The organism is Microbacterium hydrocarbonoxydans, from assembly GCF_900105205.1.
Lineage (GTDB): Bacteria > Actinomycetota > Actinomycetes > Actinomycetales > Microbacteriaceae > Microbacterium > Microbacterium hydrocarbonoxydans.
In genome coordinates, this window is record NZ_FNSQ01000005.1 from 733,399 (window position 1) to 789,880 (window position 56,482).

50 protein-coding genes, 3 pseudogenes and 1 CRISPR repeat array (1 of these 54 cut by a window edge) are annotated in these 56,482 nt (G+C 70.4%); of the genes and pseudogenes, 33 read left to right on the plus strand and 20 right to left on the minus strand.

Annotation, left to right across the window (positions count from 1 at the left end):
* Nucleotides 1-640, plus strand: the 3' portion of a protein-coding gene (locus BLW44_RS03755; protein WP_060928387.1) for an electron transfer flavoprotein subunit alpha/FixB family protein. 332 nt of this gene lie to the left of the window's left edge; 640 of the gene's 972 nt are visible here — the last part of the coding sequence; its start codon lies beyond the left edge, outside the window; its stop codon occupies nt 638-640.
* A gap of 2 nt (nt 641-642) precedes the next feature.
* Nucleotides 643-2,673 carry a cytochrome b/b6 domain-containing protein gene (locus BLW44_RS03760; RefSeq protein WP_254775111.1) on the plus strand — a complete coding sequence of 677 codons (2,031 nt, stop codon included), beginning with the start codon at nt 643-645 and terminating at the stop codon, nt 2,671-2,673.
* A gap of 113 nt (nt 2,674-2,786) precedes the next feature.
* Here the strand turns inward: BLW44_RS03760 and BLW44_RS03765 are convergent, their stop codons facing one another.
* Nucleotides 2,787-3,293: a GNAT family N-acetyltransferase gene (locus tag BLW44_RS03765; RefSeq protein WP_060928760.1), complete on the minus strand. Its 507-nt coding sequence runs from the start codon at nt 3,291-3,293 to the stop codon at nt 2,787-2,789.
* 130 nt (nt 3,294-3,423) lie between these two features.
* Between BLW44_RS03765 and BLW44_RS03770 the strand changes: the two genes are divergently transcribed.
* The 8 genes and pseudogenes from BLW44_RS03770 (at nt 3,424) to rocD (ending at nt 13,446) form a co-directional block, all read left to right on the plus strand.
* Nucleotides 3,424-3,984, plus strand: a complete 561-nt coding sequence (locus BLW44_RS03770; RefSeq protein ID WP_060928762.1) for an acyl-CoA thioesterase — start codon at nt 3,424-3,426, stop codon at nt 3,982-3,984.
* 4 nt (nt 3,985-3,988) lie between these two features.
* The gene (locus BLW44_RS03775) at nt 3,989-4,813 is read left to right on the plus strand and encodes a Rossmann-fold NAD(P)-binding domain-containing protein (RefSeq protein WP_245647496.1); all 825 of its coding nucleotides are present in this window, start codon (nt 3,989-3,991) and stop codon (nt 4,811-4,813) included.
* A gap of 86 nt (nt 4,814-4,899) precedes the next feature.
* A complete protein-coding gene (locus BLW44_RS03780) occupies nt 4,900-8,637 on the plus strand; it encodes a proline dehydrogenase family protein (RefSeq protein ID WP_074731581.1) in 3,738 nt (1,245 codons plus the stop codon).
* A gap of 342 nt (nt 8,638-8,979) precedes the next feature.
* A CRISPR array of direct repeats spans nt 8,980-9,299; the repeat unit is 24 nt; unit sequence CGGATGCGGAAGTGGCCCCGGCTG.
* A 91-nt stretch (nt 9,300-9,390) separates the two neighbouring features.
* The gene (locus BLW44_RS03785) at nt 9,391-9,825 is read left to right on the plus strand and encodes a hypothetical protein (RefSeq protein ID WP_060928684.1); all 435 of its coding nucleotides are present in this window, start codon (nt 9,391-9,393) and stop codon (nt 9,823-9,825) included.
* Nucleotides 9,825-10,055: a helix-turn-helix transcriptional regulator gene (locus tag BLW44_RS03790; protein WP_060928683.1), complete on the plus strand. Its 231-nt coding sequence runs from the start codon at nt 9,825-9,827 to the stop codon at nt 10,053-10,055. Before BLW44_RS03785 ends, BLW44_RS03790 begins: the two co-directional genes overlap by 1 nt.
* Nucleotide 10,056: 1 nt before the next feature.
* Nucleotides 10,057-11,187 carry an NAD(P)-dependent alcohol dehydrogenase gene (locus tag BLW44_RS18065; protein ID WP_060928682.1) on the plus strand — a complete coding sequence of 377 codons (1,131 nt, stop codon included), beginning with the start codon at nt 10,057-10,059 and terminating at the stop codon, nt 11,185-11,187.
* A 164-nt stretch (nt 11,188-11,351) separates the two neighbouring features.
* A pseudogene (gene ddaH, locus BLW44_RS03805) lies at nt 11,352-12,238 on the plus strand (dimethylargininase).
* Nucleotides 12,235-13,446 (plus strand): ornithine--oxo-acid transaminase, encoded by a 1,212-nt coding sequence (gene rocD / locus BLW44_RS03810; RefSeq protein WP_060928680.1) that lies wholly within the window; start codon nt 12,235-12,237, stop codon nt 13,444-13,446. Before ddaH ends, rocD begins: the two are co-directional and overlap by 4 nt.
* A 566-nt stretch (nt 13,447-14,012) precedes the next feature.
* On the opposite strand, the gene BLW44_RS03820 is transcribed toward rocD, so the two are convergent.
* The gene (locus tag BLW44_RS03820; RefSeq protein ID WP_082724659.1) at nt 14,013-15,356 is read right to left on the minus strand and encodes an MFS transporter; all 1,344 of its coding nucleotides are present in this window, start codon (nt 15,354-15,356) and stop codon (nt 14,013-14,015) included.
* A gap of 5 nt (nt 15,357-15,361) precedes the next feature.
* Nucleotides 15,362-15,802 (minus strand): MarR family winged helix-turn-helix transcriptional regulator, encoded by a 441-nt coding sequence (locus tag BLW44_RS03825; RefSeq protein WP_060928678.1) that lies wholly within the window; start codon nt 15,800-15,802, stop codon nt 15,362-15,364.
* A gap of 81 nt (nt 15,803-15,883) precedes the next feature.
* On the opposite strand from BLW44_RS03825, the pseudogene BLW44_RS03830 reads away from it, so the two are divergent.
* The 5 genes and pseudogenes from BLW44_RS03830 to BLW44_RS03850 all read left to right on the plus strand — a co-directional run bounded on the left by BLW44_RS03830 (nt 15,884) and on the right by BLW44_RS03850 (nt 20,440).
* Nucleotides 15,884-16,620: pseudogene (locus tag BLW44_RS03830) on the plus strand (copper homeostasis protein CutC).
* 32 nt (nt 16,621-16,652) lie between these two features.
* Nucleotides 16,653-17,507 carry an alpha/beta fold hydrolase gene (locus BLW44_RS03835; protein ID WP_060928399.1) on the plus strand — a complete coding sequence of 285 codons (855 nt, stop codon included), beginning with the start codon at nt 16,653-16,655 and terminating at the stop codon, nt 17,505-17,507.
* 130 nt (nt 17,508-17,637) lie between these two features.
* The gene (locus BLW44_RS03840; protein ID WP_060928400.1) at nt 17,638-18,375 is read left to right on the plus strand and encodes a DUF1684 domain-containing protein; all 738 of its coding nucleotides are present in this window, start codon (nt 17,638-17,640) and stop codon (nt 18,373-18,375) included.
* Between the two features lie 47 nt (nt 18,376-18,422).
* A complete protein-coding gene (locus tag BLW44_RS03845) occupies nt 18,423-19,472 on the plus strand; it encodes a lipoate-protein ligase LplAB (protein ID WP_060928401.1) in 1,050 nt (349 codons plus the stop codon).
* On the plus strand, nt 19,469-20,440 hold the full coding sequence (locus BLW44_RS03850; protein ID WP_060928415.1) for a DNA-methyltransferase: 972 nt from the start codon (nt 19,469-19,471) through the stop codon (nt 20,438-20,440). Before BLW44_RS03845 ends, BLW44_RS03850 begins: the two co-directional genes overlap by 4 nt.
* A gap of 10 nt (nt 20,441-20,450) precedes the next feature.
* Here BLW44_RS03850 and BLW44_RS03855 read toward each other — a convergent pair whose 3' ends face one another.
* From BLW44_RS03855 to BLW44_RS03870, 4 genes are all read right to left on the minus strand, one after another.
* On the minus strand, nt 20,451-20,924 hold the full coding sequence (locus BLW44_RS03855; protein ID WP_060928402.1) for a DUF3237 domain-containing protein: 474 nt from the start codon (nt 20,922-20,924) through the stop codon (nt 20,451-20,453).
* Nucleotides 20,921-21,421, minus strand: coding sequence for a MarR family winged helix-turn-helix transcriptional regulator (locus BLW44_RS03860; RefSeq protein ID WP_060928403.1), 501 nt, complete (start codon nt 21,419-21,421; stop codon nt 20,921-20,923). Before BLW44_RS03860 ends, BLW44_RS03855 begins: the two co-directional genes overlap by 4 nt.
* Nucleotides 21,418-22,674 (minus strand): flavin-dependent oxidoreductase, encoded by a 1,257-nt coding sequence (locus tag BLW44_RS03865; protein WP_060928404.1) that lies wholly within the window; start codon nt 22,672-22,674, stop codon nt 21,418-21,420. Before BLW44_RS03865 ends, BLW44_RS03860 begins: the two co-directional genes overlap by 4 nt.
* A gap of 107 nt (nt 22,675-22,781) precedes the next feature.
* Complete coding sequence (locus BLW44_RS03870) at nt 22,782-23,438, minus strand: TetR/AcrR family transcriptional regulator (protein ID WP_060928405.1); 657 nt, start codon at nt 23,436-23,438, stop codon at nt 22,782-22,784.
* Between the two features lie 161 nt (nt 23,439-23,599).
* Between BLW44_RS03870 and BLW44_RS03875 the strand changes: the two genes are divergently transcribed.
* Genes BLW44_RS03875 through BLW44_RS03895 form a run of 5 tightly spaced genes read left to right on the plus strand, consistent with a single transcriptional unit; the run spans nt 23,600 to nt 30,372 of the window.
* The gene (locus BLW44_RS03875; protein ID WP_074731583.1) at nt 23,600-25,321 is read left to right on the plus strand and encodes an amidohydrolase; all 1,722 of its coding nucleotides are present in this window, start codon (nt 23,600-23,602) and stop codon (nt 25,319-25,321) included.
* A complete protein-coding gene (locus BLW44_RS03880) occupies nt 25,318-26,976 on the plus strand; it encodes an ABC transporter substrate-binding protein (protein WP_060928406.1) in 1,659 nt (552 codons plus the stop codon). Before BLW44_RS03875 ends, BLW44_RS03880 begins: the two co-directional genes overlap by 4 nt.
* The gene (locus tag BLW44_RS03885; RefSeq protein WP_060928407.1) at nt 26,973-27,929 is read left to right on the plus strand and encodes an ABC transporter permease; all 957 of its coding nucleotides are present in this window, start codon (nt 26,973-26,975) and stop codon (nt 27,927-27,929) included. Before BLW44_RS03880 ends, BLW44_RS03885 begins: the two co-directional genes overlap by 4 nt.
* Nucleotides 27,926-28,792, plus strand: a complete 867-nt coding sequence (locus BLW44_RS03890; protein WP_060928408.1) for an ABC transporter permease — start codon at nt 27,926-27,928, stop codon at nt 28,790-28,792. Before BLW44_RS03885 ends, BLW44_RS03890 begins: the two co-directional genes overlap by 4 nt.
* Nucleotides 28,789-30,372, plus strand: a complete 1,584-nt coding sequence (locus tag BLW44_RS03895) for an ABC transporter ATP-binding protein (RefSeq protein WP_060928409.1) — start codon at nt 28,789-28,791, stop codon at nt 30,370-30,372. The genes BLW44_RS03890 and BLW44_RS03895 overlap by 4 nt, the downstream gene beginning before the upstream one ends.
* A gap of 50 nt (nt 30,373-30,422) precedes the next feature.
* On the opposite strand, the gene BLW44_RS03900 is transcribed toward BLW44_RS03895, so the two are convergent.
* From BLW44_RS03900 to BLW44_RS03915, 4 genes are all read right to left on the minus strand, one after another.
* Complete coding sequence (locus tag BLW44_RS03900) at nt 30,423-30,818, minus strand: NUDIX domain-containing protein (protein ID WP_060928410.1); 396 nt, start codon at nt 30,816-30,818, stop codon at nt 30,423-30,425.
* Nucleotides 30,819-30,898: 80 nt separating this feature from the next.
* On the minus strand, nt 30,899-31,261 hold the full coding sequence (locus tag BLW44_RS03905; protein ID WP_060928411.1) for a cupin domain-containing protein: 363 nt from the start codon (nt 31,259-31,261) through the stop codon (nt 30,899-30,901).
* On the minus strand, nt 31,258-32,664 hold the full coding sequence (locus BLW44_RS03910) for an NAD(P)/FAD-dependent oxidoreductase (protein WP_060928412.1): 1,407 nt from the start codon (nt 32,662-32,664) through the stop codon (nt 31,258-31,260). The genes BLW44_RS03905 and BLW44_RS03910 overlap by 4 nt, the downstream gene beginning before the upstream one ends.
* A 28-nt stretch (nt 32,665-32,692) precedes the next feature.
* Nucleotides 32,693-33,160: an Lrp/AsnC family transcriptional regulator gene (locus tag BLW44_RS03915; RefSeq protein WP_060928413.1), complete on the minus strand. Its 468-nt coding sequence runs from the start codon at nt 33,158-33,160 to the stop codon at nt 32,693-32,695.
* 99 nt (nt 33,161-33,259) lie between these two features.
* Here BLW44_RS03915 and BLW44_RS03920 point away from each other — a divergent pair, with 99 nt between their 5' ends.
* From BLW44_RS03920 to BLW44_RS18180, 5 genes are all read left to right on the plus strand, one after another.
* A complete protein-coding gene (locus BLW44_RS03920) occupies nt 33,260-34,693 on the plus strand; it encodes a gamma-aminobutyraldehyde dehydrogenase (protein WP_060928414.1) in 1,434 nt (477 codons plus the stop codon).
* A 168-nt stretch (nt 34,694-34,861) separates the two neighbouring features.
* Nucleotides 34,862-36,001 (plus strand): ROK family transcriptional regulator, encoded by a 1,140-nt coding sequence (locus BLW44_RS03925; RefSeq protein WP_074731585.1) that lies wholly within the window; start codon nt 34,862-34,864, stop codon nt 35,999-36,001.
* A complete protein-coding gene (locus BLW44_RS03930; RefSeq protein ID WP_060928012.1) occupies nt 35,998-36,906 on the plus strand; it encodes a polysaccharide deacetylase family protein in 909 nt (302 codons plus the stop codon). Before BLW44_RS03925 ends, BLW44_RS03930 begins: the two co-directional genes overlap by 4 nt.
* Nucleotides 36,903-37,745 (plus strand): MFS transporter, encoded by an 843-nt coding sequence (locus BLW44_RS18175; RefSeq protein WP_254775112.1) that lies wholly within the window; start codon nt 36,903-36,905, stop codon nt 37,743-37,745. The genes BLW44_RS03930 and BLW44_RS18175 overlap by 4 nt, the downstream gene beginning before the upstream one ends.
* Entirely contained in the window at nt 37,742-38,224 is a 483-nt protein-coding gene (locus BLW44_RS18180; RefSeq protein WP_254775113.1) for an MFS transporter, read from the plus strand. Before BLW44_RS18175 ends, BLW44_RS18180 begins: the two co-directional genes overlap by 4 nt.
* A 40-nt stretch (nt 38,225-38,264) precedes the next feature.
* Here BLW44_RS18180 and galE read toward each other — a convergent pair whose 3' ends face one another.
* From galE to galT, 3 genes are all read right to left on the minus strand, one after another.
* Nucleotides 38,265-39,239: a UDP-glucose 4-epimerase GalE gene (galE, locus tag BLW44_RS03940; protein ID WP_060928010.1), complete on the minus strand. Its 975-nt coding sequence runs from the start codon at nt 39,237-39,239 to the stop codon at nt 38,265-38,267.
* Nucleotides 39,240-39,589: 350 nt separating this feature from the next.
* Entirely contained in the window at nt 39,590-40,786 is a 1,197-nt protein-coding gene (gene galK / locus BLW44_RS03945; RefSeq protein WP_060928009.1) for a galactokinase, read from the minus strand.
* Nucleotides 40,783-42,078 carry a galactose-1-phosphate uridylyltransferase gene (gene galT, locus BLW44_RS03950; RefSeq protein WP_245647463.1) on the minus strand — a complete coding sequence of 432 codons (1,296 nt, stop codon included), beginning with the start codon at nt 42,076-42,078 and terminating at the stop codon, nt 40,783-40,785. Before galT ends, galK begins: the two co-directional genes overlap by 4 nt.
* A gap of 158 nt (nt 42,079-42,236) precedes the next feature.
* On the opposite strand from galT, the gene BLW44_RS03955 reads away from it, so the two are divergent.
* The 6 genes from BLW44_RS03955 to BLW44_RS03980 all read left to right on the plus strand — a co-directional run bounded on the left by BLW44_RS03955 (nt 42,237) and on the right by BLW44_RS03980 (nt 49,239).
* Nucleotides 42,237-43,190: a LacI family DNA-binding transcriptional regulator gene (locus BLW44_RS03955; protein WP_060928014.1), complete on the plus strand. Its 954-nt coding sequence runs from the start codon at nt 42,237-42,239 to the stop codon at nt 43,188-43,190.
* Between the two features lie 571 nt (nt 43,191-43,761).
* Nucleotides 43,762-44,925 (plus strand): Gfo/Idh/MocA family protein, encoded by a 1,164-nt coding sequence (locus tag BLW44_RS03960; RefSeq protein ID WP_060928008.1) that lies wholly within the window; start codon nt 43,762-43,764, stop codon nt 44,923-44,925.
* Nucleotides 44,926-44,927: 2 nt separating this feature from the next.
* Entirely contained in the window at nt 44,928-46,100 is a 1,173-nt protein-coding gene (locus BLW44_RS03965) for a dihydrodipicolinate synthase family protein (protein ID WP_060928007.1), read from the plus strand.
* A complete protein-coding gene (locus BLW44_RS03970; RefSeq protein WP_060928006.1) occupies nt 46,097-46,960 on the plus strand; it encodes a sugar phosphate isomerase/epimerase family protein in 864 nt (287 codons plus the stop codon). Before BLW44_RS03965 ends, BLW44_RS03970 begins: the two co-directional genes overlap by 4 nt.
* Before the next feature lie 126 nt (nt 46,961-47,086).
* Nucleotides 47,087-48,142 carry a LacI family DNA-binding transcriptional regulator gene (locus BLW44_RS03975; RefSeq protein WP_060928013.1) on the plus strand — a complete coding sequence of 352 codons (1,056 nt, stop codon included), beginning with the start codon at nt 47,087-47,089 and terminating at the stop codon, nt 48,140-48,142.
* Nucleotides 48,139-49,239, plus strand: coding sequence for a glycerate kinase (locus BLW44_RS03980; RefSeq protein WP_060928005.1), 1,101 nt, complete (start codon nt 48,139-48,141; stop codon nt 49,237-49,239). Before BLW44_RS03975 ends, BLW44_RS03980 begins: the two co-directional genes overlap by 4 nt.
* Before the next feature lie 449 nt (nt 49,240-49,688).
* Here BLW44_RS03980 and pgm read toward each other — a convergent pair whose 3' ends face one another.
* Nucleotides 49,689-51,332: a phosphoglucomutase (alpha-D-glucose-1,6-bisphosphate-dependent) gene (pgm, locus tag BLW44_RS03985; protein WP_060928004.1), complete on the minus strand. Its 1,644-nt coding sequence runs from the start codon at nt 51,330-51,332 to the stop codon at nt 49,689-49,691.
* A gap of 62 nt (nt 51,333-51,394) precedes the next feature.
* Between pgm and pheA the strand changes: the two genes are divergently transcribed.
* The gene (pheA, locus tag BLW44_RS03990) at nt 51,395-52,345 is read left to right on the plus strand and encodes a prephenate dehydratase (protein ID WP_060928003.1); all 951 of its coding nucleotides are present in this window, start codon (nt 51,395-51,397) and stop codon (nt 52,343-52,345) included.
* Nucleotides 52,346-52,558: 213 nt separating this feature from the next.
* Here pheA and BLW44_RS03995 read toward each other — a convergent pair whose 3' ends face one another.
* The 5 genes and pseudogenes from BLW44_RS03995 to BLW44_RS04015 form a co-directional block, all read right to left on the minus strand.
* On the minus strand, nt 52,559-52,768 hold the full coding sequence (locus tag BLW44_RS03995) for a hypothetical protein (protein ID WP_053099248.1): 210 nt from the start codon (nt 52,766-52,768) through the stop codon (nt 52,559-52,561).
* A 256-nt stretch (nt 52,769-53,024) separates the two neighbouring features.
* Nucleotides 53,025-53,771 (minus strand): hypothetical protein, encoded by a 747-nt coding sequence (locus tag BLW44_RS04000; RefSeq protein WP_139305235.1) that lies wholly within the window; start codon nt 53,769-53,771, stop codon nt 53,025-53,027.
* A 451-nt stretch (nt 53,772-54,222) separates the two neighbouring features.
* Nucleotides 54,223-55,262, minus strand: a pseudogene (locus BLW44_RS04005) (LLM class flavin-dependent oxidoreductase).
* A gap of 60 nt (nt 55,263-55,322) precedes the next feature.
* Nucleotides 55,323-55,559 (minus strand): DUF2795 domain-containing protein, encoded by a 237-nt coding sequence (locus tag BLW44_RS04010; RefSeq protein WP_060928000.1) that lies wholly within the window; start codon nt 55,557-55,559, stop codon nt 55,323-55,325.
* 64 nt (nt 55,560-55,623) lie between these two features.
* Entirely contained in the window at nt 55,624-56,046 is a 423-nt protein-coding gene (locus tag BLW44_RS04015) for an Hsp20/alpha crystallin family protein (protein WP_060927999.1), read from the minus strand.
* A 123-nt stretch (nt 56,047-56,169) separates the two neighbouring features.
* On the opposite strand from BLW44_RS04015, the gene BLW44_RS04020 reads away from it, so the two are divergent.
* A complete protein-coding gene (locus BLW44_RS04020; protein WP_060927998.1) occupies nt 56,170-56,454 on the plus strand; it encodes a MerR family transcriptional regulator in 285 nt (94 codons plus the stop codon).
* Nucleotides 56,455-56,482: the final 28 nt, after the last annotated feature.

Genomic DNA, 56,482 nt, shown 5'->3' on the forward strand with positions numbered 1-56,482 from the left:
CGCACTGGCTGTCGACGCGGTCGGCGTCTCGCGCGACGACGAGGGGATCATCGCCCACCACTCCGTCTACGGCGGGGCCTACCTCGTCGACGCGGCGCCCACCTACGGCGCCCTGGTCGTCACGGTGCGCCAGGGCGCGGTCGACGCGCGCGCCGAAGCGGTCGCGTCGCCCACCGTCGAGGCGCTGGACGTCTCGGCATCCGGTCAGCCGGCGGCCACGGTCGGCCCCGTCGAGGCCGTCGAGGTCGCGTCGTCCCGGCCGGAGCTGCGCGGTGCGACCCGGGTCGTCTCTGGCGGCCGAGGACTCGCCTCGAAGGAGAAGTTCGTGCTCGTCGAGGAGCTCGCCGACGCCCTGGGCGCGGCGGTCGGCGCCTCCCGCGCGGCGGTCGACGCCGGATACATCCCCCAGTCGCACCAGGTCGGCCAGACCGGAGTGTCGGTGTCGCCGCAGCTGTATGTCGCCCTCGGCATCTCGGGTGCGATCCAGCACCGCGCCGGCATGCAGACCGCGAAGAACATCGTCGCGATCAACAAGGATGCCGAAGCCCCGATCTTCGACGTCGCGGACTTCGGCATCGTCGGCGACCTGTTCACGATCGTCCCGCAGGTGATCGCGGGCCTCGAGGCGCGGAAGAAGTAGTCGTGGCGACACGGATGCTCAGGCGCGGGCTGCCGCGCGTGCCCGGCGGTGAGCCGTGGCCTCCCGGAGATGTGACCGTCGAGGTCGACGAATCGGATGCCGGTTCGATTGCTGCGGCTGCGGCTGCGGCTGCGGCTGAGGCTGGTGCTCAGACTGGAGTCGCTGCTGGTGCTCGGGCTGAGGTCGTGCCTGTCGGGGGCGATGCGGCTGCTGCCGGTCTCGACTCGACGCCCGCCAAGGGAGAGTCGGTCGAACACGGCAGCGCCGATTCTGCGCCCGGTGATCCTTCCTCCGGTGCGTCGGCGCCGCAGGAGACGCCGTCTGCACCGATCGCTGCCGCCGGCTCCGCTCCCGCTGCCGCCGCCCCCGCCCCCGCGGCGCTGCGCCGTGGTCTCCCTCGCACTCCCGGAGGGGACCCCTGGCCGCCGGCCGACGCGCGCCCCACCGGAACGACCGCGACCGCTAGTGACTCTCAGGCGGTCGCGACGGGTCTCGGCGCGGCCGCGTCTGCGGCGGGATCCGCCAGCCCCTCGAGCGCCGCTGTTCCTGCGAGCGCCGCTGTTCCTGCGACCGCCGCTGTTCCGGCGGGATCCACCGTCCCCTCGAGCGCCGGTGTCCTCTCGGACTCCGCCGCCCCGGCGAGCACTGGTGCTCCCGCGAACAGCGCCGCATCGCGGGCCGCAGCAGAGGCTCCGTCCTCCGGTCCCGCCGCCGCTGCCGCGGCCGGAGGATCGGGCGGCACCGCGAACGCCGTCCGCCGAGGACTCCCGCGCGTCGTCGGAGGAGAGCCGTGGCCCCCGGCCGACACCGTCCCCGCGACGGCAGCCTCAGGCGCAGCCGAATCGGCGGCCACACCCGCAGGCGTGGGCGCGAACGAGGCCGCTGGCACCACCGTGCCCGCGGCGTCCGTCGCGCCAGTCACTGCTGCGCCCGCCGCCGCGGCGTCTGAAGACATGGAGTCCGTCGTCGCGACATCCCTGCCATCCGACCCCACCGCCGAGTCCACCGCACTCGTCCCCACTCCCGCGCACACGGCAACCGCCCTCGGCGACCCGTCCGTCCCGCTTCCGACACCGCGCACGGTCTGGAACGGCAGCGCGCCCCGGCACATCACGGCCTCCGCTCCGGCATCCGGCCGCCCTCGTCCGCCGTGGACGCAGGCGATCGCCGGTCTGCTCGGGGCCGCTGCGCTGGGTATCCTGGCCGGCGCCGCCGTGGCGTTCGTGCGTGCGCTGCTCAGCTTCCCGTTCATGCAGGACTTCCTCGCCGCCTTCCCCGGCGAGTACGACCCGGCCGTCGCGGTCGAGCCGGGGTTCGCGCCCTGGGTCAACTGGGCGCACTTCTTCAACGTGTTCCTGATGGTGCTGATCATCCGCTCGGGTCTGCGCATCCGCACCGAGAAGCGGCCGACAGCATTCTGGACTCCGCGCGGCGACCCCAAGGGCAAGGTCAGTCTGACGATCTGGTTCCATCAGGCGCTCGACATCCTGTGGCTCGTGAACGGCGTGATCTTCGTCGTGCTGCTGTTCGTCACCGGACACTGGGCGCGCATCGTGCCGACCAGCTGGGAGGTCTTCCCCAACGCGCTGTCGGCCGCGCTGCAGTACGTCTCGTTCGACTGGCCGACCGAGCATGGCTGGGTCAACTACAACAGCCTGCAGCAGCTCGCGTACTTCGTGACCGTGTTCATCGCGGCTCCCTTGGCCGCGGCGACGGGGTTTCGCATGTCGGGCATGTGGCCGAAGCGGGCGGAACGTCTGTCGAAGGCCTATCCGATCGAGTGGGCTCGCGCGTTGCACTTCCCGATCATGCTGTACTTCGTCGCGTTCATCATCGCGCACGTCGCGCTGGTGTTCCTCACCGGGTTCCTGCGCAACCTCAACCACATGTACGCGTCGTCCGACGCCGTCAGCTGGACCGGGTTCTGGGTCTTCGTGGCGTCGATGGTGGTCATCGCCGTCGGGTGGGTCGCCGCCCGCCCGCTGGTCATCGCGCCGATCGCCAAGCTGTTCGGCAGCGTCTCCGGGCGCTGACCCGTTCACGACTCAGCACCGACCGCACTCTGACGTACAGAAACGGCCCCCTGCCTCAGGCAGGGGGCCGTTCATGCTGAATCGTGAACGCGAGGTCCACGAAAGCGCCGGACTCAGCGCACGAAGCGGACCTCGGTCAACGTCTCACCGAGGAACGGCTCGGTGTGGCTGGCGCCGTCGAGCGTGAAGCCGTTGCGCGTGTAGAAGCGGTGGGCGCGGGGGTTGTCCTCCGCCACCCAGAGGTAGAGGGGCTCGTCCTTCTCGACCGCGGCGTCGAACAGCTTCTGGCCGATGCCCGTGGAGTGGTACGCGTCGAGCAGGTAGATGAAGTACAGCTCGCGGAATGCCGGGGCGTCCTTATCGCGGGCGGGGCCGGAACCGACGAATCCGACGATCTCCCCGTCGACGAGTGCCGCACGCATCGTGAACTCGGGGCCCTGAGCGGCCCAGTGCGTCCACAGCTCGGCCATGCGGCGCGGCGACACCTTCTCGAGGGCGGCCTTGCTGATCAGGTGGTCGTAGGTCTCGTGCCAGCACTGCGCATGCACGCGACCCAGAGCTTCCGCATCCACATCACGGACCGGACGGACGATGACTTCAGGCTGGGCTTCGGCGCTCATAGCGTGACTCTACGCGCGGCCTCCGGGAACAGGAAATCGAGCGGATGCGGGTGCGGAGGCCCCGGGCCTCGATGGAGGTTTCACACAACGATGTTCGAGATCCGTGCGTCGCTGGCTACGATCGATCCTCGTGAACGTGATCTGGCGCACCCTCCTCGTGATCCTCTCCGCCCGGCGCCGGGTGCGCCGAGGCAGAACCCTCGACGCGGGCTCCGTCAGCAGCATCACGCTGACGACGCTCCCCACCGACATCGACATCCTGCGCCACATGAACAACGGTCGGTACCTGTCGCTGTTCGACCTCGGCCGCTGGGACCTGCTGATCCGCACGGGACTGTTCGACGCGATGAACGAGCGCGGCTGGTACGCGGTGGTGTCGAGCGAGACGGTGACGTTCCGCAAGTCCCTGCAGCTCTGGCAGCGCTTCGAGGTGCAGTCCCGGTTCATCGGACACGACGACAAGGCCGTGTTCCTCGAGCACCGAGCCGTCGTCGGCGGCGAGATCTACGCACGGGTCATCGTGCGCTCGCGGATGCTGCGCCGCACCGGCGGCACCGTCAGCAACGAGGAGCTGTTCGCCGCCGTCGGCAAGCCCGAGGGCGTGCCCGAGATCGACTCATGGGTGCACGACTGGGCCGCGGCATCCGCTCTGCCCCCCGTGCGCACCCCGGCGCCGAGCGTGTGGAACTGACGCCGTGACCGACCCGTGGGGACTCGGAACGCGCGCGCCGGGGTCCGTGCTGCTGGTGGGATACGGCAAGCTCGGGGCGCGGCTGGGCGAGCGGCTGCTCGCCCAGGGAGCCGCGGTGACGGCGATCCGTCGGAGCGCCGAGACAGGGCCGATCGCCACGATCCAGGTCGATCTGCGGCATCCGCTCGAACGCCCGCTGCCCGCGGTCGACTCGGTCGTGATCACTCTGCCCCCGAGCACCGAAGGTCCATCGGTCTATCCGACGGCGCTGTATGGACTCGCCGAGGCGCTGCCCTCGCTGCCCTCGCGGGTGGTGTTCGTGTCATCGACTCGCGTCTTCGAGGGGCGCCCGGGGGAGAGGCCGTTGACCGAGCGTGACGCGCCGGAGGTCTCGAGTGAGCGCGGCGGGGACCTCGTCGAGGGCGAGCAGCTGGCGATGGAGCTCCTCGGCGCGCGGATCGTGCGTCCGGCCGGCATCTACGGACCCGGCAGGGACTTCCTGATCCGTCGCGTGCGCGAGGGAGCGCCGGTCGATCACACGCGCCGCACCAACCGCATCCATGAGACCGACCTCGTCCGACTGCTCGAGGCGATGCTGCGCGCGGATTCCGCGCCGCCGGTGATCCACGCGGTCGATCGCGAACCCGTGCTGCTCGGCGAGGTGGTCACGCACATCGCCTCGCGCCTGGGAGCCGAGCCGCCGCCGCACCTCGATCCGGAGGTCGGCGGAGGAACGGTGCTCGACGGCAGCCTGCTGCACGAGTTCCTCGGCGACCTCGAGTACCCGACGTTCCGGGCCGGGTACGACGAGATGATCGCGGCGCTCTAGCGGCACGACGACCCGATACCGACGGGAACCGTCCGACGCGACCGCTCCTCCCGGGGTAGGCGACATCGCAGTCCTAGGCTGAGGTCATGGCCGACTCGACACCCCTTCCGGACACCGGATCCGCCTCTCTCGCGGACCGCGCCATCGAGCTCGCCAGGCGCTGGGTGATCGAGGCGGCGGCGGCCGATGTCGACCCGGCCGCCGAGCGGCTCGCCGGCGTGCTGCAGGATGCGAACGGCCTGCCGTTCACGCTCGGATTCGTCGACGGCGTCATGCGTCCGGAGAGCCTCAGCGCGGCCGCATCCCAGCTGCATCGGATCGCGCCGATCGTGCCCGACTTCCTGCCCTGGTATCTGCGCTCCGCGGTGCGGCTGGGCGGCGGGGTCGCCGAGCTCCTGCCGACACCCGTCGTGCCCATCGCCCGCCGGGTGCTGCGTGAGATGGTCGGCCACCTCGTCGTCGACGCCCGCCCTGCGAAGCTCGGTCCGGCGATCGCCCGGATCCGGGAGTCCGGCGCGCGGCTGAACCTCAATCTGCTCGGGGAGGCCGTGCTCGGGGATGCCGAGGCGCAGCGGCGCTTCGACGGCATCCACGAGCTGGTCCGCCGCCCCGACGTCGACTACGTGTCGGTCAAGGTGTCGGCGATCATGAGCCACATCTCGATGTGGGCGTTCGACGAGGTCGTCGACGCGGTGGTCGAGCGGCTGCTCCCGCTGTACCTGGCCGCGGCGTCCGACCGCACGTTCATCAACCTCGACATGGAGGAGTACCGCGACCTCGACCTGACCATCGCGGTGTTCACGCGCATCCTCGAGGACCCGCGCCTGGCCGGCCTCGAGGCGGGGATCGTGCTGCAGGCCTACCTGCCCGACGCCCTGCCGGCGCTGCAGGAGCTGACGGCGTGGGCGCGCGAACGAGTCGACCACGGCGGAGCCCCGATCAAGGTCAGGCTCGTCAAGGGTGCCAACCTCGCGATGGAACGCGTCGAGGCCCGGATGCACGGCTGGCCGCAGGCCCCGTACGACACGAAGGCCGAGACCGACGCGAACTATCTGCGGTGCCTCGACTGGGCGCTGCGGGCGGAGAACATCGAGGCGGTGCACCTCGGCATCGCCGGGCACAACCTGTTCGGCATCGCCTACGCATGGCTGCTCGCGGGGGAGCGCGGGCTGGTCGGTGGCGCTGGCGCTGGTGGCGCTGGTGCTGCCGGCGCTGCAGGCGCTGCTGCGCCCTCGCGCGGCACGGGCCAGCCGCCGATCGAGTTCGAGATGCTGCTCGGCATGGCGCAGGGACAGGTGCAGGCCGTCTCCCGCGAGGTCGGCGAGGTGCTGCTCTACGTCCCCGTCGTCCGGCCGGACGAGTTCGACGTCGCGATCAGCTACCTCGTGCGCCGACTCGAGGAGAACGCCTCGTCCGACAACTTCCTCTCGGCCGCGTTCCACCTCGCCGACGACGAGTCGCTCTTCCTCCGGGAGCGGGACCGCTTCCTCGACGCGCTCGAGCTGTCGACGTCTCCGACGCTGAGGGTCGGACCGCGCCGCGCGCAGGATCGCACGGCGCCCGTGCACGAATCGGTGCGCCCGGTGCCCGCGACTCCGGTCGCCGAAGAGGGCCTCACTCAGGCGGTGCTCGGCATCTCGCGCGGGTCGGACGACTCCGACGGGCCGTTCCTCGAGACGGCGGTGTACGCGCATCGCGAGCTCGAGGAGGAGACGGGCGGCGCCCCCGGCTTCGAGAACACGCCGGACAGCGACCCCTCCCTGCCCGCCAATCGCGACTGGGCGCGGGAGATCCACGCCCGCATCGCCGACTCGACACGGGGCGTCTCGACCATCGAGGCCGCCCGGATCGACGACGCCGCCGTGCTCGAGAGCACCCTCTCCGGTGTCCGGGACGCGGGCGCTCGGTGGGGCGCGCGCCCGGCGGTCGAGCGCGCCGAGGTCCTGCTGCGCGCCGCCGCGGCGCTCGAAGGCCGCCGCGCAGAGCTCATCGAGGTCGCCGCGTCCGAGACGGGCAAGGTCCTCGCCGAAGCCGACATCGAGGTCAGCGAGGCGGTCGACTTCGCCCGGTACTACGCCGCGAAGGCACGGGAGCTGGATGCCGTCGCCGGCGCCGCCTTCGAACCGGCCCGCGTGACCGTCGTCACCCCGCCGTGGAACTTCCCCCTCGCGATCCCCGCCGGAGGAGTGCTGGCCGCGCTCGCCGCAGGGTCGGGTGTCGTGTTCAAGCCGGCTCCGCAGTCGCGACGCTGCGCCGCCGTCATCGCCGAGGCGCTTTGGGAGGTCGGTGTGCCGCGCGACGTGCTCGCGCTGGTCGACATCGAGGAGGGCGACCTCGGTCGTGCCCTGATCAGCCACGAGGCGGTGGACCGCGTCATCCTCACCGGCTCCTGGGAGACGGCCGCGCTCTTCCGGTCGTGGCGGCCGGACCTGCCGCTGCTCGCCGAGACGAGCGGGAAGAACGCGATCATCGTGACCCCGTCGGCCGACCTCGACCTCGCGGTCGCCGATCTCGTGCGCAGCGCGTTCGGCCATGCGGGGCAGAAGTGCTCTGCCGCATCGCTCGCGATCCTCGTGGGACCGGTCGGCCGGTCGAAGAGGTTCGCCCGCCAGCTGGCGGATGCCACTCGTTCACTGCACGTCGGGTGGCCTACGGATCCGCTCGCCGAGGTCGGACCGGTGATCGAGCGTCCGCAGGGCAAGCTGGCCTGGGCGCTCACCGAGCTCGAGGGCGAGGAGCAGTGGCTCATCGAGCCGACGGTCTCGACCGACGACGACAGCGGGCGGCTGTGGCGACCCGGCATCCGCGTGGGCGTGCAGCCCGGTTCGCGATTCCACACCGAGGAGTTCTTCGGGCCGGTGCTCGGGGTCATGCACGCGCCGACGCTGGAGCGCGCGATCGAACTGCAGAACGCGGTCGCGTACGGGCTGACTGCCGGGCTGCACACCCAGAACCCCGCCGAGCTCGGCCTGTGGCTCGAGCGGGTGCAGGCGGGCAACCTGTACGTCAATCGCGGCATCACCGGTGCCATCGTGCAGCGGCAGCCGTTCGGGGGCTGGAAGCGCTCATCGGTGGGCCCCGGTGCGAAGGCCGGCGGCCCGAACTACCTGATCGGGCTCGGGTCGTGGCGGTCGAGCGGGTCGGGGCCCGTCTCCAGCACCCTGCACCTGCGCGGGCTGGACTCGCGCATCACCGAGTTGATCGAGTCCGCGCAGCCGTCGCTGGACTACGAGGCGTTCGAGTGGCTGCGCCGCTCGGCGCTGTCGGATGCGCTCGCCTGGGACCGCGAGTTCGGGCAGGTGCGCGACGTGTCGCACCTCGGCGTCGAGCGCAACCTGTTCCGCTATCGCCCGGTCGCCGTGGCGATCAGGGCCACAGCGGACGCCGGACGGCAGGAGCTGCTGCGAGTCGTCGTAGCCGCGGTGCGCGCCGGCGCCGGATTCGTGCTGTCGACCCCGGTCGGACTGCCCGCGGGCGTGCGGCGGGCACTCGGCGACCTCGGTGCCGTCGTGCACGTCGAGACCGATGACGAGTGGATCGAGCGGATGCGGCGGCGCGGACAGACCCCGGATGGCGCCCCGGCGGATGCCGCGGCGGAACCGCATCCGAGTCGCGTGCGTCTCGTGGGCCCGCGTGCGTCCGTCGCCGCGCTGCACAGCGCCCTCGCGGCGGCGGTCGACGGCGATCCCGACCTCGCGGTGTACGACGGCGAGGTGACCTCCGCGGGTCGCATCGAGCTGCTTCCGTTCGTGCACGAGCAGGCGATCGCGATCACGGCGCACCGCTACGGCAACCCCGACGACTGGAGCGCCTCCGTCATCTGACAGGTCGCGCTCCGCCATCTCTTCCGCTCTTCGCAGCCCCCTTCCGCCCATCCCGCTTTCGCCCATCCCGCCGACGACGGGGATGCCTCGTCCCTACAGGCCAGGGGCCCGGAATCCGGTTCGGATCGATCGCGGCCCGCTGTGCGGGGTCAATAGCGCATCCGAATGAGTCGATTCGGGTGCGGAAGTGGCCCCGCTTGCCGGGGGCGGATGCGGAAGCGGTCCCGCCAACCGGGGGCGGGTGCGGAAGTGGCCCCGACTGCCGGGGCGGAAGTGGCCCCGCCTCACAGGGGCTGCCCGCATCGCCAGGCGGGGTCAATAGCGCACCCGAACGAGTCGATTCGGATGCGGAAGTGGCCCCGGCTGGAAGAGGGGATGCGGAAGTGGACCCGCCCCCAGGGGCGGATGGGGGGCGGATGCGGAAGTGGCCCCGGCTGCGCGGGCGGCTGCCGGGGCGGATGCGGAAGTGGCCCCGCCTCACAGCGGCTGCCCCGCACCGCCAGGCGGGGCCAATAGCGCACCCGAACGAGTCGATTCGGATGCGGAAGTGGCCCCGCCAGCCGGGACGGATGCGGAATTGGCCCCGACTGCAGGGGCGGATGCGGAAGTGGCCCCGACTGCGGGGGCGGATGCGCGGGCGGATGCGGAAGTGGCCCCGGCCGACCGAGCACCAGAATCGTGTAAAGAATTCTTGACACGAGGGATGCCGCGAGCGTACTGTCGTGTCAAGAATCTTTTACACGGGAGGGCGTCATGGTCTACGAGGAGCGCAACGTCTGGACGGGTCTCGTCGTCAGCCTGATCGCGATCACGGCGTACGTCGTCGCGGTGCTGCAGCAGGCGGCGGGCCGACCGGTGACCGAGGTCGACTGGCCTCCGCTGATGCTGTGGATGATCGGCGGCGGCATCGTCGTCACCATCGCGATCAGCATCGCCTGGGGCCTGATCGCCGGCGCGCGCGACCCCGACGGCGTGGGGAAGTCCGACATTCGCGATCGCGACATCGGCCGCATGGGCAGCCGCGTCGAGCAGGCGTTCGTCGCCCTCGCGGGCACCGGGGTGATCCTGCTCTGCGCTCTGAACGCCGACGTCTTCTGGATCGCGCACACCATGTTCGCGGGCTTCGCGGTCGCCAGCATCGTGGGTGGGATCGCGCGGGTCGTCGCCTACCGGCGCGGACTCGTCTGATGGTCAAGCCGACACTCGTCTCCAACCGCATCCGCGCGCACCGGGAGGCCGCCGGATTCACCCAGGCCGAACTCGCCCGCCGCATCGGTGTGACGAGGCAGACGCTCATCGCGATCGAGCAGGAGAAGTACTCGCCGTCGCTCGAACTCGCATTCCAGATCGCCCGCGCATTCGGCGTCGGGCTCGACGACCTGTTCCAGTACCCGGAACCCCGCACGACGGAGGTGTGACATGACCGAGACGACGACGACCCCGATGATGCCGGCATGGCGCCGAGAGACCTATGGACCCGCCGACGGGTTCCGACTCGAGCAGATCCCCGTGCCGGTGCCGCGCCGCGGCGAAGTGGTGCTTCGGGTCGAGGCCACCTCCCTCAACGCGGGGGACGTGCGGCTCATGCTCGGCGATCCGCTGCTGGTGCGGCCGATCTACGGCCTTACCAAGCCGAAGCATCCGGTGCGCGGGATGGAGGTCGTCGGCACCGTCGTCGCCGTCGGGCCGCAGGCGATCGGCGCGGAGCTCGGAGAGCGGGTCGTCGGCGAACTCGTCGGTGGGGGCGGCCTCGCCTCGCATGTCGCGGTGCCGGCGTCGCGGCTGGTGCCGATCCGTCCGGACGTCACCGCCGAGGCCGCGGCCTGTCTGCCCGTCGCCGGTGGCACGGCGTGGCAGGCGCTCGACCTCGCCGGCATCGGCATCCGCTCCGACCGCCGCTCCGACCGCCGCTCGGACCGCTCCCCGGATCGTGTTCCGGATCGCCGTTCGGACGGCACTCCCGGGCATCGCTCGGGCACTGCGTCCGCCGGCGCTGTCCGGGATGCCGCGCGCGTCCAGCGGGTACTGATCCTCGGGGCCTCCGGTGGCGTCGGCACGTTCGCCGTGCAGCTCGCCGCGCTGCGAGGAGCGGAGGTGTGGGCGACGTGCGGTGAACGCAATGCGCGTCTCGTCGAGCACCTCGGCGCCGTGCGCACGCTCGATCATCGTCGCTCTCCGCTCGCCGAGCTCCCGGCCGCCCACTTCGATGCCGTGATCGACATCGCGGGCGGCGTGGGGCTGCGTGAGCTGCAGAATCTCGTGGCGCCCGGCGGCACGGTGGTGCTGGTGACCGGGGACGGCGGTCCGGTTCTCGGGCCGATCCCGCGGATGCTGAAAGCAGCACTGCTCTCGATCGGATCGAGCCGTCGCATCCGCCCATGCGCAGCCAGTCCGCGCCCCGAGATCCTCGCCAAGCTCCTCGAACTCGTCTCCGAAGGACGCCTCACGCCCGTCATCGAGCGGGAGTACCCGTTCGAGGAGGGGGCCGCCGCCCTCGCGCACGTCGAGGCGGGGCACACGGTGGGCAAGGTGGTCGTGCGAGGAGCCTGAGCGAGAAGCGTCCGCGCTCTGGCGGCGTTCAGGGGCGGATGACAGAATAGATGCTGGCGTGCCCGAGTCGCATCTTCCCCGGGCGCCGACTCTGACCGAGCGGCGCGGGTCGAAGGACCGCCGGGCCCCTGGACAGCGTCCGCCGCATCCGTTCGAGGAGCCCCATGTCTGTCGAAACCACTGCGTCGACGTCCGAGACCGCCACTCCGGTCCGCACCGCACACCACCGTCACTACCTGATGTGCAAGCCGTCGCACTTCACGGTGAACTACTCGATCAACCCGTGGATGGAGCCGGCCAAGCCGACCGACACGGCCAGGGCCGTCGAGCAGTGGCAGAAGCTGCACGACCTCTACCTCGAGCTCGGCCACGAGGTCGAGCTCATCGAGCCGCTCGCCGGATACCCCGACATGGTCTACACCGCCAACGGCGGATTCCTGATCGACAACCGCGCCTACGTGCCGAAGTTCCGCTTCGTCGAACGTCAGGGTGAGGCTCCGGCCTTCGCCGACTGGTTCCGCGCCGCCGGCTACGACACCGTCATCCCCGAAGAGGTCAACGAGGGCGAGGGCGACTTCCTGCTCGTCGGCGACGTGATCCTCGCCGGCACCGGCTTCCGCTCGACCGGCGACAGCCACCGCGAGGTGGGCGAGGTCTTCGGCCGCGAGGTCGTGTCGCTCAACCTCGTCGACCCGCGCTTCTACCACCTCGACACCGCGATCGCCGTGCTCGATCCGGTGCAGGGCACGGAGAACGGCGGCCCGAGCGCGCGAACATCGCGTACCTCCCCGGAGCGTTCGACGACGAGAGCCGCGCGATCCTCGAAGAGCGCTTCCCCGACGCGATCCTCGTGTCCGACGAAGACGGCTCCGTGTTCGGTCTCAACTCCGCGAGCGACGGCTACAACGTCATCATCTCGCCGCGGGCGAAGGGCTTCGAGACGCAGCTGCGCGAGCGCGGCTACAACCCGATCATGATCGACCTGTCCGAGCTGCTGCTCGGCGGCGGCGGCATCAAGTGCTGCACGCTCGAGCTGCGCGGTCAGGCATGACCGCCGTCGAGCCCGGCGTCGCGGCAGAGGTCGCGGCCGAGCCGCACGTCGCGCACAACTACCACCCGCTGCCGGTCAACATCGCCCGCGGCGAGGGTGCCTGGGTGACGGATGTCGAGGGCAAGCGCTACCTCGACCTGCTCGCCGCCTACTCGGCGGTGAACTTCGGCCACCGGCATCCGGCTCTCGTGGCAGCCCTGACCGAGCAGCTCGGTCGGGTCACCCTCACCAGCCGCGCGTTCATGAGCGACCGCCTCGAGCCGTTCGCGGCCGCGCTCGCCGCGCTCGCCGGCAAGGAGATGGTCCTGCCGATGAACACCGGCGCCGAAGCGGTCGAGACGGGCATCAAGGTCGCCCGTGCCTGGGGCTACCGCGTCAAGGGCATCGCCGACGGGCGGGCGCGCATCATCGTCGCCGCCGGCAACTTCCACGGCCGCACGACCACCATCGTCAGCTTCAGTGACGACGAGGAGGCGCGGGCCGACTTCGGACCGTACACGCCCGGATTCGACACCGTGCCCTACGGGGATGCGGATGCCGTCGCCGCGGCCATCACCGACGACACCGCGGCCGTCCTCATCGAGCCCATCCAGGGCGAGGGTGGAGTGGTGATCCCGCCCGAGGGCTATCTCCGCCGCATCCGCGAGATCTGCGACGAGAAGAACGTGCTGTTCATCGCCGACGAGATCCAGTCGGGTCTCGGCCGCGTGGGCGAGACCTTCGCCTGCGACCGGGAGGGCGTCGTGCCCGACCTGTACCTGCTCGGCAAGGCGCTCGGCGGCGGCATCCTTCCCGTCTCCGCCGTCGTCGGCGATGCCGACGTGCTGGGAGTCATCCGCCCCGGCGAGCACGGCTCGACGTTCGGCGGCAACCCGCTCGCCGCAGCCGTCGGGCTGCGCGTGGTCGAGATGCTCGAGTCGGGCGAGTTCCAGGAGCGCGCCCGCGCTCTGGGTGCCCACCTCGGCGCTGCGCTCGAGCCGCTGATCGGCCACGGCGTCACCGAGGTGCGCATCGCCGGGTTGTGGGCGGGCGTCGACATCGACCCCGCCAGGGGCACGGGTCGCGAGATCGCCGAGAAGCTCCTCGATCGCGGCGTGCTCGTCAAGGACACGCACGGGCAGACCATCCGCATCGCCCCGCCGCTCGTGATCCGAGCGACGGAGCTGGACTGGGCCGTCGAGCAGCTGAAGCTGGTGCTCGGGGCCTAGTCCGCGTCCTGTCGAACCCCGTCGGCCCTCGCTCAGGCGGGGGTGTCGTTCGGGTCGAGGGTGCGCAGGGTGTCCTGCTCGACCTCGTTGTCGGCCTCGAGCTGGTCCTCGGTGTTCTCGTCGCCACCGAGGGCCGCATCGCGGTCGGGGCTCGCGTTGCCCTGGATGGCGCCACGCGGCGATTCGCCGTGCGAGCTGTCACCCTGGATCGCGCCGCCCTGGGCCGCCCCCTGAGCGTTCTCCTCCTGGGCGTCGCCCTGGATCGCACCGCGAGCGGCGTCTCCGTGCGAGCTGTCGCCCTGGATGGCACCGCCCTGCGTCGAGCCCTGGGCGTTGCCGTCGAGCTCGTCGGGCCGGCGTCCGGCATCCGCAGACGACTGTCCGGCATCCGCGGACGACTGTCCGTCCGGAGCGGTGTTGTGCTCGGGGATCTGCTCGGGGAGCCCTCGGCGGGCTGCTCGGGGTGCGGGGTGCGTCCTGTGTTCTGGTCCATGTCGCGACGGTACGTCCGGTCCTGTCGACCGGGGAGGGCATTGACAAACCCCGTGGGCCCGGTCAGGACCGGTTCAGTCCCGGGGTGCCGTGCGGATCGGCGAGGTCGCGGCGGCTTCGTCGCTGAACTCCACCGGGTCTGCCTTCTCGCGCAACTGGTCGCGATCCACGATGCTGAGCGGCCGGGTCTCGTCGAGCGTCATCAGGAACCGGCTCCCCTCGGAGCGATGCAGGCGCCCCGAGGTGAACACCCAGATCGCTCCGATCGCACAGGCCACGAAGCCGGCGGTGCCGCCCAGCATGATCGCGCTGCGCGGACCGAACGTGTCGGCCACCCACCCGGCGATCGGGGCGCCGATCGGGGTCGAGCCCATGATCACGGCCATGTAGAGCGCCAGCACGCGCCCGCGCAGCGCCGGGGCGGTCGTCATCTGCACGTAGCCGTTCGCCGTGGTCAGGAGCGTCACGATCGTGAACCCGGTGAACGTCAGCGTCACCGCGTAGGAGATGTAGGTCGGCATCGCCGCCGACACGAAGGCGGCCACGCCGAAGCCGCCGGCCGCGAAGATCACGACGCGCACCCTGGCACGGTCACGACGGGCGGCGAGCAGCGCCCCGGCCAGCGAGCCGATCGCGAGCACCGAGCTCAGTACGCCGTATCCGTCGGCGCCCGCCCCGAACTCCAGCGCCATGGTCGAGGCGAAGATCGGGAAGTTCATGCCGAACGCGCCGATGAGGAACACCGTCACGAACACCACTCGCAGGTCGCTGCGACCCCAGACGTAGCGGAATCCCTCGGCGAGACCGCCAGGACGACGGTTCTTGAGCCGTGGTGCGAGCTGGCCGGTGCGCAGCATCAGCAGGGCGACGAGCATGGCAAGGAATGTCACGGCGTTCGCGATGAACACCCAGCCCGACCCGATCGCGACGATCAGCAGGCCACCGACGGCCGGGCCGATCATGCGGGCCAGGTTGAAGGAGGCCGAGTTGAGGGCGACGGCGTTCGAGGTGTCGCCGGCCGACACCATGTCGGAGACGAAAGCCTGGCGAGCGGGGGCGTCGAAGGCGTTCACGACGCCGAAGGCCGCGGCGAACCCGAACATCATCGGCAGCGTCATGACGTCGTTCAGCAGCAGCACGCCCACGGCGATCGCGAGCATCAGCAGCGCGGTCTGGGTCGCCAGCAGGATGCGCCGCCGCTCGAAGCGGTCGGCCACCCAGCCGGTCACGCTCACCAGCACGAGCGGCGGACCGAACTGCAGCGCCATGGTGAACCCCATGGCTGCGGCGTCGTTGTCGGTGAGTTCGGTGAGGACGACCCAGTCCTGGGCGGTCGCCTGCATCCATCCGCCGATGTTCGACACCAGCGCTCCGGCGAACCAGATGCGGTAGTTGATGTTCGCGAACGAACGGAACATCGCGCTCATCGGTCGACCACCTTCCGCATCAGGGCGCTCGCCGCACGCAGCGTCGCCAATTCGTCCTCCGTGAAGTCCAGCTCGCCGAGCATGTCGGCCAGCAGCTCGTCGCGGCGCCGGATGGTCTGCGCGACGATCTCGGTGCCGGACTCCGTGATGTCGACCTGCACGCGGCGGCGGTCTTCGGCATCCGGCGTGCGGATCACGTACCCCTGCTCCTCGAGGCCGTTGATCATGTTGGTCATCGACGGTGCGGTGACGCGCTCGCGTTCGGCGAGCGAGGTGATCGTGCGCTGCCCGTGCATGCGCAGCGTCGCCAGCACCGCCAGCTGCGCATCGCTCATGGCGTCGACGGCGCGGACGGATCGAAGGCGCCGTGCGAGCCGGAACGTCGCCATGCGCAGGTCTGTCGCGGTGAGGTGGAGGGATTCATCGGTCGCAGACATTACTTAGACAGTCTAAGCAATTTCGATCGAGATCGGAAGTCGCAGCGGTCGAGTCCTCCGCGCTCAGGCCAGAATGGTCGGATGACCCGAACCCCCGCCATCGAGATCGCAGTCCAGGACCCCGCAGGCGTCCGCATCGCCGGAGCCGTGGGCGCCGCTCGCGTCGAACTGGCTCAGGCCCTGCCGCTCGGCGGGCTCACGCCGTCGCCGGCGACGGTCGAGCTCGCCGTCGAGGCCGCCCGCTCGGTGGGCGTCAAGGTGCACGTGCTGATCCGCCCGCGCGCCGGCGGTTTCCACTACGACGCCGATGAGATCGCGGTGACCGAGCGCGACGTCCGTCGCGCGATCGAGGCCGGCGCCGACGGCGTCGTGATCGGGGCGCTGGATGCCGACGGCGCCCTCGACCTCGCGGCGATGGCCCGACTCCGCGACGCCGCGGGGGAGCATCCGTCACGCTGCACCGTGCCATCGACGTCACCGCGGATCCGGTCGCGACACTGCGCGCGGCCCGCGACCTCGGACTCCGCCGCGTGCTCACCTCCGGGGGCGCGTCGGTCGCGATCGAGGGCATCGAGACCCTCCGAGCGCTCGTCGTCGAGGCCGGGGGCGCGATCGAGGTCATGGCGGGGAGCGGAGTGGATGCGGCCAGCGCGGCGGCTCTGGCAGCAGCCGGCGTCGACGCGCTGCACTTCTCCGCCAAGCGCACCGTGCACGAGCACGGCGGCGTGCGGATGGGGTCCGCCTCCGACGGCGTCGGCGGGTACGAGGTCACCGATCTGGAGATCGCCCGAGGCATCGTCGCCGCCGTCTCGGTCTGACGGGCGGCGCCTTGCGTCAGTAGGGTGGGGGCGTGACGGATACGCGCGAGTTCACGGATGCCCACGGCATCGCCATCGTCTACGACGTGCACCAGGCGGCGGGTGAGGCCAGGGGAGTCGTGCAGCTGCTGCACGGGGTCGGCGAGCATGCCGGCCGTTACGGCGCTCTGATCGCCGCCCTCACCGAGGCCGGCTTCTGGGTGTACGCCGACGACCACCGGGGACACGGGCGCACCGGCATCCGTCAGCACGGAGGCCCCGCGAAGCTCGGCCGGCTCGGAAAGGGCGGTCTGCGGGCGGCCGAGGCCGCGATCTGGCAGCTCACCGGGATCATCAAGGACGAGCATCCGGACCTTCCGCTCGTGCTGCTCGGCCATTCGTGGGGGTCGTTCCTCGCGCAGATGCTCGTCAACGACCACCCGGACGCCTGGGACGCGGTCATCCTCTCGGGCTCGGCGCTGCGGACGCCGGGGACCCTGAACGCCGCCCCACTGAACGCCCGCTGGGCCGCCGCGGATGCGACCGGCTACGAGTGGCTCAGCCGCGACCCCGAGGTGGGGACCGCCTTCGGCGACGACCCGCTCACCACCGACGTCCCGCTGCTGAAGCTGTTCGGTCCGATCGAGGCCGCCAAGCTGTACGGGCGGCCCCGCAAGGACCTCGGCCGCGACATCCCGCTGCTGCTTCTCGTCGGTCGCGACGACCCGGTCGGCGGACCACGCAGCGTGCACATGCTCGCCGACGAGTACCGGCGCAGGTCCGGTTTCACCGACGTCACGACGCTGGTCTACCCCGATGCACGCCACGAGATCTTCAACGAGCTGCAGCAGGCCGAGGTCAGGGCCGACCTGCTGTCGTGGCTGGACGCGCGCATACCGGCTCGCTGAGCCAGGACCCTCCTCGGCGTCCGCGTGTTACGCGCGATGAAGGTGCGTTACAGCGGGTGAATCCGCGTGACGGCGCGCGAGCGCGAGGCCCCGGCGGCGGCATAGATTCGCGGCGAGAGGGAGGTGCGCCGTGGGTTTCGTGGACGAGTGGCGTGCATGGCATGCATCGCGGGAGCGATACGCCGGGGCCGAGTACGGACCCGCCGCCCTCGAGTCCACGAACTGGCTCATCACCGAACCCGCCGCCGTCGACGGCGTCTCGGGCCTCTGGGCGCTGACCGGAGACGGCGGCATCCGCGGCACGGACCTCGGCGCGACCGGCTCGGTGGTCACCCTGCGTGGCAGAGAGACGCTTCGGATCGGCCGCCGGGAACTGCGCGTGTTCGATCGACGGGGAGAGCTGGCACTGCGGGTGTTCAACCCGCGCCGCCTGGAGCGGGAGCGCTTCAGCGCGATCGACGCGTATCCGCCCAGGGAGGGGTGGCGGATCTCCGCGCGTTTCGAGGCGACGCCCGGCGAGACCGTCGCGATCATCACGATCGACGGACGGACCCACGAGACGGAGCTCGCCGGGCGGCTGCACTTCACCCTCGACGGTGCCGCCTTGGCGCTGGCCGTGACGCGCTCCGAGCAGGGCGGGCTGAGCGCGGTCTTCGGCGACGGGACGAACGGCACCGAGACCTATCGGTTCCGCTTCCTTCCCATCGAAGAGCCGGCCGCCGACGGCTCAGCGGTCATCGACTTCAACCGCGCCTATCTGCCGCCGTGCGCCTTCTCCGACCAGTTCGTCTGCCCGCTGCCGCCCACCGGGAATCGCTACTCGGCGCCGATCAGGGCCGGGGAGCGGGCCGTCGTGCTCGGGCGCTGACGGCCTCGATCCGCGCCGCGGCGGCGGTCGCGCCTTAAGCTGTAACCGTGCACGGTGAATACAAGGTCCCCGGAGGAAAGCTCGTCGTCGTCGACCTCGAGGTCGAGGACGGCAGGATCGCGCGATTCCACCTCGCCGGCGACTTCTTCCTCGAGCCGGATACGGCGCTCGCCGACATCGATGCAGCCGTCACGGGTCTGCCGGTGGAGTCGGATGCCACGGCGATCGCCGCTGCCGTGCGCGGCGCCCTGCCCGAAGGCGCCCAGCTGCTCGGCTTCACGCCGGAGGCGGTCGGCACCGCGGTGCGCCGGGCTCTCGTCACGGCTCCTGGGTGGGGCGACTTCGACTGGGAGATCGTGCACGAGAAGGCGGTCTCGCCGCGCATGAACCTCGCGCTCGACGAGGTGCTCACCTCGCGGGTGGGCGAAGGGCGCCGCCGCCCGACCCTGCGCATCTGGGAGTGGGACCAGTCGGCCGTCGTCATCGGATCCTTCCAGTCGTACCGCAACGAGGTCGACCCCGAGGGGGCGGCGCGCCACGGATTCGACGTCGTCCGACGCATCTCCGGCGGGGGAGCGATGCTCATGGCCGCGGGGCAGATCATCACGTACTCGCTGTACGTACCGGCATCCCTCGTGCAGGGGATGACGTTCGCCGACTCCTACGCCTTCCTCGACGACTGGGTGCTGCAGGCGCTGCGCTCGCTCGGGATCGACGCGATCTACCAGCCCCTCAACGACATCGCCAGCTCGTCGGGCAAGATCGGCGGGGCGGCGCAGAAGCGCCTCGCGAACGGCGGAGTGCTGCATCACGCGACCCTGTCGTACGACATCGACGGCCAGATGATGACCGAGGTGCTGCGCATCGGGCGCGAGAAGCTCAGCGACAAGGGCACGACCTCCGCCGCGAAGCGCGTCGACCCGCTGCGCAGTCAGACCGGGCTCGCCAGGGCTGAGATCATCGAGCGCTTCAAGGACACGTTCCGCTCGCTGACCTCGGCGGAGGACGGGTCGATCAGCGCCGAGGAGTACGCCGACGCCGAAGCGCTGGTGGAGTCGAAGTTCGCCACCGACGCGTGGCTGCACAGGGTTCCGTGACCGACAGCTCCGAGCCCGTCGCCCGGGGAGCCGTCTCGATCATCCAGGGCGACAATCTCGCGGTTGCCGCGACCCTGCCCTCGGCCTCCTTCACCCTCGTGTACCTGGATCCGCCCTTCAACACCGGCCGGGTGCAGGAACGCCGGGTGGTCACCGCCCGCCGCTCGTTCACAACTCAGCACGAATCCGACGCGGCGGGAGTGGCGCTCCCGGAATCGCAGGGTTCCGATGCGGCGGTCCCGCCGACCGTGCTGAGTCCTGAACCGGCCGCGACGCCGACCGAGGTGCGGCACGGGTTCCACGGCCACGCTTACGAGCGCGTGCGCGGGATGCTGCGCACCTACGACGACCGTTTCGACGACTACGGGGCCTTCCTGATGCCGCGGCTCGAGGAGGCCTGGCGCCTGCTCGCCGACGACGGCACCCTCTATCTGCACTTGGACTACCGCGAGGCGCACTACGCGAAGGTGATGCTCGATGCCGTGTTCGGCCGCGACTGCTTCCTGAACGAGCTGATCTGGGCCTACGACTACGGGGCGAAGTCGCGGCGCCGGTGGCCGACCAAGCACGACACGATCCTCGTCTACGTGAAGAATCCGCGGGAGTACGTGTTCAACTCCGACGACATCGACCGCGAGCCGTACATGGCTCCTGGGCTCGTGACCGCCGAGAAGGCCGCCCGAGGGAAGCTGCCCACCGACGTCTGGTGGCACACGATCGTGCCGACGACCGGGCGGGAGAAGACCGGATACCCGACGCAGAAGCCAGAGGGGATCCTGCGCCGCATCGTCCGGGCGTCCAGCCGGCCCGGCGACCGGGTGCTCGACCTCTTCGCCGGCAGCGGCACGACCGGCGCCGTCGCCTCGGCGCTCGGGCGGGAGGCCGTGCTCGTCGACGACAACCCCGAGGCGGTGCGCGTCATGACCGAGCGGATGCCGCACGCCGAGGTCACGCACGGCGGGGCGTAGCTCCGGGCGCTCAGCCCACCCGGTAGGCGCGGTAGCGCACGGCATCCGCCTGGCGCTGGGCCGCCGAGAGGAACAGGGCCCGCTGCAGGTGGGCGAGTGCCGGCGCTGCCGTCTCGATCTGCACGGTCGTGCGGAAGTAGTAGGAGCCGGGGTCGACGTCCTCCCCTCGTCGCAGCTGCTCGAGCACATCGGGCGTTCCGGTGCGCAGCCCCTTCGCGTGCAGCAGCAGCAGGTCGCCACCTGCGGTCCGCGCCGAGTAGCGGCCGTCGATCTCGATCGTCCCGTCCGGCCGCACGATCTGCCAGTCGGCGCCACCGGGGAGGATCTCGGCCTCGACGGCGCCCGTGACGTGTCCACCGAGGATCGGCACGACGCGGCGGTGGCCGACGCTCGTGCTGCCGTGGTCTTCGAGCGGACCCAGGTCGACGGTGACGTCGAAGGCGAACTCGAGGCCGGGGACGGGCAGTGCGTCGTGCGCGGTCATCGGGTCTCCTCCCGGTCGGCGGTGCTCGCGCCGGTCGTCTCGGTCGCCCGCGGATCCGCGCCGCCGAGCACGTCGCAGAGCCGTTCCAGTGCAGGGACGGCGGCGGCGAGGGCGGCCCGCTCATCCTCTCCAAGCCGCGCGGTCGCCTCTGCGACGAGGGCGGAGTTCGCCGCGTCAAACCGGTCGAACAGGTCGAGCGCCCTGGCTGATGCGCGCACGACGATGCGTCGACCGTCGGAGGCGGCAGGGGTGCGCTCGACGAGGCCCTCGCTCTCCATCGCACCGAGCAGGTTGCTGACGGTCGGTCGGCTCAGCCGCAGACGGCTCGCGATCTCGGCCGGACCTCGCGACGTCCCTCGTGGCAGGGCGCGGATCACGTCGATCTGCGAGTCCGACAGCTCGGGCAGGCGGGCCTCGGCCCGCGTCGCGGCGAGCAGCGCACGCCGGAGGGGAGAGATGACGGCGGCGAGTCGCGCGGCGTCGAGGTCGCCGCTCATCGGGCGACCGCCGAGGGAGGGGTGAGCGAGGGGCGCTCGTTGAGCACCTCGGGCAGGAATCCCGCAGCCGTCTTGTAGTCGGCGGCGATCTGCACCCGCTCGGCGTACGGGATGACCTCGTCGATGTCGGCGAAGCCCTGCGGTGCGCGTTCCCTGGCGAGCTGCATCACGCGCTCGGGACCCGTCGCGCGGGTGCCGGCGAGCAGAGCCGTCATCGCGGGACGGCGAGCCTGCTCGTATGCGGCGAGTCCCGCATCGATGCTCTCGGACGTCGCCAGGTGGAAGGCGAGGGTGCGGGCATCGATGATCGCCTGAGAGCCGCCGTTGGACCCGTTCGGATACATCGCGTGCGCGGCGTCGCCGAGCAGCGTCGTGCGGCCGAACGTCCACTGCGGGAGGGCGTCGCGGTCGACCATGGGGTACTCGAGGATCTCGTCCGCGGCGGCGATCGCGGCGGGGACGTCGAGCCAGTCGAAGCGCCACTCGTCGAACATCTCGGCGATCGGCCCGGGGTCGACGGCGCGGTTCCAATCGGCCTCGCCGGTGCCGCCGACGCGGCGCTCGGCGATGAAGTTCACCGGCATCCGACCGTCGGCGTCCGCTGGTGCAAGCGGGTACGCGACGAACTTCTGCTCGCCGTCGCCGGCCATGATCATGGTGCGCCTGTCGAGGAACGTCGGGATCCGGGTCACCCCGCGCCACAGGGTGAGGCCGCTCCACGGTGGTGCGCCCTCGGCGGGGTAGCGCAGCGCCCGCATCGCGGAGTGGATGCCGTCAGCGCCGATGATCACGTCGGCCGTGGCCTCGATCGGGCCGGCGTCGGTCGCGAACCGGGCGGTCTCGGTGCCGTCGACGTTCGTCGTGACCCCCGTGAGTCGATGTCCGAGTCGGATGGGCTCGGCAAGACGGGCCTCGGCGAGGTCGCGCAGCGCGAGCTGGAGGCGTCCGCGGTGCACCGACAGCTGGGGCCAGCGGTATCCCGCGTCGCGTCCGCGCGGCTCGCTCCAGATCGGCTGCCCGAACCGGTTGTAGTAGGCGAGCGTGCGCGGCTCGACCCCCAGCTCGGCGATGGCGTCGGCGACTCCGAGCTCGGTGAGCTCACGCAGCGCGTGCGGCAGCAGGTTGATGCCGACGCCGAGCCCACGGATCGCGGCGCTGCGCTCGTACACCGTGACGTCGCGCAGCCCGGCCTCGTGCAGACTGATCGCGGCTGCGAGCCCGCCGATCCCCGCACCGATGATGATGATCTTCATTGATCGCTCCCTGTGCGCGGCTCAGGTGAGCCGCTGCTGAATATAGTTTTGTCACAAAACCATATTCAGCGCAAGAGGCGATCGCCTCCGTCCCCGGCGGCGGCCTGTCAGCGGGCGGCCGCAGTGCGCGCAGCTTCGATGATCACGTCGACGCCCAGGAGGAAGAGCTCGCGGTCCTGCAGCTCGGACAGCAGCGTGCTGTTCTCTGCGATCAGGGGGAACTGGCGTGGATCGGCGAGCAGCGGCGAGTCGATCCAGGGGCTGTCCTCGTCGTCGCTGCGGCGATCGGCTCGCGCCCGTGCGATCCCCGCCGCCCCGGCGAGCACATGAGAGGCGAGCAGAGCGTAGTGGCGCACCAGCTCCTGACCGCGCAGTCCTGCCCGGTGGAACGCGTCGAGCATCAGCTCGATCGCCGCGAGCTCGCCGGGACCGTGCGTGGTCAGGCTCGTCGCCTCGGCGCCGATCGCCGGATACCGCGTGAACGATGCGAGGGTCGCCTCGCTGAGCATCCGCAGGCGACCGGCCCAGTCCTCGGCGGGGAGATCGACGCGAGCAGCGGCCTGCCCGTTGAGCTCGTCGAGGAGCGCGCTCATCAGTGCGTCCTTGCTCGCGAAGTGACGATAGATCGCGGTGGGGTCCGCTCCGAGGTGCGTGCCGAGCTCCCGCACCGAGATGGATGCCACGCCGGTCTCGGCGAGCTCCATCCCGGCGTCGATGATCGACGCCCTGTCGAGCCGCACGCGAGTGGATGCCTTGTTCGCCATCGTGTCTCCGGTCTTCCTTGATCCATCGTGCCATGCGCCCGCACAGGTCCGCTCGCTTCGCAACGGATTCGCATCGCCAATGACAACAGTGTTGACAGCATAGATGACCGCGGATACGTTTAGCGCATTCCAGCAGCATCGACGATGAGGGAAGGTCCACTATGGCGAGCGAGTTCGTCTTCTACGGAGGTCTCGTGTTCACCGGCAGCGGGGCACCGCTCGAGGCCCACGCAGTAGTCGTGAGGGACGGCCGCATCGCGGCCGTTCTCCCGGAAACGGAACTCGACCTCGAGGCGTTCCCCGACGCGAACCGCATCCACCTCGACGGCGCGCTGCTCAGTCCCGGCTTCCAGGACGCGCACATCCATCCGGTGGGCGGGGGCATCGAGCTGCTGCAGTGCAACCTCTCGGATGCGGAGAGCGCCGACGAGGCGGTCGAGCTCATCCGCTCCTACGCTCAGGCGAATCCGGAGCAGGAATGGATCCTCGGCGGCGGCTGGAGCATGGACCACTTCCCCGGAGGCAACCCGCCGCGCGGGCTCCTCGACGAGGCGACGGGTGGGCGCCCGGTGCTCCTGCAGAGCCGGGACCACCACAGCACCTGGGCGAGCACGGCGGCGATCGAGCGCGCCGGCATCTCGGCGGAGACGCCGGATCCCGACGACGGACGGATCGTCCGCGAGGCGGACGGCTTCCCGGCCGGCACCTTCCACGAAGGCGCGGGGGACCTGTTCGCGTCCGTGCGCCCCGCGACCTCCCCCGACCTCGCCTACCAGGGGCTCCTGCGTGCCCAGGAGGAACTCATCGCCCTCGGCATCACGGGCTGGCAGGACGCCATGGTCGGTGCGGACTCCGGGGGCATCTCCGATCCTCTGGCCGCCTACGAACGTGCCGCAGCCGACGGACGACTGCTCGTGCACGTCGTCGGCGCCCAGTGGTGGCTGCGTGACGGCGGCATCGAGCAGGTGGCGCGCATGACCGAACGCCGCGAGCAGGCCGCCGCCGCGCATCCCGACCGTCGGATCGACCTGGGCACCACCAAGATCATGGTCGACGGGGTCGCAGAGAACCAGACGGCGGCGATGCTCACGCCCTACCGTGATGCCTCCGGCCACGACACCTGCAACCACGGCCTGAGCTTCATCGATCCCGCGATGCTCCGCGAGTACGTGACGGCACTGGATGCCGCGGGCCAGCAGGTGCACATGCACGCGCTCGGCGACCGCGCCGTGCGAGAGGCCCTCGACGCCCTGCAGGTCGCACGAGACGAGAACGGCGACACCGACGGTCGCCACCATCTCGCCCATCTGCAGGTCGTGGCGCCGGACGACACCGCTCGCTTCGCGCCGCTCGGAGCGATCGCCAACATCCAGGCGCTCTGGGCGACGCACGAGGATCAACTCGACGACCTGACCCTGCCCTTCCTGCAGGACGGACAGGTCGACCGTCAGTACCCGTTCGGCGACCTCGTGCGCGCCCGCGCTCGTCTGGCCGCCGGCAGCGACTGGCCCGTATCGACCGCTGACCCGCTCGCCGCCATCCACGTCGCCGTGAACCGCGCGTATCCGGGATCCGAGCGACCGCCGCTCGGCGGTGCACATCAGCGGATCGACCTCGAGACCGCGTTCGCCGCCTACACCTCGGGATCCGCGTACGTGAACCGACGGGACGACGACACGGGCAGCATCCGCGAGGGGTACCTCGCCAACCTCGTCGTGATCGAACCGAACCCGTTCCGCCTGCCGATCGACGAGCTGCATCGGGCGCGCGTGACCTCGACGTGGATCGAGGGACGCCGCGTCCACACGGCGGAGCCCGCCACCGCATCCGCCACGGCATCCGTCACCACCGCGTCCGACACCCACCGCACGGAGTCCCGATGAACCGCACGTCGCTGTCCCGTCCCCTCGCCCGTCGCGGTGCCGCCGTGCTCGTCGGCGTCCTCGCGGTCGCCGCGCTCACCGCCTGCGGACCGGCCGCCACCGGCGGTGCCGGATCGGAGGAGCCGATCGACTGGAAGCTGACCGAGACGACCGCGGCCCCGAGCGGTGACATCGACTCGTTCACCTTCGCGACCTACGCCGAGCCCTACTCGCTCGACTACGCGTACGCGTTCGACTACGCCGACAACTCGATCCTCGCCAACACCTGCGAGTCGCTGCTGCGGCTCAACCCCGACTACTCGCTGAGCGCCGGTCTCGCCGAGTCGTTCGACCACCCCACGCCCGACACCTGGGTGTACACGATCCGCGAGGGCGTCACCTTCCACGACGGCACTCCGCTGACGGCGGCTGACGCGGTGGCGTCGATGAACCGGCACCTCGACCCCGCGGTCGGATCGTTCTGGTACTCCGTCTACCAGAACGTGAAGACGATCGAGCAGACCGGCGATCGAGAGGTGACGGTCACCATGACCGGACCGGATTCGCAGTTCAACCTCGGCATGGGCGGCTCCGCCGGTGTCATCGAGTCGGCGGCGACCCTGGCCGAGAAGGGCGACGAGTACGGCAACTCGACCGGCGGCGTGAACTGCACCGGCCCGTTCGAGCTGACCTCGTGGGAGTCCGGGGAGTCGATCACGATGACCCGCTACGACGACTACTGGGACGAAGACCTCACGGCGCACTCCGGCGAGGTCCGGTTCGTCTTCATGACCGACCCCACCGCGCGCATCAACGCCCTGAAGTCCGGGAGTGTGGACGGCTCGTGGATGGTGCCGATGGAGGCCGTCTCCTCGCTGCGGGATGCGGGCAAGGGAGACGTGCTCTTCGGCACGAGCACGGCGGTGGGCAACATCGTCGTGAGCAACCTCGATGGACCTCTGGGTGATGTCCGCGTACGCAGAGCGCTGCTGCTCGCGATGGACCGCGACGGCATCCTGCAGGCCGCCTACCGGGGCGTCGGCGAGACGACCGACGTGATGACCACCGAGTCGGTCTGGCAGGACGCCGATGAGTCCGCGCGCACGGCGGCCTTCGACGACGTCACCTCGTACGAGCAGAACGTGGAGGAGGCGAAGGCGCTCATCGCCGAGGCGGGGGCGGAAGGGGCCGAGCTGACCTATGTCACGGCTCCGATCAGCAACGACTTCTCCGTCATCTCGCAGGCGACGGTGGCAGCCGCCCAGTCGATCGGCCTGAAGGTGAACGTCGAGACCGTCACCCCGAACGCGTACACCGCGCTGTTCTCGGATCCCACCGCCCGAGAAGGCGTCGACCTGTTCTACACCAGCTGGTACCTCTCGAGTCCGGATGCCCTGGAGATGTACTCGGTGCTGCGCACCGGAGACTTCAGCAACTACGGCGGCTGGTCGAACCCCGAGTTCGACGCGATCCTGCAGGAGGCCGTCGCGATCGACGACCCAGCCGCCCGCAGCGAGCTCACCGCCCAGGCGCAGCGGATCGCGAACGCGGAACTGCCGTGGCTGCCGCTGTACGAGGCGCCGATCTCGCTGTACCTCGGCGAGAGGATCACCGGCGTCCAGCCGTCGATCGCCTTCATGTACTACCCCTGGGCCGCCACGATCGGTGCCCGGTGACAGCCGCTCGACGCGTCGCGGGAAAGCTCGGCGGACTGCTGCTGACGCTGTTCCTGGCGTCGCTGCTCGTGTTCTTCTCGCGCTTCCTGGTGCCGGGCGATCCGGTGAGCTTCCTGCTCCGCGGCCGCAAGCCGAGCCAGGAGGCGGTGGCGCAGGTGACCGTGCAGTACGGGCTGGATCTGCCTCCGTGGGAGCAGTACCTCCGCTGGGTGCTCGGGCTTCTGCAGGGGGATCTCGGGCGGTCGCTGCAGTACCGGCAGGACGTCACCGTGGTGATCGGGGACAGGCTCCCCGTCACCCTCCTGCTCGTCACGATGGCCGGCGCGATCGTGCTGGCCGCCGGCGTCGCGCTCGGGGCCGTCGCCGCGCTGAACCGCGGCAGGGCGCTCGACAGGTTCGTGCTGATCGGCCTCACGGTGCTGGGCGCGATCCCCTCGTTCGTCGGGGCGATCGTGCTCATCGCACTGTTCTCCGTGCAGTTGGGCTGGTTCCCCTCGTTCGGCTCCGGCGACGGCTTCGTCGACATGGTCTACCACCTGATCCTGCCGTCGATCGCTCTGGCGCTCGTGTTCATCGTCCTCGTGGGCAAGGTGACCAGGTCGGCGATGGTCGATCAGCTGAGCCGCGAGCACGTCGAGGTGTCGACGAGTCGGGGCGTGCGCCGGTCGGTCGTCGTGCGTCGGCACGTGCTGCGCAACGCCCTCGGCCCGATCCTCACCGTGAGCGGCGTGCTCGTCGCCGGACTCATCGTCGCGAGCTCGATCGTCGAGGCGGCGTTCGGGCTGTCGGGGATCGGATCGCTCCTCGTGCAGTCCGTGGACCGGCTCGACTTCCCCGTCGTGCAGGCGATCGTCCTTCTCGTCGTGTGCGCGTTCGTCGTCATGAACGCGATCGTCGACGTCCTCGAACCCTGGATCGACCCGCGATCCGCCGCAGGAGCTGGTGCCCGATGACCTCCTCGACTCCCACCCTCGCGATGCGGGTGCTGCGCGCGCCCCGTCGGCGCCGGCCGCGCATCCTCTATCTGGCCAGTCTCGTCGTGCTCGGCGCGATCGTCCTGGCGGCGATCTTCGCGCCCTTCGTGGCTCCGTACGACCCGGATGCCGTGGACTTCACGTCCTTCCTCGCCCCGCCGTCCGCGGCCCACTGGCTCGGCACCGACTCGCTCGGCCGTGACCTGCTGAGCCGCCTCATCTTCGGCGGGCGCACCGCGCTCATCGGTCCGCTGCTCGTCGTCGTCTTCTCCACCGTCATCGGCATCCTGCTGGGGCTGTGGGCGGGGTGGCGCGGAGGCTGGATCGATGCCGCGCTCAGCCGGATCTTCGACGTGCTCTTCGCCTTCCCCTCGCTGCTGATCGCGATCATGGCGGTCGCACTGTTCGGCAAGGGGCTGGTCGCCCCGGTCATCGCCATGAGCATCGCCTACGCGCCGTTCGTCGCACGACTCACGAGGTCGCTCGTCACCGCGGAGCGGGCGCGGCCGTATGTCTCGGCCTACCGGGTGCAGGGTTTCGGCGGCGGCTGGATCGCGCTGCGGCGCGTGCTGCCGAACGTCACGCCGATCGTCGGTGCGCAGTCGACCCTGAACTTCGGGTACGTGCTCGCCGAACTCGCAGGCCTGTCGTTCCTCGGCCTAGGGGTGCAGGCGCCGACCGCCGACTGGGGCGCGATGATCAACGAGGCGCAGTCGGGGGTCGCGGCAGGTCACTTCCTGCCGGCGATCGCCCCGGCGGTCGCGGTCGTGATCGTCGTCGTGTGCGTGAACATCGTCGGTGAGGAACTCTCCGACCGAATCGGCGGAGGGATCCCCGCATGACCGCTCTTCTCGACATCCGGGACCTGACGCTCGACCTTGCGGACGGCACCCGGCTGCTGCACGGCATCTCCCTGCAGGTCGCACCGGGAGAGACGGTGGGACTCGTCGGGGAATCCGGATCCGGAAAATCGCTCACGGCCCGTGCTGTGCTGGGGCTGCTGCCGGATCGGGCCATCGTCGGCGGCGTCGTCGAGGTGAACGGCCGGTCTCCACTGGCGGGCGCTGCGGGGCGGCAGGAGATCCGCCGCCACGAGGCCGCCATGGTGTTCCAGGATCCCCGCGCGGGCATCAACCCCATGCGGACGATCGGCGATCACGTCACCGAGGCGCTGCGGCTCTGTGAGGGCTGGGCGAAGGATGCGGCACGAGCTCGTGCGATCGAGCTGCTGACCTCCGTCCGGCTGCCCGCCCCCGGGGAGCATCTGTCGCAGCACCCGCATGAGCTGTCCGGAGGCATGCTGCAGCGCGTCATGATCGCCGGCGCTCTGAGCGCCTCGCCGGGCCTGCTCGTGTGCGACGAGCCGACGACGGCACTCGACGTCACGACACAGGCCGGGATCGTCCAGGTGCTGCGCGATCTCTGCGAGCAGAGCGGGATGGGGATGCTGTTCATCACCCATGACCTCACCCTCGCGGGTTCGCTCTGCGACCGGCTCGTCGTCATGAAGGACGGAGCCGTCGTCGAGCAGGGAACGGCCAGAGAGGTGCTCGTGGCTCCGACCGCGGAGTACACGCGACGGCTGGTCGATGCCACCCCGCGCATCTCGGGAGACCTCGCATCGCCGGACGTGGGGTCGGCATCCGGGTCCCAGCTCGTCGTCGCGGGGGTCGGCAAGATCTATCGGCGGCGCGGGGCGGAACCCGTCTCCGCGGTGGTCGACGCCGATCTGGTCATCCCGCGGGGCGGCTCCGTCGCGGTCGTGGGCGAGTCGGGATCGGGCAAGTCGACCCTTGCGAGGATGATCGTCGGACTCGAGGCGCCCGATGGAGGGACCATCACGATCGGCGGCCGATCGATGTCGGGCATCCCGCGCACACGCGCCGAGCGGCTCCAGCGCGCGAAGAGCGTGCAGATGGTCTTCCAGGACCCGTATCTCTCACTCGACCCCCGGATCCCGGTCGGTCGCGCGATCGAGGACGTGCTGAGACTGCACAGCGGCCGCTCCGGGAGCGCGGCCGCCGAGCGGGTGCTCGAACTCATCACGGCGGTGGGCCTGGGCGCTGAGCATCTGACGGCTCGTCCGCGCACCCTGTCCGGCGGTCAGCGTCAGCGCGTCGCGATCGCCAGGGCGCTGGCCGTCGAGCCGGAGCTGCTCGTCATGGACGAGGCCACGAGTGCGCTCGACGTCTCGGTGCAGGCGCAGGTGCTCGACCTCGTCGCCCGCATCCGCCGGGAGCAGGGACTCACCGTGCTGTTCATCAGCCACGATCTGGCGGTCGTACGGCGGGTCTGCGCCGACACGATCGTGATGCGCCGCGGAGAGATCGTCGAAGCGGGGCCGACCGAGCAGCTGCTGAACGATCCACAGCACGAGTACACCCGTCTGCTGATCGACTCGGTGCCCGTTCCGATCGCCTGAACAGCGTCGTCGGCCGACGCCGTCGCGGCGAGGTGGTGGTCGATGAGCGCCTACCGGCCGGCTCGGACAATCTGCACAGCCTGGCGGGCGGTCGATGGCACCAGCCCCGTCAGTTGTCGTAGATCGACCCAGGTTGGGGTGTAGCTGTTGAGCGGTCCGTTCCTGAGTGCTTCGGGACCGCCGAGGTGCAGTTGCCGCGAGTGAACCGAGACCTCGAAGTAGACCGCTTCCGCTTCGAGGCCCTCCGGCTTCGGCAAGAGCTGCCTCACGACCGTCCCGTCTAATCCTGTCTCTTCGCGGAGCTCTCGAAGACACGCCTGTTCGGGCGATTCGCCGCCCTCGATCCCGCCTCCGGGGAGCACGTAATACTCTTCGCCGCCCTTCATCCGGTGGATGACAAGAACCTCGTCGCCATCGATCACAACGGCGACGGCCCGAATCCTCATGCAGCGACTCTAGGCGTCGACGCGGACATGATCAGCCCGTTGCCTCACGGCGCGGGCTGATTCTTTCTATCCACCTCGCCTCAGGCGACGTAGAGCTTGCGCAGCGTCTCGGTGACCGTCCAGGCGGTGCGCTGCCCCTCGGCCAACCGCACGACCGACCCGGGGCCGACCTCGATCGCGGGGAGCGGCGGATCGACGAACTCGATCCGCGCCCGACCGGTCAGCACGACGAACACCTCGTCGACCTCGGTGTCGGATGCCGTGCCCGGCGTCATCTCCCAGAGACCGACCTCGACCTCGCCGATCGTCGCGAGGGCGTGGGTGGCGGACGTCGGAGTGCCGATGATCAGGTCCTCCGTCGGAAGCGGCTCGTGCACGAGCGGCAGCGCCGCGGCATCCGCTCCGGTTCCCGGCGCGAGCTCGCCCGGCACGAGTTCGCTCATGAGTCGAAGCCCATGCCGACGGCATCCAGCGTCTTGAGGAACAGGTTGCGCTTGCCCTCGTTGTGATCCGCCCGGTTCATCGCAGCGCGCACGAGGTTGACGCCGATCGAGGCGACGGGCTCCGGGGGGAACGGGATCGGCTTCTCGCGCACCATCGCGAGCTCGGTGCGCTCCGTCGGCTCGCCGGACAGCTTGTCGAGCATCACGTCGGCGGCGAAGCGCGCCGCACCCACGCCCAGGCCGGTGAACCCGGTCGCGTAGGCCACCCGGCCCTTGCGGGCGGTGCCGAAGAACGCGCAGAACCGGCTCGACGAGTCGATCGCGCCTGCCCAGCGGTGCGTGAACCGCAGGCCCTCGAGCTGAGGGAACGTGGTGAAGAAGTGCGATGACAGCTTGCGGTGGCTCTCGGCGCGGTCCTCGTACTCGGGACGCACCTTGCCGCCGAAGTGGTAGACCGCGTCGTATCCGCCGAACAGGATGCGGTTGTCGGCGGTGAGTCGGTAGTAGTGGAACTGGTTGGCGCTGTCGGCGAGACCCTGCCGGTTCGACCAGCCGATCGAGGCCAGCTGCGCATCGGTCAGCGGCTCGGTCATCAGTACGTAGTCGTACACGGGCACGGTCATCAGTCGGTTGCGCTTGAGCAGCGAGGGGAAGACGTTCGTCGCCAGCGCCACGGCATCCGCGGTGACGCGTCCGTCGTCCCGGGTGATGAGGGTGACGGGACCGGAGCCGTCGCCGGAGACCTCGCGCACGAGGGACTGCTCGTAGATCTCGACGCCGAGCTCGACGGCCACGCGGGCGAGCTCCAGGCCGAGCTTGGCCGGATGCACGAGCGCGCAGCCGTCACGTTCCCAGGCGCCGGCGAGGAAGGTGTCCGAGTGGACCTCTGCCTGCACGGCATCCCGGTCGAGGAATCCCTCCTCCTCGCGCAGCCACTCCACCTGGTGCGGCTCGACGGCCACGGCCAGTTGGCCGGTGCGCTCGAAGTCGACATCCATGCTGTACTTCTTCACGGTCGCCTCGATGCCGTCGAGGTTCTCGTGCCCCAGCTCCTCCAGGCGATCGATCTCCTCGGGCCAGCGGGTGAGGCCGTTCTCGTGTCCGTGCGTGAGGCTCGACTCGCAGAAGCCGCCGTTGCGGCCGGACGCCGCCCAAGCGATGCGCGAGGCCTCCAGCAGCACGACGCGTCGCTCTGGGTCGCGCTCCTTCGCACGGACGGCGGTCCAGAGGCCCGCGTACCCGCCGCCGACGATCGCCAGATCGGCCGAGATGCTCCCGGAGAGCGGGGGATGCTCGACGCGCTCGACGTCATCGAGCCAGAACACGCTGAAGGCCGTGTCGCGGAGTGAGGCATCGATGACGGCATCCGCAGGGCGTCGGCGTTCGAAGACCGTGGTTCCCATGATTCAGTCCTGTTCCAGGGGCCGCGCTTCAGCGCGTGCCCCAGTTGTAGAGGTCCTTGTAGAGGCCGGCGTAGAGCAGGCTCTCGGTGTGGGCGACGCCCGGGATGGTGCGGATGCGGGTGGCGATCAGGTCGAGCAGGTGCGCGTCGCTCTCGCACACCGCCTCGACGAGGATGTCGAAGGTGCCGAGCGTGACCACGACGTAGGCGAGCTCGGTGATCTTCGTCAGCTCCTCGGCGATGAGGCGCGGGTCGCCGGTGACGCGGATGCCGATCATCGACATCCGGTTGAACCCCAGCTGCATGGGATCGGTGACGGCGACGATCTGGATGACGCCCGCCTCGGTCATCCGCTGCACCCGCTGCCGGGCTGCAGCCTCGCTGAGTCCGACCTCGCGGCCGATCTCGGCATAGGGTCGGCGCCCATCCTCTTGGAGCAGCTCGACGATCCGCTTCGAGATGTCGTCCAGCACGGGCTGCTTCGGCGTGGGGGTCATGTGTCGATATTGACAGCACGAGGCATCGTGCGCAACTGATTCCATCGTTCAGAACGATTGAGTCTTCTGTATTCGCAATCCGATCGCTAGCATGGCGACATGGCCACAGAACTCCTCCAGAACTTCATCGGCGGGCAGCGCGTTCCCGTGAACGGACAGGGGCGGATGCCTCTCATCGATCCGGCGACGGAGGAGACCTACGGCGAGCTGCCCGTCTCGGATGGCTCGGATGTCGACGCCGCCTACGCCGCAGCGGCCGCCGCCTTCCCGGTGTGGCGCGACACCACCCCCGCCGACCGCCAGCTCGCGCTGTTCCGCATCGCCGACGAGATGCAGGCGCGGGCCGAGGAGTTCGCCGACCTCGAGTCGAAGGACACCGGCAAGCCGCGGGCGAGCCTGGTGGCGGACGAGATCCTGCAGTCGATCGACCAGCTGCGCTTCTTCGCCGGCGCCGCGCGCAGCCTCGAAGGGCGCGCCGCAGGGGAGTACCTCGCCGGTCACACGTCGTTCGTGCGCCGCGAGCCGATCGGCGTGATCGGTCAGGTCACGCCCTGGAACTACCCCCTCAACATGGCGGTGTGGAAGATCGCGCCCGCGCTCGCCGCCGGCAACACGGTCGTGCTCAAGCCTGCCGAATCGACACCGCTGACGACGCTGCTGCTCGCCGAGATCGTCGCGCTGCACACGCCTGCAGGCACGCTCAACGTGGTGCTCGGCGACCGTGACACCGGCGTGGCGCTGGTCGAGCACCCGACCCCGCAGATGGTCGCGATCACCGGATCCGTGCGTGCAGGGATGGCGGTCGCCCGTTCGGCGGCGAACGACGTCAAGCGCGTGCACCTCGAGCTCGGCGGCAAGGCGCCCGCGATCGTCTTCCCCGATGCGAACCTCGACAAGGCGGCATCCGGCATCGTCACCGGCGCGTTCTTCAATGCCGGACAGGACTGCACCGCTGCGACCCGCGTGCTCGTGCACGCCTCGGTGCACGACGCCTTCGTCGCGACGCTCGTCGAGAAGGCGAAGGCCGAGGCGCGCACAGGTGGCCCGCTCGAAGAGGGTGTGCTCTACGGTCCGCTCAGCAGCGCCGCTCAGCTCGCCCAGGTGCAGGGGTTCGTCGACCGCCTGCCCGCGCACGCCACGATCGAGACCGGCGGATCACGTCAGGGTGACACGGGCTACTTCTTCGAGGCCACGATCGTGTCGGGCCTGAAGCAGGATGACGAGGCCGTGCAGGGCGAGATCTTCGGTCCCGTGCTCACGGTGCAGTCGTTCGAGACCGAGGAGGAGGCGCTCGAGCTCGCGAACGACGTGCCCTACGCGCTCGCCTCGTCGGTGTGGACGACCGATCACGCGCGCGCGATGCGCTTCTCCCGCGACCTCGACTTCGGCTGTGTCTGGATCAACACGCACATCCCGTTCGTGTCCGACATGCCGCACGGCGGCTTCAAGCACTCCGGTTACGGCAAGGACCTCTCGCAGTACGGCTTCGACGACTACACGCGCATCAAGCACGTGATGTCGGCGCTCGACTGACCCGGTTCCAGGTCCACGACTCCGGAGATCCGGCCGCTCCGGTCGCGAACTTCAGCGGTGCCGCGCCTTCGGCCCCCGATCTCCGGAGTTGTGGCCGGCGGTCGCGTCACTCGACACGTATGACGCGATGTGTCAGGCTGGGCGCACGTCGAATCCGGGGGGATCCTCATGGCACGACCGCTGGCCGGTCCGCAGAGCCTGCTGCGCACACTCAACGGACGCGCGATCCTCGAGACGCTGGCCCGTCGGGGTCCGCTCACGAGGGCCGAGCTGGTCGCCGAGACGGGGCTCTCACGCACCGCGGTGACCCAGGTGCTGCGGATGCTCGAGAACTCCGCGGCCGTCGTTCCGGCCGGCGTCGACCGCGAGACTCGCGGACCGGCGGCCGGACGCGTCGCCCTCCACCCGCAGCTCGGCTTCGCCGCCGCCGTGCATGTCGACAACCACGCCGCTCACGTCGCCCTCGTCGACCCGACCGGTGCCGTGCGCGCCGAGCAGCACGCCCCCTTCCCGCCACGCGCCGACCGGGTGGAGCACATCGCCGCCCTTGTCGAGGGCTGCCGGCGCGCGCTCAACGGTCCGCTGCACCTGGTCGTGGTCGGCATCCCCGGAATCGTCACGGCCGACGGCGGCATCCGCGACGACCAGGGACCCGATGGCGGGGCCTTCCGTGCCGCACTGTCTGCTCGACTCGGATGCCCGGTGCGCGTCGAGAACGACGTCAACCTGGCGGCGCTCGCCGAGCTCACCGAGGGGACGGGCGCCGACCTCGCCAGCTTCGCGCTGCTGCTGCTGGACGACGGGCTCGGTGCCGGCATCGTGCTCGACGGCATCCTGCACCGCGGATTCTCGGGGGTGGCCGGCGAGGTCATGTACCTGCCGCAATCGCCGCTGCCGATCGGGGCGCCGGTGCTCGGCGACGAGGTCGTGCGCGACCTCGCGCTCGCGCACGGCCGCGACCCCGACGCCACGATCGACCAGCACCTCGACGCCGCATCGGCGGGCGACGAGGCCGCGCGGGCCATGGCCGCCGAGATGGGGCGCCGCCTCACGCTCGTCGCGGGCAGCGTCGCACTCGTGCTCGACCCCGAAGCCTTCATCCTCGGCGGAACCGCTGCGCATCCGGCGCTGTTCGAGGCCGCCCTCGCCACCGCCGAGGAGCTCGCCGCGCAGCTGCCGATCCGGCTGCTGGTCTCGTCGTTCGGGCCCGAGGCGCCGCTCGTCGGCGCCGTCGGGGAGGCCGCCGCCGCACTGCGCGCGACAGTGTTCTCGCACGCGGTCCCCGGTGCGGACAGGAGCCGGAGATGAGCCCCGACCTCGCGACCCGTCTCGGACTCCCCGCCGGCGCCCGGGCGCTGATCATCAACGCGGATGACTTCGGCATGTGCCATGCGGCGAACACGGCGATCATCGACCTGCTCCAGGCCGGGCACATCGACTCGACGACGCTCATGGTTCCCTGCGCGTGGGCGCCGGAGGCGTTGGCATTCGCGGCATCCCGCACCGACCTCGACGTCGGGGTGCACCTCGTGCTCACCAGCGAATGGGCGGACTACCGGTGGCGTCCGCTCACCGGGACGAGGACGAGCCTCGTCGACGAGGGCGGATGGTTCCCCCGCGACGTGCTCTCGGTCGAACGGAACGCGTCGGGCGACGATGTCGCGGCAGAGATCGAGGCGCAGCTGCAGACGGCACTGGATGCCGGAGTCGACGTGACCCACCTCGACAACCACATGGGCTCGGTCTACGGGCTGCTCACCGGCCGGGACTTCCTCGGACAGGTGCTCGAGCTGGCCGCGCGCCACGGACTGCCGTTCCGACTGCCGCGCAGTATGGAGGGGACGGGCAACGACGCAGCCCTCCAGGCCCAGCTCACTCGAGCCGCGGCGGCGGCGGATGCGTTCGGGGTCGAGATCATCGACCGGCTGTGGAGCCATCCGTTCGAAGCCGCCCCCGACGAGTCGTACGAGCAGGTGCGGGACGGCTTCATCGCGCTGCTCCGCGCAGTCCCCGCCGGGGTGACGGAGATCTACCTGCATCCGATGGTCGACGATGACGAGCTGCGGGCGACGGTCGATTTCGGAGCCGAGAAGCGCGGACACGAGCTGCGGCTGCTCTCCGACCCCGAGGTCCTGCAGGCGATCGCCGACGAAGGACTCGTCCGGATCGGCTGGCGGGACATGCGCGACCTGCAGCGCGGAGAGCGGGCATGAGCGCGTTGAGAGGACTGCGCGATCGCAGACTGGATGCCGCGCCCACCCGCGCGCAGGCCGTCGCCTTCGGGGCATCCGGGTTCCCCACCCAGCTCATGGCGCAGACGTTCTCGGCCTTCGTCGTGTACTTCTACGTCACGCACCTGGGGGTGGAACCGACCTGGGTGGCGGCGGCGATGATCGCCCACGGCATCCTGAACGCCGTGCTGAACCCGGTCGTCGGCGCGCTCTCCGATCGCATCCGCACGCCGTGGGGGCGCCGCATACCGTGGATCGGCCTCGGGATCGTGCCGCTGGTGGTCGCCTTCGCCCTGATCTGGATGCCGCCGGAGCTGCCGGCCGCCGGACTGATCGTCTGGTTCCTGGTCGTCGTCGCGGTGTACGACATCGCCTTCGTGGTCGTGGTGCTGAACATCTCGGCGCTCTTCCCCGAGATCTTCCGCACGACGGACGAGCGCGCCAGGGGCAATGTGCCGCGGCAGATCTTCGCGATCCTCGGCATCGTGCTCGGCACCGCGGGGGCGCCGGCCCTGTACGACGGGATCGGATGGCCGGGAATGGCGATCGTCCTCTCGACGGTCTGCCTGGTGCTGCTGGTCTGGTCGTTCGCCGGAGGGATGATCGAACGGCGGGTCCCCGAGGCCGCATCCGAAGCCATGCGCTGGGGAGACCAGCTGAAGTACACCTTCGCGAACCGCGCGTTCGTCCCCTACGTCCTCGGCTCGCTCTTCATCCAGACCTCGATCGCGGTCATCCTCGCCGCCCTCCCGTTCTACGTGCGCTACTCGCTGGGTGCGGCCGAGGGGAGGGGAGCATCCTGCTCGGGGCGATCTTCGTGACGGCCATCCCGTCGATCGTGCTGTGGAGTGCCGTCGTGCGGCGCACCTCCCCCCGCACCGCACTGCTCGCGAGCGTCGCGGTCTTCGGCTTGGCCGTGCTCGGGTACCTGGCGACCTCGACCGTGCTCGCCGCCGCCCTGGTCGGCATCGCCGTCGGTGTCGGGGTCGGAGGCCTTCTTCAGCTCCTCGAGGTGGTGCTCGCGCAGATCATCGATGAGGATGCCACTCGCACCGGCCACCGCCGCGAGGGTGCCTACTTCGGCGTCAACGGCTTCGTGGTGCGCGGTTCGGTCGTGCTGCAGGCCGTGGTCGCCGCAGCGGTGCTCACCGCATCCGGTTTCGACGCGTCGCTCGGCGACGCCCAGCCCGAGGCGGTCGACGGCGGCATCCGGCTGATGGTCGCGGTCGTCCCGCTCGTCTTCGCCGCCCTCGCGTGGCTCTGCTTCTGGCTCTACCCGATCCGCACTCGCGACCTCTGACACCGTCGGCCGCCGGAACAGACGATCCCGGAGCCTGAGCTCACGCCCGGCGCCGCGCCTCCCAGCCCGTCCGCACCATCTCGTCGACGGTGTACCGCATCTTCCAGTCGAGGTCGCGGGCGGCGAGCTCGCCGGTCGCGACGATGCGATCCGGATCACCGGGTCGGCGCGGGCCGATCTCCGGGGTGAAGTCGATGCCGGTCACGCGGGCGACGGCATCCATGATCTGCTTCACGCTCAGGCCGTCACCCGAGCCGAGGTTGTAGGCGGGCTCGATGGAGTCGCCGGCGGCGAGGCGCTTCGCCGCAGCGACGTGCGCGGCTGCGATGTCGCCGACGTGCACGTAGTCGCGGACGTTCGTGCCGTCTTCGGTGGCGTAGTCGTCGCCGAAGATCTTCGGGGTGCGCCCCTCGATGAGCGCCTCGAAGACGATCGGGAACAGGTTGTGCGGGCTGACGTCGTAGACGGTCGGATCGGCGGAGCCGACCACGTTGAAGTAGCGCAGCGAGGTGTGGCGGAGCGGGACGGCGGAGTCAGCCGTGGCGATGGCCTGGTCGCGCAGGAGCCATTCGCCGATGAGCTTGGATTCGCCGTAGGGGCTTGCGGGGCGCTTGGCCGTGTCTTCGACGACCAGCGCGACGTCGGGCGTCCCGAACACGGCGGCGGATGAGGAGAACACGATGTTCGCGACCCCGCTGGCCTGCATCGCCTCGAGGATCACGCGCGTCCCCTCGACGTTCTGCGCGTACGTGTGCAGCGGCCGCTGGACCGAGACGCCCGCGTACTTGTATCCGGCCACATGGATGACGCCCTCGGCGTCGTGCTCCCGGAGAGTCCGCTCCACGAGCTCGCGGTCGAGGATCGAGCCTGTGACGAAGGGGACGCCCTCGGGGGCGAACGACGCCACGCCGCTGGAGAGGTCATCGAGGATGACGGGTGCGAGCCCCGCTTCCGAGAGTGCGCGGACGACGTGCGAGCCGATGTAGCCGGCGCCGCCGGTCACGATCCAGGACATTGTGCTCCTCAGGTGGTGAAGGTTCAGTATCTCAGGGCGAGGTGTGAGTGGTCGGCTCCGTCCGTGTCCGTGTCCGTGTCCCGTGTCCCGTGTCCGTGTCCGTGTCCGTGTCCGTCCCGTGTTGACCCGTCCAGTCCGTTCCTCGTCCCTCGGTCCTGTCCCGTTTCGCGGAGGTTGCCCCGGTCTGCGGACGAATCTGCCGGATCGGTGTGCAGATCGGGACCGGCTGTGCAGATCGGGACAGGTCGGGTGGGACGGGAAGTGACGGGACGGACGGGAACGGACGGGAACGGACGGGAACGGACGGGACGGACGGGACGGGAACGGGACGGGAACGGACGGGACGGGGGTCAGGCGTCGCGGTGCGCCCCGGCCGAGGGAGTGACGGTGAAGAGCACGGGGGCCGCGAAGCCGGATGCTGCGAACGCCGCGTTCACGGCATCCGTCACTCGATCAACGGCGTCCTGCTCGACGAGGGCGATGGCCGCTCCGCCGAATCCGCCGCCGGTCATCCGCGCGCCGACGGCTCCCGCCGCGAGGGCCGCCTCGACAGCCGTGTCGAGCTCGGGCACCGAGATCTCGAAGTCGTCGCGCATCGACGCGTGCGAGGCCACGAGGAGGTCGCCGATGTCGCGCGCGCTCCCCTCACGCAGGACCCGCACGGTGTCGAGCACGCGCTGATTCTCGGTCACGACATGGCGCACGCGGCGGAACGTCACGTCATCCATCAGCTCCTGCGCGCGCGGGAGGTCGTCGACCGAGACGTCGCGCAGGCTCGGCACGCCCATGATCTCCGCCCCGCGCTCGCACGCGGCGCGACGCTCGCCGTAGCCGCCTGTCGAATGCGCATGCTTCACGCGGGTGTCCATCACGAGGATGGCAAGGCCTGCCTCGGCGATCCCGACCTGCACGAGGTTCGCGTCCAGCGTGCGGCAGTCGAGGAAGATCGCGGCATCCGGCTCGCCGAGCATCGAAGCCATCTGGTCCATGATGCCCGTCGGCGCTCCGACGGCCTCGTTCTCGGCCCGGCGCCCGACCCGGGCCAGAGCGGGGCGGTCGAGCCCGGCAGCCCAGAGATCGTTGAGTGCGGATGCCGTGGCGCCCTCGATCGCCGCAGAGGAGGAGAGTCCGGCGCCCACGGGGACGTCGGAGGCGATCGCGATGTCGAGCCCCGATCCGACCGCGGCCGAAGCGGCGATGCCGTCGGCCTGGCGCAGCGCCCACGCCACACCCAGCGGGTAGGCGGCCCACTCCGGTACCTGAGGGGTGCTGCCGGTGGGCGTCGGGAACAGGCGATCGAGGTCGTCGAGCTCGACCTCCACCGGCTCGTCGGCGAAGGTCGAGGCGACACGGATGCGGTGGTCCTCGCGACGCCCGACGGCGGCGACCGTGCGGTGCGGAATCGCGAACGGCAGCACGAAGCCGTCGTTGTAGTCGGTGTGCTCGCCGATGAGATTCACCCGGCCCGGCGCGGACCAGATGCCCTCGGGGGCGTGGCGGGTCAGCTCGGTGAAGAGCTCGCGGGCGGCGTTCTGGGTCGGGGTCATGAGATCGCCTCGTCTTCGCGCGCGGGTGCGCTGTCGGTCGCGGTCCGGGTGGATGCGGTGGATGCGGCGTTCTGCGGTGCCGCGGCGTCCGCCGGCTGGGCGATGTCCACCGGTTGTGCGGCGTCCGCCTTCGCGATGGCCTCGCGGATGCGGGCTGCACCCTGCTCGGGGGTGACCTCCGCCGCCCACGCCCACATCGCCGCCTCGGAACCGGCGAGGAACTTGAGCTTGTCGGCGGCACGGCGCGGGCTGGTCAGCTGCAGGTGCAGGCGGACGCTGTCGCGGCCGACATGCACCGGAGCCTGGTGCCAGGCGGCGATGTACGGAGTCGGGGTGTCGTACAGCGCGTCGACGCCGCGCAGCAGCCGCAGATACAGCGGGGCGAGCTCGTCGCGCTCGGCATCCGTCGTCTCGGCGAAGTCGGGGACGTGGCGGTGTGGCATGAGGTGCACCTCGAGCGGCCAGCGTGCGGCGAAGGGCACGAACGCGGTCCAGTGCTCGCCGCGGAACACGACTCGCTCGGACGCCTGCTCCGACTCGAGGATGTGCTGGAAGAGCTCGGGAGCGGTGCGGTCGATCGACTCCAGAACCCGCGTGGTGCGCGGCGTCACGTAGGGGTAGGCGTAGATCTGGCCGTGCGGGTGGGGGAGTGTGACCCCGATCGCCTCACCGCGGTTCTCGAATGGGAAGATCTGCTCGATTCCAGGCAGCTGCGAGAGTGCGGCGGTGCGGTCGGCCCAGGCCTCGATCACGGTGCGCGCTCGGGTGACGGACTGGGTGCCGAACGATCCGGTGTGCTCGGGGCTGAAGCAGACGACTTCGCAGCGTCCGACCGAGGTGCGGGTGCGGCCGAGACCGAGGGCTGCGAGATCGTCGAGGCCGCGCGGCGGGTTGCTCGCCTCGGGCGCCGTGCCGATGGCTTCGGCCAGGGCCGGGCCGAACGCCGGCGAACGGTTCTCGAACACCGCGACGTCGTACAGCGACGGCACCTCGGAGGGGTTGGTCGGAGTCTGGGGCGCCAGCGGATCCGCGTCGGCGCTGGGCATCATCACCCGGTTCTGGCGGTTCGCGGCCACGGTGATCCAGTCGCCCGTGAGCACGTCGAGGCGCATCGTCGCGGTCTCACCGCGGGCGTCGAGCGTGCGGCTGTCGACGGCGCGGTCGGGGCCGAGCGTGGTGTCGGGGTCGTCGAAGTAGAAGAGTTCACGGCCGTCGGCGAGGGTCGTCGCGCGCTTGACGATGCCGGCGGAGAGGGTCTCGGTTCGCAACTCAGGAGATTCGGGCGTGTTCACGTAAACATGGTACGCACAGCGCCGTGGTAACGTCAACACTCCGGAGTTGTGAACGCGAAGGGAGGGTGTCCGTGGACGACGACCTGCGCCGCGGCGATGACCTGCTTCGCGGCACCGCGCGCCCGCGCCGCCGTCGGGCCCCGTCCGGCCGTGTCTCGATGGCGATGGTCGCATCCCGTGCCGGCGTCTCGGGCCAGACGGTCTCGCGCGTCGTCAACGACAGTCCCCGCGTCGACCCTGCGACCCGCCAGCGCGTCGAGGCCGCGATGGCCGAGCTCGGCTATCGACCCCACCGCGCCGCCCGTGCTCTGCGCACCGGCCGCTCGCACACCATCGGACTCGTCGTCACCACCCTCGCCACGGTGGGCAACTCGCGGATGCTGCAGGCCACCGCCGAGGCTGCCGCCGAACGCGGCTACGCCCTGACGCTCGTCACAGCGGGGGACAGCGTGGCCGAGGCGTTCGAGCGCCTCGCCGAGCAGGAGGTCGACGGCGCTATCGTGCTGAACGAGGCGTCGGCGCTGCTTCCGGCTGCCGACCGTCCCGCCGGGCTGCGACTGGTGGTCGTCGACGCGTCGACCGCGGCGGGACTCACGGTCGTGCACAGTGATCACGTCGGCGGCGCAGCCGCAGCAACCGCGCACCTGCTGAGCCTCGGGCACGAGAACGTCCACCATCTGGCCGGACCGGCCGGCTCCTTCGCGGCGGCGGAGCGGGAGCGCGGCTGGCGAGACACCCTCGTAGAGGCCGGCCTTGAGGCTCCCGAAGTTGTGCGGGGGGACTGGTCCGCAGAGGCGGGGTACGCCGCAGGCGGGTCGCTCGCCGCAGCATCCGCCGTCTTCTGCGCCAACGACCAGATGGCGCTCGGACTGCTGCGCGCGCTCGCCGAATCGGGGCGGCGGGTTCCCGAAGATGTCAGCGTGGTCGGCTTCGACGACGTCCCGGATGCTGCGAACTACCGCCCGCCGCTGACGACGATCCGCCAGGACTTCGCGACCCTCGCCCACCGGGCGGTCGGACTGCTCGTCGCCGACATCGAGGGGCGGGCCGAGGAATCGGCATCCGCTGTCGTGGTGCCGACGCTTCTGGTCGATCGCTCCAGCACTCGCTGACAAGTCGCCCGCTGCGGGGTGCGCTGCCCGCCTCGGTGGGCGCCGGTGGAAGTCGGGGTGCGGGGTCAGTTGCGCACGCGTCACCGGGTGCGGGGTCAGTTGCGCATGGCCCGCCGGGTGCGGGGTCAGTTGCGCATGGCCCGCCAGGTGCGGGGTCAGTTGCGCACGGCTAACGGCCCTCGGGGATGCACAATTGGCCTCGGCTGGTTCATGGTGGGCGGTGGTGCCGAGCGCCGGAGGGAGTCGGGGGTCGGGATTGGGGGGCGGGGGTCGGTGGTGCCGGGCGTCGGCGGGCTTCGCGGGTGCGGGGTCAGTTCCGCATCCGCCGCCAGGTGCGGGGTCAGTAGTGCGCCGCAGACGGTCGGTTCGGATGCGGTACCGACCCCGCCGCAGGCGAGGAGTGCAGTTCTCCTGGTCGGAAAGGGACACCTTTGCACCGGGAAGCCCCGGTGCCTCAGGGATAGCGATTTCCCGCGACGGCTTGCATGGCCGCGCCGGCCATGGCATGCTATCGGAAAGCGCTTACCGACCGACAACCGAGCGCAACAGCTTCCCAGAGAACGGACCAGCAATGTCACAGGCGACGACCCGCGAGATCGGGATCATCATGAACGGCGTCTCCGGGCGCATGGGCTACCGGCAGCACCTCGTGCGCTCGATCCTCGCGATCCGCGACGCGGGCGGCGTCGAGCTGCCCGACGGGTCCCGCATCACGGTGAAGCCGCTGCTGGTCGGCCGCAACGAGGCGAAGCTCGCCGAGCTCGCGGCGAAGCACGGCATCGACGACTACACGACCGATCTCGACGCCGCCCTCGCCGATCCGAAGTGGGAGATCTACGCCGATTTCCTCGTGACCAAGGCCCGCGCCTCGGCCCTCCGCAAGGCGATCGCGGCCGGCAAGGCGATCTACACAGAGAAGCCCACCGCCGAGTCGCTCGACGAGGCGCTCGAACTGGCCCGGCTCGCCGACGCGGCAGGCGTCAAGACCGGCGTCGTGCACGACAAGCTCTACCTGCCGGGCCTGCAGAAGCTCAAGCGCCTGATCGACTCGGGGTTCTTCGGCCGCATCCTCTCGGTGCGGGGCGAGTTCGGCTACTGGGTGTTCGAGGGTGACTGGCAGCCCGCGCAGCGGCCGAGCTGGAACTACCGCACCGAAGACGGCGGCGGCATCATCGTCGACATGTTCCCGCACTGGAACTACGTGCTCGAGAACCTGTTCGGCGAGGTCACGAGCGTCTACGCGCAGGCGGCCGTGCACATCGCCGACCGCTGGGACGAGAACGGCGAGCACTACACGGCCACGGCCGAGGATGCCGCCTACGGCATCTTCGAGATCGAGGGCGGCATCATCGCCGAGATCAACTCCAGCTGGACCGTGCGCGTCAACCGCGACGAGCTCGTCGAGTTCCAGGTCGACGGCACTCACGGATCCGCCGTGGTCGGACTCTTCGGCGCCAAGATCCAGCCGCGCAACGCCACGCCCAAGCCGGTCTGGAACCCCGACCTCGAAGACAGCCACGACTACGACGCCGACTGGCAGCAGGTCCCCACGAACGACGTCTTCCTCAACGGCTTCCGCCAGCAGTGGGAGGAGTATCTGGTGTCGTTCGTCGAGGGCACCAAGTACCCCTTCGACCTGCTGTCCGGCGCGCGCGGCGTGCAGTTCGCCGAGGCGGGGCTGACCTCCAGCGCCGAGGGTCGCAAGGTCGCGCTCACCCCGCTGACGCTGGGCTGAGCATGAGCACTCTGCGACTTCTCGACGCCGCAGGCGCAGTGACGGATGCCGAGCTGCGCGAAGGCGGCGGATACACGCGACCCGCCGGCGCGCTGCAGAGCCGCGTCGCCTACGCCGCGGCCCACGTCGTGCCGAAGGTGCACGCCGACAACACCCCGGGGCAGCCGGCGGACATCGACTGGGATTCGACGCTCGCGTTCCGCCGCAACGTCTACTCGTGGGGCCTCGGCGTCGCCGATGCCATGGACACCGCACAGCGGAACATGGGGCTGGATGCTGCGGCGACGCGTGAGCTCATCTCGCGCAGCGCCGAGGTCGCGCGCGAGGAGGGCGGCTCGGTCGTGGTCGGCGTCAACACCGATCACGTCGCCGAGCAGCACATCTCGCTCGACCAGGTGATCGACGCCTACAAAGAGCAGCTGCACTTCACCGAGGAGCAGGGCGCGGGTCCGGTGCTCATGGCCTCCCGCCACCTCGCGCGGGTGGCGGCGGATGCCGACGACTACCGTCGCGTCTATCGCGAGGTGCTCGGATCCGCCACGGTGCCGGTCGTCCTGCACTGGCTCGGCACGGCCTTCGACCCCGAGCTCGCCGGATATTTCGGAGCGGATGACTGGCAGACGGCATCCGCTGTGCTGCTCGACGTGATCGCCGAGAGTCCCGACAAGGTCGCCGGCGTGAAGATGAGCCTGCTGAACGCGGAGTCGGAGATCTCGGTGCGCGAGCGTCTGCCGCAGGGCGTACGGATGTTCACGGGTGACGACTTCAACTACGTCGGCCTGATCGGCGGCGACACCGTGGGGCAGGGCGACGGGCATTCCGATGCGCTGCTCGGCGCGTTCGCGGCGATCACGCCGGTGGCGTCGGCGGCGATCCAGGCGCTGGATGCTGGAGATCCCGCGCGCTACCTCGAGATCCTCGGCCCGACCGAAGAGCTAAGCCGGCAGGTCTTCGCCGCACCGACCTTCTATTACAAGACCGGCGTCGCCTTCCTCGCCTGGCTCAACGGGCACCAGCCCGCGTTCCAGATGGTCGGCGGGTTGCACTCGGCGCGCAGCCTGCCGCACCTCAGCCGCATCGTCGAGCTGGCGAACGACTCGCTCGCCCTCGAAGATCCCGAGCTCGCGCGAGAGCGCTGGCACGGGATGCTCAGGCTGAACGGGGTGGCGCTGTGAGCGTCGACCCGCGGCTGTCGATCAACCAGGCGACGATCAAGCATGCCGATCTCGCGACCGCTCTGCGCGTCACGGCGGATGCCGGCATCCAGGCGATCGGTCTGTGGCGTGAACCCGTGAACGAGGTCGGGCTGGACAGCGCTGCCCGGATGCTCGCGGACTCGGGCCTGCGGTTCACGACGCACTGCCGGGGCGGATTCTTCACCCTCCCCGACGGGCCCGAGCGGGTTGCGGCACTCGACGACAACCGCCGCGCGATCGAGGAGACAGCGACGCTCGCTGCCGCGGGTGCCGACGGATCGACGGCGGTGCTCGTGCTCGTCGCCGGCGGCATCCCCACCGGTTCCCGCGATCTGATCGGTGCCCGCGAGCGTGTGCGCGACGCGATCGGCGTGCTCGCGCCCGACGCGAAGGCGGCGGGCGTGACACTGGCGATCGAGCCGCTGCATCCGATGTACGCATCCGATCGGACGGTCGTCTCGACGCTCGGGCAGGCGCTCGACATCGCGGCCGACTTCGATGCCGAGGTCGTGGGCGCGGCGGTCGACACCTTCCACATCTGGTGGGATCCGCAGGTCCTCGACCAGATCGCGCGCGCGGGCCGCGAGGGACGCATCGCGACCTATCAGGTGTGCGACTGGAAGACGCCCCTCGCCGCCGATGTGCTGCTGTCGCGGCACTATCCCGGCGACGGGGTGATCGACTTCGGCTCGCTCACCCGCGCCGTGATCGAGACGGGCTACGACCGCGACATCGAGGTCGAGATCTTCCATGCCGACATCTGGGCGGATGCTCCAGAGAACGTCGTGCGGCGGACGGCCGACGCCTTCGGCGCCGCGATCTCGCCGCACCTGCGCTGATCCTGGAATGGAGGCCGGCGCGGAGGTGGAACGGTCATCGGCGGGAGGAAGAGGATGAGGTCGATGCCGCACCGGGCACGTCCCGCACTACCGGCTTCGACCGCTGCCGCGCAGTATGCTCAGGGCATGAGTCAGGAAAGCCCTTCCCGGGTGCGTCAGCCGCGTCATTCCCGAGGGGCGGCTCCGACGCTGCACGACGTGGCACGGGAGGCGGGGGTGTCGCTCGCGACGGCATCCCGCGTGCTCAACGGATCCGAGCGCAAGGTCGCCGAGTCCTTCCGTGAGCGGGTCGAGCAGGCCGCCGCTGAGCTCGGCTACACCGCGAACGTGTCGGCCCAGGCGACCGCACGCGGATCGTCGCCCGTGATCGCGCTGCTCGTCGCCGACATCGCCGACCCGTATTTCGGCCTCATCGCCGCGGGCGTCGCGCGCGGCGCGGACGAGCAGGGGCTCGTCGTCACCATCGCCATCACCGAGCGCGACCCCGCACGCGAGGCGCGCATCGTCAGGGCGCTGCGCGGTCAGCGACCGCAGGGGCTCATCCTGGCGGCATCCCGCACCGCTGAGCCGACCGACTCCGACACCGCGCGCGAACTCGCGGAGTACGCCCGTTTCGGAGGACGCGTCGTGACATTCGGAGCCGGCAGCGCCGAGAACCGTCACGTCGAGATCGACAACCGCGCCGGCGCCGAAGCCCTCGGGCGTCGGATGGCGGCGCTCGGCTATCGCTCCGCCATCGCGATCGCCGCCGCCGAAGGGGTGCTGACCTCCGACGAACGACTCGCCGGGTTCCGCGCGGGCTTCCAGGCGGAGGGCGGCTCGATCGATCGGGTGCTCCGCGGCGACTTCCGTCGGGAATCCGGTGCGCAGACGATGTCTGCGGCGCTCGCCGAGGGCGTCGAGCCCGGCACGCTCGTCTTCGCGATGAGCGACGTGGTCGCGATCGGGGCCATGGCTGCGATCCGCGAAGCGGGGCGCGAGGTCGGCGCCGACATCGCAGTCTGCGGCTTCGACGACGTCCCCTCGAGCAGCGACGTGACCCCGGCGCTCACGACCGTGCGCGTGCCGCTGAGCGAGGTCGGCTATCAGGCGTTCCGCGCGACGGTCGACGCCGACTGGCAGCAGGCCGCGCTGCCTCTTGAGGTCATCGTCCGAGCGAGCACCCCCGGCATCGCCGGATGATGAGGGTGGTGCTGGCGCCCGACAGCTTCAAGGGCACGATCACGGCAGCAGATGCCGCCGCAGCGCTCGCAGAGGGGTGGGCGTCTATCGATCCGTCCGCGGAGTTCGTGCATCGACCCATGGCCGACGGCGGCGAAGGCACCATGGCCGCGTTCGCTGCCGCGGTGCCGGATGCCGAGCGGATGCCGGTGGTCGTCGACGGGCCGGCCGGCGTACCGGTCTCCGCCCATTGGCTGCTTCTGCCGCCAACCGCCGACGCACCGGGTGGCATCGCGGTCATCGACCTCGCCTCGACCTCGGGTATCGAGCTCCTCGACGCCCTGCGTCCGTGGGATGCGGACACCACCGGGTTCGGTCAGGCGATCGTCGCGGCCCTCGAGCACGGCGTCTCCCGCCTGGTGCTCGGCATCGGGTCGAGCGCGTCCAACGACGGCGGCACCGGGATGCTGACTGCCCTCGGCGCGCGATTCCTCGACTCGTCTGGCGCGGCGGTCGCGCGAGGAGCCCGCGGTCTCGTCGACATCGCCGCCGTCGACCTGAGCGGGCTGCGCACGGCGCCGCAGGTGCGTGTGCTCACGGATGTCACGAATCCGCTCGCAGGACCCCGGGGGGCCGCCGCCGTGTTCGGTCCGCAGAAGGGGCTCGCCGGCGACGAGATCGGGCACGTGGATGCTGCGCTCCTCCGACTCGCCGGTCTGCTCGGCCTCGACCCGGAGCTGCCGGGTGCGGGAGCGGCCGGTGGCACGGGCGGTGCGCTGGTCGCCTGGGGGGCGACGCTCGCCCCGGGCGCTGCCGAGGTCGCCGAGCTGATCGGACTCGCGGATGCCATCGCGGAGGCCGACGTCGTCATCACGGGCGAAGGATCGTTCGACGGTCAGTCCGGCGACGGCAAGGTGCCCTCGTACATCGCCGGCCTCGCGACCGCTTCGAGGGCGACCGCGCTGCTCGCGGCCGGACGCATCGCGGCCGATTCCGACACGGCGCTGTTCGCGGCATCCGCGTCTCTGACCACTCTCGCCGGATCGTCGGATGCCGCGCTTGCCGACCCCGAACGCTGGTTGCGCGAGGCCGGGGCGCTGCTCGCGCGGTCGGTCTGACGCGCCGCCGCGTGCGACAGGTGTCCTTGCGTGCTGGCTGCTCGCCGGGCGGGGTCAGTTTCGCATCGTGGTCGCGCTGCGGGGTCACTTTCGTATCGGAGTCGCGCTGCGGGGTCACTTGGGCATCGGAGTCGCGCTGCGGGGTCACCTTCGCATCGGAACGGGCCGATTCGGATGCGCTATTGACCCCGCTTGCGTCATTGAACACGGCACGGACACAGGTGGCGGTAGGGCGGGTAAGTGGGAGGCCGCCCCGGCGGGGTATGCCCCCCCGGGCGGGGTCACTTTGGCATCGGGATCCCCGGGCGGGGTCAGTTTCGCATCGGACTCCCGCTGCGGGGTCACTTCCGCATCGAAACGGGCCGATTCGGATGCGCTATTGACCCCGCCCGTTGGGACGTTGACCCCGCACGGGTGACGTGCGGGCGGAACGCGGACGCGAGTGGCGATCAGCCGCCGAGGGCGGCCGACACGACGGCGCGAGCTTCGGCCTGCACCTCGGCGAGGTGCTCGGGTCCGCGCAGGCTCTCGGCATACAGCTTGTAGACGTCTTCGGTGCCGGAGGGGCGGGCCGCGAACCACGCATGCTCGGTCTGCACCTTGAGGCCGCCGATCGCCGCGCCGTTGCCCGGCGCGTGCGACAGCTTGGCGGTGATCTCCTCACCGGCGAGGGTCGTCGCCGACACGGCATCCGGTGCGAGCTTGCCGAGCGTGGCTTTCTGCGCGGGCGTCGCGGGCGCGTCCACGCGCTGGTAGGCGGAGGAACCGAAAGCGGCCTCCAGCTCGGCATACCGCTCCGACGGGGTCTTGCCCGTCACCGCGATGATCTCGGCCGCCAGCAGGCACAGCAGGATGCCGTCCTTGTCCGTCGACCACACCGATCCGTCCTTGCGGAGGAAGGATGCTCCGGCCGACTCCTCGCCGCCGAAGGCCACCGAGCCGTCGAGCAGGCCCGGCACGAACCACTTGAAGCCGACGGGCACCTCGAGCAGACGGCGTCCGAGCGACTCGGCGACGCGGTCGATGATCATCGACGAGACGAGGGTCTTGCCGATCGCGGCGTCGCGCGGCCACTCGGCGCGGTGCGAGAACAGGTAGTCGATCGCCACGGCGAGATAGTGGTTCGGGTTCATGAGCCCGGCGTCGGGGGTGACGATGCCGTGGCGGTCGGCATCCGCGTCGTTGCCGGTCAGGACGTCGAAGTCGCCCTTCTTGGCCACGAGCGACGCCATCGCAGAGGGAGATGACGGATCCATGCGGATCTTCTCGTCCCAGTCGAGCGTCATGAAGCTCCAGGTCGGGTCGACCTCGGGGTTCACCACGGTGAGGTCGAGGTCATGCACCTCCTTGATCAGCGCCCAGTACTCCACCGAGGCCCCGCCGAGCGGGTCGGCGCCGATGCGCACACCCGCCTTGCGGATCGCGTCGAGGTCGATGATCGTCGCGAGATCCCGCACGTATGCGTCGCGGAAGTCGTAGCCGGGCAGGGCATCCCAGTCGATGTCGGCGAACCGCTCGCGCTTGACGTCGACCAGACCGCCGGCGATCAGCTCGTTCGCGCGATCCGCGATCCATCCGGTCGCGTCGGTGTCGGCGGGTCCGCCGTGCGGAGGGTTGTACTTGAAGCCGCCGTCGCGGGGCGGGTTGTGCGACGGGGTGACCACGATGCCGTCGGCGCGGCCGGCGGCATCCGGTGCGAGGTCGCGGTTGAAGGTGAGGATCGCGTGGCTGAGTGCGGGCGTCGGCACCCAGGCGTCGCGCGAGTCGACGCGCACGTCGACGCCGTTGGCCACCAGCACCTCGATGGCGCTGCGTTCGGCCGGCAGCGAGAGCGCGTGCGTGTCCCGACCGAGGAAGAGCGGACCGGTGATGCCCTGGCCCGCGCGATAGTCGACGATCGCCTGGGTGGTGGCGAGGATGTGGTTCTCGTTGAAGCTGTTCGTCAGTGACGACCCTCGGTGACCGCTCGTGCCGAACGCGACTCGCTCGGCGGCGACGCCGGGGTCGGGGACGCGGTCGTAGTACGCGGCGATCAGCTCGTCGACATCGATCAGGTCTGATTCCTCGGCAGGGAGGCCGGCGCGGCTCGTCATGCAGACAGTCTGCCCCCATCTCGGCATCCGCGCATCTTCTGGGCCCGCGCCGGTGCCCTAAGGTGAAACGCGTGACTGAACGCCGCACCTACAGCTATCTCGGCCCTGCCGGCACGTTCACCGAAGCGGCTCTCGAACAGGTCGCCGAGGCGCGCGGTCAGGACTGGCGCGCGGTGCACAACGTGGGCGAGGCGCTCGCCGACGTCCTGGAGGGTCGCAGCGACGCCGCGATGATCGCGATCGAGAACTCGATCGAGGGCGGTGTCTCGACGACTCAGGATGCTCTGGCGACGCTGCCGGGACTGCGGATCATCGGCGAGTACCTGGTACCGGTGAACTTCGTGCTCGTGGCTCCTCGGGGTACGACGCTCAATGATGTGCAGGTCATCGCCGCGCATCCCGTCGCCTATGCGCAGTGCCACGGCTGGCTCGGTGAGCATCTGCCGACGCACTCGCACGTACCGGCGGCGAGCAACGTCGCCTCGGCGGTCGGCATGCTCGACGGCGGTCTTCCCGCGCAGGCGGCCATCGCCGCTCCCGGCGTCGTCAAGCACCTCGATGTCGACGTGCTCGCCGAGGACATCGGCGACAACGCGCAGGCGGTCACGCGCTTCGTGCTCGTCACCCGCACCACCACGGCACCCGCTCCCACCGGCGCCGACAAGACCTCGCTGATCGTCGAGCTGCCGAACGATCATCCCGGATCGCTGCTCGAGATGCTCGAGCAGTTCTCGACCCGCGGCATCAATCTCTCGCTGATCCAGTCGCGTCCGATCGGCGACGAGCTCGGCCGCTACCGATTCGTGATCGACGCCGACGGTCATATCGAGCACGAGCGGATGGCCGATGCGCTGCTCGGCATCCGCCGCTTCAGCCCCCGCGTGGTCTTCCTCGGCTCGTATCCTCGGGCCGACCGGCAGATCGTGCAGTACCCCGAGCGCTACTCCGACGACGTGTTCGTCGAGGCGCGCGACTGGCTGCGCGGCATCCTCAGCGGCGAACCCGAAGACTGACGGCCGCAGCAGACAGTCCCCCAGGCGTCGCCGGTCACGGCCGAGCCGTACGGCGGTGGTGCGGTGGCGGTGCAGCGCACGGCGGTCGCGGGATGATTCCCGCGACCGCGTCGCCCCTCTGCCCCTTGTTTCCCCGCTCGAAAGTCAGTGCCGGGACGTGAGCGGCCCGCGCGTGAGTGCGTGCGAGTCCGTGCCCGGATCCGTGCTCGGAAGTCAGTGCTCGCGGAACATCGGCCACCCGCTGCCCGGCAGCATGTGGGAGTGCAGGGCGCCCTTCGCCGATTCCAGCGTCGGATAGGTGCCGGTCGCGGCATCCGATCCCGCCATGACGACGGTGTAGCCCTCGTCATCGTGTCGGATGCTGCCGACGACTCCGTTCGTGCCGTACGCCACCCAGAGGGCCAGGGTCTTGGTCGTGCTCATCATCGAACCCCTTCCGTTGGTGGTGACGCTACGCCCCGGCGCATCGGAATACCAGCCCTTGACGCCGCGGGTTCTCGGCCGGTGCGCCCCCTGGGTGCGGGGCCAGTTCCGCATCGCGCGCCTGTGCGGGGTCACTTCTGCACCGTAAAGGGGTGATTCGGATGCGGAAGTGGCCCCGCCTGGGTGCTGGCCTGGGGAAGTGGCCCCACCTGGACGGGGGCGGCGAGCGGGGGAACGCGGATAGGGGGAGCGCGGCTCAGCGGCGGGATGCCATCGCGCGACGGATGCGGTCCAGTAGCGGTCGTTCATCGTTCAGATCGAGCTGCGTGACGCGGATGACGATCCATCCGTCGTCCTCGAGTTCGCGCTGACGTCGGACGTCGCGCCGCCACTGATCACGGCTCGTGCGGTGTCCGTCGCCTTCGTACTCGATTGCGATCTTGAAAGCGGGATATGCCATGTCGCTCCGCGCGATGAGGATGCTGTTGCGGTGGATCTCGTACTGCACGACGGGTTCGGGAAGACCTCCAGCCACGAGGAGCATCCTCGTCTCGGTCTCCTTCGGCGATTCCACTCCTGCGCGGGCGCGGGACAGCGCATCACGGACTCGTCGCGAGCCGGGAAAGCGACCCCAGGCCTCAAGGCGCTGAGTGATGTCGGTCGCGGTGTATGTCGGACGCCCCGGCCGCAGCCCGGGATAGTTGTCGGACGTGCTGATGAGCGCGTCGAGGGCGATGACCATCTGATCGTCTGTCAGCGTCGCCGCGCACATGAACAGTGCCGCCACCGGATCGACGATCGGGATTCCGCCGATTCGCCAGGGATGTGCTCGTCCCTCGGCCAGGCGCCGTCCGGTGACGCCGCGGTTGCGGGCACGGGCCGAACCCGTGGCCACGACCACGATGATCGGTGCCTCGACGCTCCAGATGCCGGGGTGTGGATACCCCCACACGCGCATCGCCGTCTCCCCGCCGATGAGCTGACCGCCGTGCAGGCGGGGCACGAGGGCGGCGACTCGCTCGAACGGTGTTTCCGCGGGCGTGATCGAGCGCACTCCGCGAAAGGGACGGTCGAGATCGCGCGCAGATGCGCGACCCCGGCCTATACCCGCGGCTGCGGCCTGCCGCACCGAGAAGTGGCGGTCGAGATCGTCGGGCAGAACTATCCGATGGCGCATCCGATCACGATCGCTGATCGGACGCGTCGAACCGCGCGACGGGTGCCGGAAACCCGGGAGATGTGCATAAGTCGCGCTTGTGGACCGAGTTCGCGGTGAGTGCAGCCGGGGGCGCGGGCGGGGCCACTTATGCATCCGCCCACATGGGCGGGGCCACTTGTGCATCCCCAAACGGCTTTTCGGATGCGGAATCGACCCCGCAGTGCACGAGCGCGCCACGCACGAGCGCGCCACGCGAGAGCGCACCACGCGGGAGCGCGCGCGGCGCCAGGCGCGGCTACAGTGCGGCGGCGATGAGCTCGAGCGTCTGAGCGCGGCCGGCGGCGGCATCCCGCGGCTCGGCTTCGTACGCTCCGGCGACCGGCGACAGCATGACCTCGTCGACGCCGTACTTCTCGGCGAAGGCCCGCACCTCGTCGGCGACGGATTCCCCGGTGCCGACGAACCACCGCGAACGCGCGGCTTCGACGACCTGGTCGGTCGCGGCATCCGATTCGGCGGCCAGCGCCTCTTCGACCGTCTCGAGTGCGATGAGCGGCTTGTTCAGTCGCAGGCGCGACATCATCCGCAGCTGAGGGAGGGCGCGCGCCTCGGCCTCCTCCTGCGTGGGGGAGGCGACGACATTGACGGTCAGGAACGTCCGCGGCTCGGGGTGCTCCTCGCTCGGCTGATAGCCGGTGCGGTAGAGGTCGAGCGCCCGCTCGAGACCCTGCCCCGAGAAGTGGTTGGCGAAGACGTACGGCAGGCCATGGGATGCCGCGAGCTGCGCCGAGTAGTCGCTGGACCCGAGCAGCCAGACCTCGGGACTCCCGGTGGCGGACGGGGTCGCATGCACGGTGTACTCGCCGCCGGAGGTGAAGCGCACGGTCGCGCCCTCACCCGAGATGAGCGCGGCGATGTCCTGCACGTTGCGGGGGAACTGCTCGACGTCGCTCGTCGTGCCCGATCCGCGCAGCAGCTGAGTGATGACCGGGTCGCTGCCGGGCGCGCGGCCGAGTCCGAGGTCGATGCGCCCCGGAGCGATGGCCTCGAGGGCGGCGAACTGCTCGGCGACGATGAGCGGCGCGTGGTTGGGGAGCATGACGCCCCCGGAACCCAGGCGGATCCTCGACGTGCGCATCGCGGCGGCGGCGATCAGCACCGGGGAGTGGTGGATGCCACGGCCGGCATGTTGTGGTGCTCCGCGAACCAGTAGCGGCGGTAGCCGAGCCGGTCGGCGGTGGCGGCGAGATCGAGGGAGGAGGCGATGGCCTCGGCACTGGTCTGGCCGGTTCGCACCGGGATGAGGTCGAGGACGGAGAGCGCGGTGGAAGTCATCCTCGAATGCAACGGCAGGAGCGGGCGGAGCATTCCCGCCCGCTCCGTCGGCGCGCCACGTCAGGCTGCGGCCAGCGCTGCGGATGCCGCGGGGGAGAACTCCTCGGCCAGCGCCCGGCGTGTGAGGTGATAGCGGATGTGCCACGCCGCGCTGAAGCTCTGGTCGGGGAGCTGCGCGAGCACGGCGCGATCGTCGGATCCGAGGCCGTCGCGGGCCGCTTCCCTGAGCAGATCGTCGCGGGTGGCCGGGTACTCCATACCGCGGAGGAAACGGTCGAGAGCAGGGGTCGTGTGCATGGGATCGTCCTTTCCGAAGGGAGAGCGGGGTGGGCCGGGGTGCGCGCCCCGGCCCACCGAGGGGTCAGGCCGTGATCGACTGCCGGTTGTCGCTCGACTCGACCTCGATCTTGCGGGGCTTCGCGCGCTCGCTGACCGGGATGATCACCGAGAGCACGCCGCTCTCGTACGAGGCGCTGATCGCGTCGAGGTCGACGCCGTCGCCGAGCGAGAACTGGCGCAGGAACGACCCGGCGCCGCGTTCGCGAGCGAGCCAGCGCACGCCCTCGCGACTGTCGGCGGTACGCTGGGCGCGGATCGTGAGCTGTCCGCCGTCCAGGTCGACGTCGATCGAACCCGGATCGATGCCGGGGAGGTCGGCGTGCAGGACGTACCTGTCGCCGTCGCGGAAGAGGTCCACCGGCATGAGACGCGGTGCGCGGACGGAGTCCAGCACGCTCGCGGCGAAGCGGTCGAGCTGACTGAACGGATCGAATGACATGGCCATGAGTGTCTCCTTTCGTGTGGCCCAGTCGGGGCGATGAAGGTGCAGATTATCTGCAACCGTTGCTATAGATTTGTTATAGATCAAGTCCAGATAGAATGCAAGTGCGTCGAGAAGGAGGTGTCGATGTCCGAACGCGATCCGAGCATGCCGGTGTACGGCATCGCCGTCGCCGCACAGCTGAGCGGTGTGCCAGAGGCCAGTCTGAGACTCTTCGAGGCGAAGGGGCTCGTCACCCCTGCCCGCAGCGACGGCGGCACGCGCCGCTACAGCGACGACGACCTCGAGCGCATCCGCCGCGTGACAGGTCTGCGCGTCGAGGGGATCAACATCGTCGGCATCCGCCGCGTCCTCGACCTGGAGGACGAGAACGCCGGCCTCCGCGACGAGCTCGCCGACGGACGGTCCTAGTCCGCGAGGCGCTGCGCATCGGCCACGG

What these genes read in the sequence shown, in the direction of transcription:
- BLW44_RS18065 (WP_060928682.1), top strand. Translation starts at nt 10,057, where the DNA reads ATGACCGAGACGACGACGACCCCGATGATGCCGGCATGGCGCCGAGAG.
- BLW44_RS03930 (WP_060928012.1), top strand. Translation starts at nt 35,998, where the DNA reads ATGAGCCCCGACCTCGCGACCCGTCTCGGACTCCCCGCCGGCGCCCGG.
- BLW44_RS03955 (WP_060928014.1), top strand. Translation starts at nt 42,237, where the DNA reads ATGGCGATGGTCGCATCCCGTGCCGGCGTCTCGGGCCAGACGGTCTCG.
- pgm (WP_060928004.1), bottom strand. Translation starts at nt 51,332, where the DNA reads ATGACGAGCCGCGCCGGCCTCCCTGCCGAGGAATCAGACCTGATCGAT.
- BLW44_RS03895 (WP_060928409.1), top strand. Translation starts at nt 28,789, where the DNA reads ATGACCGCTCTTCTCGACATCCGGGACCTGACGCTCGACCTTGCGGAC.
- BLW44_RS03900 (WP_060928410.1), bottom strand. Translation starts at nt 30,818, where the DNA reads ATGAGGATTCGGGCCGTCGCCGTTGTGATCGATGGCGACGAGGTTCTT.
- BLW44_RS03820 (WP_082724659.1), bottom strand. Translation starts at nt 15,356, where the DNA reads ATGTTCCGTTCGTTCGCGAACATCAACTACCGCATCTGGTTCGCCGGA.
- BLW44_RS03915 (WP_060928413.1), bottom strand. Translation starts at nt 33,160, where the DNA reads ATGACCCCCACGCCGAAGCAGCCCGTGCTGGACGACATCTCGAAGCGG.
- BLW44_RS04020 (WP_060927998.1), top strand. Translation starts at nt 56,170, where the DNA reads ATGTCCGAACGCGATCCGAGCATGCCGGTGTACGGCATCGCCGTCGCC.
- BLW44_RS03960 (WP_060928008.1), top strand. Translation starts at nt 43,762, where the DNA reads ATGTCACAGGCGACGACCCGCGAGATCGGGATCATCATGAACGGCGTC.
- BLW44_RS03780 (WP_074731581.1), top strand. Translation starts at nt 4,900, where the DNA reads ATGGCCGACTCGACACCCCTTCCGGACACCGGATCCGCCTCTCTCGCG.
- BLW44_RS03790 (WP_060928683.1), top strand. Translation starts at nt 9,825, where the DNA reads ATGGTCAAGCCGACACTCGTCTCCAACCGCATCCGCGCGCACCGGGAG.
- BLW44_RS03865 (WP_060928404.1), bottom strand. Translation starts at nt 22,674, where the DNA reads ATGAAGATCATCATCATCGGTGCGGGGATCGGCGGGCTCGCAGCCGCG.
- BLW44_RS18175 (WP_254775112.1), top strand. Translation starts at nt 36,903, where the DNA reads ATGAGCGCGTTGAGAGGACTGCGCGATCGCAGACTGGATGCCGCGCCC.
- BLW44_RS03980 (WP_060928005.1), top strand. Translation starts at nt 48,139, where the DNA reads ATGATGAGGGTGGTGCTGGCGCCCGACAGCTTCAAGGGCACGATCACG.
- galK (WP_060928009.1), bottom strand. Translation starts at nt 40,786, where the DNA reads ATGACCCCGACCCAGAACGCCGCCCGCGAGCTCTTCACCGAGCTGACC.
- BLW44_RS03860 (WP_060928403.1), bottom strand. Translation starts at nt 21,421, where the DNA reads ATGAGCGGCGACCTCGACGCCGCGCGACTCGCCGCCGTCATCTCTCCC.
- BLW44_RS03890 (WP_060928408.1), top strand. Translation starts at nt 27,926, where the DNA reads ATGACCTCCTCGACTCCCACCCTCGCGATGCGGGTGCTGCGCGCGCCC.
- BLW44_RS03785 (WP_060928684.1), top strand. Translation starts at nt 9,391, where the DNA reads ATGGTCTACGAGGAGCGCAACGTCTGGACGGGTCTCGTCGTCAGCCTG.
- BLW44_RS04010 (WP_060928000.1), bottom strand. Translation starts at nt 55,559, where the DNA reads ATGCACACGACCCCTGCTCTCGACCGTTTCCTCCGCGGTATGGAGTAC.
- rocD (WP_060928680.1), top strand. Translation starts at nt 12,235, where the DNA reads ATGACCGCCGTCGAGCCCGGCGTCGCGGCAGAGGTCGCGGCCGAGCCG.
- BLW44_RS03925 (WP_074731585.1), top strand. Translation starts at nt 34,862, where the DNA reads ATGGCACGACCGCTGGCCGGTCCGCAGAGCCTGCTGCGCACACTCAAC.
- BLW44_RS03905 (WP_060928411.1), bottom strand. Translation starts at nt 31,261, where the DNA reads ATGAGCGAACTCGTGCCGGGCGAGCTCGCGCCGGGAACCGGAGCGGAT.
- BLW44_RS03765 (WP_060928760.1), bottom strand. Translation starts at nt 3,293, where the DNA reads ATGAGCGCCGAAGCCCAGCCTGAAGTCATCGTCCGTCCGGTCCGTGAT.
- BLW44_RS03975 (WP_060928013.1), top strand. Translation starts at nt 47,087, where the DNA reads ATGAGTCAGGAAAGCCCTTCCCGGGTGCGTCAGCCGCGTCATTCCCGA.
- BLW44_RS03855 (WP_060928402.1), bottom strand. Translation starts at nt 20,924, where the DNA reads ATGACCGCGCACGACGCACTGCCCGTCCCCGGCCTCGAGTTCGCCTTC.
- galE (WP_060928010.1), bottom strand. Translation starts at nt 39,239, where the DNA reads ATGTCCTGGATCGTGACCGGCGGCGCCGGCTACATCGGCTCGCACGTC.
- BLW44_RS03965 (WP_060928007.1), top strand. Translation starts at nt 44,928, where the DNA reads ATGAGCACTCTGCGACTTCTCGACGCCGCAGGCGCAGTGACGGATGCC.
- BLW44_RS04015 (WP_060927999.1), bottom strand. Translation starts at nt 56,046, where the DNA reads ATGGCCATGTCATTCGATCCGTTCAGTCAGCTCGACCGCTTCGCCGCG.
- BLW44_RS03875 (WP_074731583.1), top strand. Translation starts at nt 23,600, where the DNA reads ATGGCGAGCGAGTTCGTCTTCTACGGAGGTCTCGTGTTCACCGGCAGC.
- BLW44_RS03825 (WP_060928678.1), bottom strand. Translation starts at nt 15,802, where the DNA reads ATGTCTGCGACCGATGAATCCCTCCACCTCACCGCGACAGACCTGCGC.
- BLW44_RS03995 (WP_053099248.1), bottom strand. Translation starts at nt 52,768, where the DNA reads ATGAGCACGACCAAGACCCTGGCCCTCTGGGTGGCGTACGGCACGAAC.
- BLW44_RS03920 (WP_060928414.1), top strand. Translation starts at nt 33,260, where the DNA reads ATGGCCACAGAACTCCTCCAGAACTTCATCGGCGGGCAGCGCGTTCCC.
- BLW44_RS03870 (WP_060928405.1), bottom strand. Translation starts at nt 23,438, where the DNA reads ATGGCGAACAAGGCATCCACTCGCGTGCGGCTCGACAGGGCGTCGATC.
- BLW44_RS03880 (WP_060928406.1), top strand. Translation starts at nt 25,318, where the DNA reads ATGAACCGCACGTCGCTGTCCCGTCCCCTCGCCCGTCGCGGTGCCGCC.
- BLW44_RS03910 (WP_060928412.1), bottom strand. Translation starts at nt 32,664, where the DNA reads ATGGGAACCACGGTCTTCGAACGCCGACGCCCTGCGGATGCCGTCATC.